Genomic DNA, 57671 nt, shown 5'->3' with positions numbered 1-57671 from the left:
GCCGTCGTCGGAACCCTCTCCGGCACGAATCAGCTTGACGGCGCCTGTCGTTCCGAGGATCTGACTCTTGCCGTTGCCGGCCAGGTCGTACTCGGTGGTGGTGACGGTGGCGTACTTCTCGCGGGCCTGCGCCTCGGTCAGGCCCACCGACGCGATCTCGGGGCTGGTGTAGGTGACGCGCGGGATTCCGCTCTCGTCGATGCGGGCCGGATCGCGGCCGGCGATCTGGTCGGCCACGTACAGACCCTGCTGGAAGCCACGGTGCGCGAGTTGCAGTCCCGCGACGATGTCACCGACCGCCCACACTCCGTCGTGATTGGTGCGCAGCCGCTCGTCCACCGCAACGTGGCCGCGTTCGAGCGCGATGCCCGACTCGGCGAAACCGCAGTCCGTCGTGCGCGCTTCTCGGCCGACGGCGACGAGGAGGAGGTCGGTCTCGATCTTCTCCCCGGAGTCGAGACCGACGGTGACGGTGTCGCCGGACTGGACGGCGTCGACGAGCTTCGTCGACGTCTCGGCGGTGATACCCCGCTTGCGGAAGGCACGAGCAAGCTGCTTCGAGGTCCATTCGTCCTCCGCCGCGACGAGACGCGGCAGTGCCTCGACCACCGTGACCTCGGTACCGAGGGAGGCCAGTACGCTCGCGAACTCGACGCCGATCACGCCGCCGCCGAGAATGACCGCCCGCGAAGGAATCTCGGTCAGTTCCAGCGCACCGTCGCTGTTCACGACACGGCCACCGATCGGCAGACCCGGCACGGGCCGAGGTTGCGACCCGGTCGCGAGCACCACGGCCCGGTTCGCCGTGATCCGCTCGCCCTCGACTTCGACGGTTCTCTCGCCGATGTAGCGGCCGTGGCCGGACACCACCTCGATGCCGTGGTGTTTCACGAGTCCCTGCAAGCCCTTGTACAGCTTGCCGATCACGCCGTCCTTGTAGGAGTGGATTCGGTCGATCTCGATCTTGTCGAGTGTGCCGAGCACGCCGAATCGTGCGCTGTCACGGATGGTTTCGGCGACCTCGCCGGCCTGAACGAGCGCTTTGGTCGGTATGCACCCGCGGTGCAGGCAGGTGCCCCCCACCTTGTCGGATTCCACGAGTGTCACGGTAAGCCCCAGCTGGGCAGTGCGTATCGCGCAGGCGTATCCGCCCGAACCGCCGCCCAGGACGACGACATCAGGGGTGCGGGTCATCAGAGGTTCTCCTGTCTTCGACGCAGCGGCGAGTCCACCGGCACCTTCTGCAGTGTGTAATGGCATGTCGGGTCGTCGATCCGGATCACATCGGTGCTGCCGCCGGTGTACTCGACGAGCCAGCACAGGTGGCCGCGGGAGGACACCACCGCCACGATCCGGGCGGGCTCGCCGTCGCGCCATCCGTCACGACGACGGTGCACGGTGATCGTGTACCCGATCTTGTTCTCGGCGAAGGTGCGGAGTCCCGCAGCGTCCGGCGGTGCCGAATTCGTGGTGACTGGTGGTCTCGTGTGTCGTGTCATCCGAGCGCGATCAGTTCGAACGGGTCGGACAGGATCCGTCCGATGTCGGCCAGGAACCGTGAACCCTGCTCACCGTCGACGAGCCGGTGATCGAACGACAGACTCAGTGTCGTGATCGAGCGGAGAGCGATTTCGCCCTGATACTCCCAAGGCTGACGACGGATCGCGCCGACGCAGAGGATGGCTGCCTCGCCGGGGTTGAGGATCGGCGTTCCGGCGTCGACACCGAACACGCCGACATTGGTGATGGTGATGGTGCCACCCGTGAGGTCGGCGGGAGCCGTCTTACCTGATTTCGCCGTGGTGGTCAGGTCGACCAACGCCTCCGCGAGTTCGTGCAGGGACATCCGGTCGGCGCCCTTGATGTTCGGCACCATCAGGCCGCGAGGGGTGGCGGCGGCGATACCGAGATTCGCGTAGTGCTTGGTGACGATCTCCTGAGCGTCCTCGTCCCACTGCGAGTTCAGAGTCGGGTTCGCCCGCAAGGCAATGAGCAGTGCCTTGGAGATCAGGGCCAGCGGCGTCAGTCGGGTCTCGGCGAACCGGCGATGCGTACGCAGGCGGTCGAGCAATTCGAGGGTCTCGGTGACATCGACGGTGACGAACTCGGTCACGTGCGGGGCCGTGAACGCGGATGACACCATCGCAGCGGCGGTGTGCTTGCGGACGCCCTTGATCGGCGTGCGGGTCTCGTCGCTGCCCCTGGCCACCGGCGTCGACTCCTCGGCGACGGTGGCGGCGCTGCCACGGTCGCGTTCCGCGTCCCGGTCGGAGAGGTACCCGACCACGTCCGCTCGCGTGACCTCGCCGCGCTGCCCGGTCGGTGTGACGTCGGACAGGTCGATTCCGTTCTGCTTGGACAGAAACCGGACCGGCGGCTTCGCGAGAGGACGCGTCCGATCCGCGGCGGGCGAGGCAGTGGACTGCGCCGCCGCAGCGTTGTTCGGCGTGGAATTGCTGCCTCGTCGACGGCGGCTGGCTCCCTCCCCGGCAACGCCGTACCCGACCAGGACGGGGACGCGTTCGCTCACGTCATCCTCGGTCGCACCGGCGGCCGCGCGGTCGCCCTCCTCGCACTGCGCTGCGGGCTCACCGCTGGCCCCGGCGGTGCCGATGTCGATGATCGGCCTGCCGACATCGACGGTCTCCCCCTCCTCGGCGTGGAGTGCAAGGACGGTCCCGGCATATGGCGACGGCAATTCCACCGAGGCCTTGGCCGTCTCGACCTCGGCGATGATCTGGTTGAGCTCGACGATGTCGCCGACGGCCACCATCCAGGTGATCAACTCGGCCTCGGTCAAGCCCTCGCCGAGATCGGGAAGGCGGAAGGTCTGCGCTGTAGTCATGTTCGGTTCTCCCGTCACGCGGCGGTCGACTTGTCGACCGCGTCGAGCATCCGGTCGACGTCGGGCAGGAAGTGTTCCTCGAGCTTGGCCGGCGGGTACGGAATGGCGAAGCCACCAACTCTCAGGACCGGCGCCTCGAGGTGATAGAAGCAGCGCTCCGAGACGCGCGCAGCGATCTCGGCGCCGATACCCAGGAACACCGGAGCCTCGTGGGTGACGACCAGACGGCCCGTCTTGCGGACCGAGGCCTCGATGGTGTCCATGTCGAGTGGCGAGAGCGAGCGCAGGTCGATCACCTCGACCGATGTGCCCTCCTCCGCCGCGACCCTCGCCGCCTGCACGGCAGTGGTGACCAGCGGCCCGTACGCCAGCAACGTGACATCGGTGCCCTCGACGACGGTACGTGCCCGGTGCAGCGGGTACGCATCGACCGCCGAGCCGAGGTCCACCTCGCCCTTCTCCCAGTAACGCCGCTTCGGTTCGAAGAACAGAACGGGATCGTCGGAGGCGATCGCTTGCCGAATCATCAGGTGGGCGTCGGCCGAGTTGCTGCAAGTGACCACGCGCAGACCGGCGGTCTGTGCGAAATAGCCCTCCGGGGATTCGGAGTGGTGCTCGATCGCGCCGATCCCGCCTCCGTACGGCACCCGGATCGTGAGCGGCATCTTCACGTTGCCGCTCGTGCGGTAGTGCAGCTTCGCGACCTGCGAGACGATCTGGTCGAACGCCGGGTAGATGAACCCGTCGAACTGGATCTCGATCACCGGCCGGTAACCGCGCATCGCGAGCCCGACCGCGGTTCCGAGGATCCCGGACTCGGCCAACGGAGTGTCGATCACGCGGTGCTGCCCGAAGTCCTTCTGCAGTCCGTCGGTGATCCGGAAGACCCCGCCGAGGGGGCCGATGTCCTCGCCCATCAACAGGACCTTCGGGTCGTCTTCGAGGGCGCGGCGCAGCCCGGCGTTGAGCGCTTTTCCGAGAGGGAGGGTGGTGGTCATCGTGTCGATCCTTCGAAGCCGGCGAGATAGGTCGCGTACTGTTCGCGTTCGTCCTCGATCAGAGGGTGTGGCTGCGAGTAGACGTGGTCGAACAGGGACATGGGTCCGGGTTCCACGGTTTCCAGGCATCCCTTGCGCAGGGCCGCGGCGGTGATGTCCGCCTGTTCCCGGATGCGGGCGAGGAACTCGTCGTCGACGAGGCCTTCCCGTTCCAGGAGCTTCCGGACCCGGTCGAGTGGATCCTTCCGTTTCCACTCCTCGTCGAGGGCGGAGTTCCGGTACCGGGTCGGGTCGTCGGACGTGGTGTGCGGACCCATGCGGTAGGTGACGGCCTCGATCAAGCTGGGGCCGTTGCCCTCCCGTGCGTTGGCCAGCGCCGCACGGGTCGCGGCGAGGACGGCGAGCACGTCGTTGCCGTCCACACGGATCGACGGGATACCGAATCCGCGACCACGTTCGGCGATGCTGACCTTCGTCTGCAGTGATACGGGTTCCGAGATCGCCCACTGGTTGTTCTGACAGAAGAACACCACCGGCGCCTGGAAGCTGGCGGCGAATCCGAACGCCTCGGAGATGTCACCCTGACTGGTGGCGCCGTCGCCGAAGTACGTGATCGTCGAGGCCGATTCGCCGTCCAGGGCGGTGCCCATCGCGTATCCGGTGGCATGCAGTGCCTGGCAGCCGACGATGATCGCGGGTGTGGTCATCCGATACTCGAGCGGATTCCACCCCGAGTGGGTCGAGCCCCGCCAGAACCGCAGCATGTGTGTGGGACCGACGTCGCGGCAGTAGGCGACGCCGTGCTCGCGGTAGCTGGCGAACACGAAGTCCTCGGGGGCGAGTGCGCGTGCCGATCCCACCTGAGCGGCTTCCTGTCCGAGAAGCGGGGCCCACAACCCGAGTTCGCCCTGGCGCTGCAAGGCCGTTGCCTCGGCATCGATACGGCGGACCACCACGAGATCCTCGTAGAGGGCGCGCAGACGGGTGCCGTCGACCTCGAGTACGTGCGGGGAAAGGTCCTCGTGCTCGACGCGGACTCCGTCCTCGGTGATCAGTTGGGCGGGGGTGGCATGGAGTTCGAACACCATGGTTCCTCCTGAATGCTGTTGGTGCCATTTGGCATCCTGTCACCTAAGGGAAGCAGCGTGGCGCAGCATGCGCAAGTCCAAGACTGAAATCTGCGCAATATGCACTGTCTTGCCGGTCTGGTGCGAAGTGGACTGAGCGCTTTGCCAGATTTCGATCGCACCAACGCACGACCTGTGTGACGGCCCCGCACCACCGGTGTGGAACTCGCAGCCCGACTGGATGTTTCGCGAAACACCGTGGAGTCCAGGCTCGATCGGTGGGACACCGACGGGATGGAACGCACCGATGCGAGCCTGGCGATGCAGGCCCCGGTGCGATATCGAACGCGTCAACCGCTCCGCCGGGCAGCGGTGAGTTCGTCCGCAGCGCGGGCGGCGGCGTTCGGAAACGATCGTGCGGGCGGTCCCGCAGCGATCATCGGCCGGCGGCGTATCCGAGACCGCCGCGCGGATTAGCTGCCCCACACAGCATTCCGCTCGACGGATCCCGTCCGACCATGGAGAGTCTGCCGAGCGACCACCCGGACGACACGCTGACGTCGTGGCCTCGTTCTCGAAGGCCGTCGACGATGTCGGATCCGACGCGATCCTCGACCACGAGCCCGCGTTCGGACCGCACCCGAGGCCAGAAGGAACTGGTGACCGCCGTCGTGTGGAACATCGGTGCGTCGATGGCCTCCTGCGGCGTGTAGCCACCGACGACGGTGCGCAGCAAGTACAGCAACTGCCACTGGTCCTGCTGGTCGCCGCCGGGCGTGCCGAGTGCCACCACGGGCGCACCATCGGCCATCAGCATCGTCGGACTCAGGGTGGTTCGCGGTCGCCGTCCGGGTATCAGCGCCGACGGCGCGGCCGGATCCAGCCACGTCATCTGAAGCCGCGTCCCGAGGCAGAACCCCAGCCCCGGTATCGCCGGTGACGATTGCAACCATCCACCCGAGGGCGTCGCCGAGACGAAATTCCCCCACCGGTCCACAACATCGACATGGCATGTGTCGCCCCGCGTTTCACCGTTCCGTGCGACGGTGGGCTCACCGGTCCCGATGGATCCGGTGCGATCGGGGGTGGCCGCGGGAGGAATGAAGGGACGATGCCCTGGAACCGCACCGGGCCGGAAACCCGTACTCGCCTCGCCTGTGATCAGTCGCGCACGGTCGGCGCAGTACTCCGGCGACAGCAGGTGATCACGGACGAATTCCGATACACCGCAAGCATCTCCGTAGTACGCATCGCGATCGGCCATGGCTAGTTTCATCGCCTCGGTGATGTTGTGGATTCCCTCGAGCGTCGACGGATCGATACTCCCCGACTCCGCGACCACGTCCAGAATTCCGAGGGTCTGCAGCAGGACCGGCCCGGACGACCAAAACCCTGCCTTGACCACGTCGACACCGCGGAACTTCCGAACCACGGGCGCCTCTCTGGGCACGGTGAGCTCGGCGAAGTCGCGAGCGGTGATGACGCCGGCGCGGTCGATGCCATCCGAATGACGGTGGGGCGTGGCGACGAACGCCGCGATCGACTCCGCGATCGGCCCCCGCCAGAGATCTCGCGCGCGGCGGATCCCGGCGACCCTCGACTCCACGGCAGAGGCCTCAGCCAGTTGCCCGAGAACCTCTGCGTACGCGGGGTTCCGGATGAGGTCACCCTCCGACGGCGCCCCGTCCGTCAGCCACACGGCCGCGGACGTCGGCCAATGCTCACGGAAGTGGGGCGCCAAGGTCTCGATCACCCCGGCGAGTTTCGGGCTGCACGGAATCCCGTTCCGTGCATAGTCGATGGCGTACACCAGAACGTCCGCCAGCTCCCAGGTGCCGTGTTCCTCCAGGATCGACAACCAGGATTCGACGGCCGCCGGCACCGCCGCCGCGAGGGCTCCCGCCGCCGGCGCCTCGGTCATCCCCATCGCGGCGAAGGCCTCGATCGACGCACCGCGCGGAGCAGGTCCCTGTCCCACAACGATTTCGGGGACACCGCGCTGCACAGGGGCGATGATGGCCACCATGTCCCCACCGGGGCCGTTCAGGTGGGGCTCGACCACGTGCAATACGAATCCGGCCGCCACGGCTGCGTCGAACGCGTTGCCACCGCGCTCGAGCACCGACTGCGCAGCACCGGTCGCCATCCAGTGTGTGGATGCGGCCATGCCGAACCAGCCGCGGAGGGTCGGCCGAGACGTGTCGGTCGGTGGTGCAAGGAATCGGGTGCCCGTGGCGGCCGTCGTCATACTCACAGTATGCACATTAGTGACAATTGGATGCAATATTGACCCGAGGCGACCGCCCGGGACTCGACTACGTGCGGTCCTTGTCCTCCACCCAACGCGCCAGGTGTTCGGCCGTGGATCGGATGTGCAATGACATCGCCGCACGAGCGGCGTGCGAATCGTGTGATTCGATCGCACGGGCAATGTCGTGATGCTGCTCGAGATTCTCGCGAAGCAGTCGCGAACTCCTGGCGTATATCGCGAAGGACGAGTTGGTCGGGAGACGACGACTCACCTCTGTGATCGTGATGACCAACTGACGGTTGCCGCAGCCGGTCAGGACCGCATGGTGGAAGCGCCGATTGGCGTCCCGCCACGCAGTCTCCAATGCCGTCCGGTCGGCACCACCCGCGTCCAACTCGGACTCGAACGCGTCCCACGCCGTGGTCACCACGGACAGCAGATCGTCCGTCATGTTCTCGGCGGCGAGCGACGCGGCCAGCCCTTCCAGCTCGGCACGAACCTCACCGAGTTCACGGATGTCGCGCCCGGAGAGCCCCTCCACCAACGCGCCACGGTTCCGGACGATCGTCACGATGCCCTGAGCCTGTAGGACTCGAAGCGCTTCTCGGACAGGCGTTCTGCTGACACCGAATTCCTCGGCTATCGCCTCGTGCCGGAGCCACGAACCCACGGCGATCTGACCCCCGAGGATCCGCCGCTGGAGTTCGGCAACCAACGAGTCGCTCAGTGACAACGACTCATCAGCTGTAGGTTCCACCACCACCCGCTCGTCCTCCACCCGAAGTTGACTTGGTGACGAGCGAACATCTTACGGCAGCGAGACTGCCGCAAGACACCGCCGGCACTCAGACCTTCAACGTGTAACGACGATTGCGACGGGCGATGTCGTCGTCCGTCGTCGGGAACAGTATCTTGGCCCCCTCACCTGCCAGAGCGTGTGCCGCGTCGACGACGGGACGCATTGCCGTGCAGTAGGTTGCCAGGGCCTGTGGCACGGTTGCCTCCGCGTGCAGGGCACGAGCGAGGGCGGCGGCGCCCGTCATCGCGAGGGAGGTACCCATCCCCGAGAAGAACGACGCGCAGTAACCCGCATCGCCGACGAGCGCGACGCGGCCGGTCGTCCACGAAGGCATGACGACCTGGCTCACCGCGTCGAAGTAGAGATCCGGTGAGGATGCGATCTCGTCGCGGATCTCACGGAACCTCCATCCGGCGTCACCGGGGAAGGCGGCCGTGAGCATCGCGCGGTGCGCGTCGACGTCCCGATAGTCGTAATCGACCACGGAAGATCGGTATCCGAGAATGAGGGACTGCTCGTCACCGTTTCCGCGAACCATGACCATCCGGCCCGGCTCGTTGTAGACGGTGGTGTCCGATACCCCGAGGTCGGTGGAGCAGCTCCGGATGACCCCGACGTAGAGACCCAGGTGGCGCGCGAAGCGCTCCTTGGCACCGAAGGCCAATCGGCGGACGTTGGAATGGAGGCCGTCCGCGCCGATCACCAGATCGAAACGCTCACGGCGTGGATCCGGTCCCTGGATACCGACCGTGACGTGCGAACCCTCGTCCTGCAGGTCGCCGATCCAGTACCCGTGGAGCTTCGTGACACCGTCGGGTACCGCGTCGGCGAGGATTCCGACCACTCGGTCTCGCGAGATCTCGATGTCGCCGGGGCTGTCGTAGACGTCGGCGTTCGGCTCCACGACCGCGTGGGGAGTTCCGTCGCGGTCCACGAAGACGAAGCGGTCCTCGTAGGTCACCCGATTCGCGATCAGATGTTCGTAGACCCCGAGGCTTCGGGCGACGTCGAGCGCCGTACCACGAACGTCGACGGCCACACCGCCCTGCCGAGGGCTGGTCGATCGCTCCACCAGGGTCACCGCGTGGCCCGCCCGGCCCAGGAGCGCCGCGGCGGTCAGGCCCGCCACCGAACCGCCAGAAATCAGAATATGCACTGTCAAGTCCTCCTCCGCGCCGCATGCGACTGCGCGGCGCCTCAAGGGTTCGATTGTTTCCCGTGTGTTACAGATCACCTTCACCATTGACGGTGATTCACATTGGATGCAATATTTGTAACACGAATTCGCATTCGCGTATAGGTCAGCCGACAGAGGCGAAAGCCCTCCGACCTCGGCCCATGCCGCCAACCGACACGACCGGCGGAGCACTTCCCCGACCACTCCCAACGAATTGAAGGCAACATGTCCTCAAAAACCAGCCGATCGACACCCGCAGACGCCGCACACCTCAAGCCGAACACCATCGGCGCCTTCGGGCTGACATTCATGGTGGTGGCCGTCGCCGCGCCCCTCACCGCGATGGCCTCCAATCTTTCGCTCAGCCTCGGGTTCGGCGTCGGCGCCGGGACCGTCGGGTTGCTCGTCGTGGTGGCGCTGGCATTGACCGTCTTCGCCTCGGCGTTCGTCGCGCTGGCCAGATACGTGACCAACGCCGGCGCGTACTACGCGTTCATCGGGTTCGGACTCGGACGCACGGTGGGCTCCGGCGCGGGGGTGGTGGGGAGGACTGCCTACAACATGGCCGCCGCCGGCATGGCGGCCGCGACCGGGTACTTCCTCGGCCTGACCGTGGAGTCCATGCTCGGATTCGACGCTCCCTGGTACGTGTACGCGGCCGTCGCATTGGTGCTGACCGCATGGTTCGGTCGACGCGGTGTGGAGATCGCCAAGCACCTCATCACCGTCGTGTCGATCATGCAGTTCGTGATGCTCCTCGTGCTCGCGGTCGCGGTGGCGGTCCAGCGACCCGAGGGGTGGACGGTCGACGTCTTCTCACCCAGCGCGATGCTGGACGGAAACGTGGCACTGACTCTCGCCTTCTGTGTCCTGTCGTTCGTCGGATTCGAGGCCACCGCCATCTACGGCGAGGAAGCCAGGGCGGCGCGCAAGAGCATCAAGACGGCGACCTATACATCGATCGTCCTGCTCGTCGGAGTGTTCGTCATCGCCACCTGGTCACTGGTCGCCGCGTTCGACGACGTCAAGGCCGTGGCCGCCGAGGACCCTGGCGCCCTCGTGTTCGCGACCGCGGACATCTACCTCGGAGCGTGGTCCGGCAACCTGCTCTCGATCCTGGTCACGATCAGCTTCTTCGCCGCCAGCGTCGCCTTCCACAACATGGCTGCGCGCTACCACTTCTCCCTCGGCCGGGCGGAACTCCTGCCGCCGGTCCTGGCCACGGTCCACCCACGATGGGGAACCCCGGCCGCTGCGAGCGCCCTCCAGTCGGCGATCTCGGTACTCGTGCTCGCACCGTTCGTGGTTTCGGGCGCCGACCCCATCATCAACCTCTTCCCCATGGTGTCCGGGGTGACGAGCGTGTCTTTGATCTCACTGATGGTCGGGTGCTGCGCGAGCATCCTCGTCGCGGTCCACCGCAACAAGCTGCCCCGGACCAACACCTGGGCCGCGATCGTCGCACCGATCGTCGCCGGCGTGTGCCTACTGGTCCTGCTCGGTGTCATCATCGCCAATTACTCCGATGTCACCGGAAGTACGAAACTACTCGACATGCTGATGCCGGTCCTCCCGATCGGCGCGGCCGTGTACGGCGCGCTACGTCAGCGCCGCATCGGAAACCGCAACGAACTGTCCGTCATCGACTAGAAGGACGCGACAATGACAAGAAAGATCGCCGACATCGCTCCGACGATCGACTACGAATCGGTGACGTCTCCCGAGTTGCTGATGCCGCCGCCCGTCTCAGCGCTGCCCGCGACGCTCAGCCATCGCGGCCTTATCTATGCGGCCGTGCCGGGCTGGCGGCCGCTACGCCTGGACCTTCACCTCCCGACCTCGGGTGGCCCGTGGCCGGTCGTGCTCTACATCCACGGGGGCAGTTTCGTCGGCGGCGTCCGCGAAATGGGGCCGTGGACCACGTTGCCGAGCAGAGGGATTGCGGTCGCGTCAGCCTCGTACCGTTTGGCGGCCGAGGTCGGCTTCCCCGAGCCCGTCGAGGACGTCCGCGCAGCTGTCCGTTGGCTGCGCCACCACGCCCGCAGCTGGAATCTCGACGCCGAGAGACTGTCTCTGTGGGGAAGCTCGGCAGGTGCGCTGCTCGCCGGTATCGCAGGTGTGTCCGGCGACCGAACACTGGGGCGCACCATCGGAGACGGTGCGGAGTCGACCGTCGTACGGTCCGTCATCGCGCACTACGGCGTCGCGGACGCACGAGCGTTGACGACCGACGCCGACCCCGGTGGAGCCCGCGCGGCGGCGGATCTGAGTGCGATCGTCGACCTCTACACCGAGAACAGCAACGTCGCTCCGGCCGTCGCGCCCCACATCACCGACGGGGTGCGACCCGACTACCTCCTCGTTCGCGGAAACGCGGACTGCCGAGTCGGACACGCACAATCGGTCGATCTGCACACCGCACTCCTGAATGCCGGCTTCAACAGCACACTCCGTATCGTCGAGGGCGCTGACCACGGCGCGGCCGAATTCGCCGACGACACTCGGACGGAATGGGCGTTGGCGTTCCTGCGAGAATCCTGGAAGGAGTAGTCCACCCGATGGCCACCCGCCCCACGTTGGAGCCGCTGCAGAACCGCAGTCGCCAATCCGCGGTTCGAATACTCCGAGCAGCGATCGACGTGATCACCGATCTCGGAATACGGGACTTCACGATGGCGGCGGTCGCCACCCGCGCGGAGGTGTCCGTCGGTGGCGTCTACGGACGCTACCCGGACAAGGACGCACTGCTCTACGCGGTCAAGGACCAGGTGCTGTCCGATCTCGCGGTCGAGATCGGGCAGCGCCTCGCGGAAGCGGAGGGCACAGTGGAGGCGGTGATCGACGCCTATGTCACCACGCTGACCCGGACCCTCTTCGGTGCGGAACGGCTCTACGCGTTCATCTTCGTCCACTCTGCCGACGACGAACGCCTGCGCAGTCGTGGCTTCGCCTTCCACCAGCAGATTCGTTCGGCACTCGTCGAGTGCCTGAAAGCGCGTGGGGTGGACGATGAACGGGCCATCGCCACCACGTACGAGATCATCGTGCAGAGCCTGTTGATGAGGGTGATCTCGCTCGGACACGTGCCCCCGAACAGTCTTCCGTACGAAGGGTTCCCGAGCCCGGACGACTACGCGAGCTCGTTGGTCGACTACACCTCGCGGATCCTGTGCGCAGTCACAGACTGAGGCCGGGCTGCGGGACCCCTGGGGCGTGAACGGCCGAATGTTTCTCGAACTCCGAATGGTACGGAAGGGTCGGCGCCCGCACCACGTGGGTGTCGATCACGCCGGCTCGCTCCCAGTGACGCTTCCGGATCGCGACGTTCGCGCCCGGTTGGGTCTCGAAGTGGATACGGGCCGCCACGGTCCCGATGACCGTCGACGCATCGTCGTACCGTCCGGCGAGCGCGAGCCTCGTCGCGTCGACGACAGCCCTCGTGACGGTGGAACCGATCGCCACCGACGAAGCACCGGCGATCACATCGTCGACCACGCCGAGCCCACCGAATCCGCTGATCAGCGTGGCCTCGGTGTGCGCAGCAAGCAGCCCGATCCGCTCGTATGTCGGCGGAGCCTCACACTTCACGGCGATGCACGACGGACTCGCCGACACCGCCTCGATCAAATCCGCATGACCGACATGGACTCCTGAGAAGCGCGGGAGATCCTGAAGGAACACCGGAAGGCCCGAGACGTCCCCGGCGCGGGCGATCGCCGAACGCAGCGAGTTCGGATCGGGCGTGGTCACCGGGATCATCACCGCGTCGAGCACGCCGAGGGCCGACGGTTCCAGCGCGTCGAAGTCGACGGCGAACCGGTCCGAATCGAGGCTCAGGACAGCACCGACCACTGGCGCGCCGTCGGCCGCCGTGGCGATGGTTCGCACGACGTCGCTCCTCTCTCGCGGGCTGAGCGTGAAGGGTTCGGCGATCGCGCCCAGGGCGATGACGCCGTCGCACCCACACCGGCGGAGGTGCTGCACGACGCGGCACAGCGAGGGCCGGTCCACCGCACCGTCCCTGGTGAAGGGAGTGGGCACCATGCCCCACGCCGTGACTCTTCTCAGTTCACCGGTCCCCCGCGTCACAGTCATGGCAGTTCAGAAGGCCCTTCCCAGTAAATTACATGCTATTGTTTCACGATAGCATCCAATCTAGGAGGTCACGGTGACCGATACCGACCGCGATATTCCCCCGACGCCCGGCGACACGCTTCTCTTCGAGAACGACCGCGTCCGCGTGTGGTCGATGACCCTCGAACCCCACGGAATGTTCGACTTCCACCAGCACCACCACGATCATGTCGTGGTGTGGCCCGAGTCCGGCATCGCGCAAGGACAGGATCTGGGCGACGAGGACTGGGGAATCAGCCAAGTCGCCGAGCCCGGATTCGTTCTCTACAAGACAGTGGGACGCACGCAGCCCCTCAAACCCCACCGCATCCGGAACCTCGAGGATCGGACCGTCACCCACTTCATCATCGAACTGCTCGACGAGTCCCCGAGCGAACACGAACTCCCCTGGGAACACAACGACCGAGGGTCGTTCACGAAGTAGTCTGCTCGCGCAGATCCACCGCCTCCGAGCCACTGTTGCGAGTGAGGTCGGCGCAGGGGAACTGTTGTCGCGCAGTCACAGCGGCCGGTCACTATGAGAAGTCGAAACGACGAGGACGACGCTGAGCGCACCCGTACGCCCAGCGCCGTCCGAGCCTGCCCACTGGCTCGTCGGCAGCAATACCGGAGCCGGAACGAGCGTCAGTCTGGACAACGTCATCAGCTAGACCCGCGCGGCACCCTCGAGCAGGTGCGGGCGAACGGCTCCGGCCGGGTTGAGCTGCTCGTAGGCCCGGGCGACGTCGAGCAGGAACAGGTCGTTGCCCGGGGCGGCGACGATCTGCACGCCGACCGGCAGACCCTCGGCGCTGAACCCGGCGGGGACGGAGATCGCGGGACACCCCAGCACCGTCACCGTCAGCGCCGACGTCATCCAGTCGAGGTAGTCGTCGCAGCGACGGCCGTCGACCGCTGCCGGGTACTCGAGTTCGGCGTCGAACGGCAGCACCTGGGACACGGGCATCACCAGGACGTCGTGGCGGGAGAAGAATTCGACGGCGCGAGCCTGGATTTCCGCCTGCGCCACCATGGCTTTCGCGATGTCGTCGGCGGAGAGCCGGTCGGCCTGCCGGATGTTGTCGAGCAACGACGGCTTCAGCAGTTCGGGGGTGGCGTCGGCACGGTCGCCGAGGTCGATCTTGAACCGCCACGCCCGCAGGGTGCGGAACACCCACTCGGCGTCGGGGATCGACGGTGCGTCCTCGGCTACCACCGCACCCGCGGCGGCGAAGATCGACGACTGGCGGTCGTGGATCTCGCGGACCGGCGCATCCAGCGGGAACAGGCCGTTCAGATCCGCGGACACCGCGACACGCAGACCCTGCAGGCCGGCGACACCGAGCCGGGACGCGCGCGCATCGGCACCGAGCGAGCTGCGGATCCGCGAATCGGGTCCGGAGATCACCGACAGCAGCAGTTCCAGATCGTCGACGGTGCGGGCCATCGGCCCCTGCGTCACCAGTGCGTCCCAGGGCGCGCTGTTGGGCCAGCACGGCACGCGGCCGGGTGTGGGGCGCAATCCGACGACGTTGCAGAACGACGCCGGGTTGCGCAGCGAACCGCCCATGTCGCTGCCGTCGGCGAGCGGAATCAGTCCCGCGCCCAGTGCGGCTGCTGCGCCGCCGCTCGACCCGCCCGCGCTCCTGGTGGGGTCGTACGGGTTGGTGGTGGTCCCGAAGACGGGGTTGAACGTGTGCGAGCCGGCGGCGAACTCGGGAACGTTGGTCTTGCCGATCGTGACGGCGCCGGCCGCGGTGACGCGTTCGGCGATCAGCTCACTGGTCTCGGGCACGTTGTCGACGAGCAGCGGCGAACCGGCGACCGTGGGGAATCCGGCGACGTCGTGAGTGTCCTTGAACGCGAACGGCAGTCCGTGCAGCGGACCCACGGGGGCGCCGGCGACCGTCTGCTCGTCCGCGGCGGCGGCGGTGGCGTGCGCGCGGTCCAGGTCGAGGCTGACGAGCGCGTTGACCGTCGGATTCACCTGCGCGATCCGCTCCGTGTGCAGGGCGAGCAGTTCGCGGGCCGAGATGTCCTTGCTGCGGAGTGCGGTGAGCATCTCACGCGCGGTCGAGTAGTGGTCGAGGGTCATTTCGAGGTCTCCAGGATCGGGGCGGCGGCCGGACGGTCTTCCGACGGCGCAGTGTTTTCCGACGGCGAGGGGGTCGGGGTGCGGGGACGGGCGACGCGGACCACGGTCTCGACCGCGGCGATCACCGCGAGGTTGAGGACCAGGCCGCAGATGCCCGCGTCGATGTTGGTGAGATTCAGCTCGAAGAAGGTCATCACGATGACGGTGAGCATGCCCACCAGCAGACCGGCGAACACGGATTGCTTGGCGAGCAAAGGCTTCTCGGGCAGGGCGAGCGCCAGGCCCGGGGCGAGCTGGCTGAGACCGCCGAACGTGAGCAGCAGCAGGTTGGCCAGCAGATCGGGGCGGGTCAGTCCGAGCACCAGCGCCATGGTGGCGGCGGCGATCACGACGAGGTGGTTGAACCGGAGCGTCGTGCGCTCGCTCTCGATCTTCACGAGGTTGTGCGAAGCCAGGGTGGAGATGCCGATGCAGATGGCGCCGGCGGGCAGCATCGCGGCAGAAGCGGCGGCGATCGCGATCAATCCCAGTGCCCAGTTCGGCAGCGCTCCCCCGGCCAGCGTGAGCAGGACGGCGTTGCTACTGGTGTTCGGGTTCAGTGCGAGGATCCCGACGAAACCCAGCATGATCGGGAGGATCATGACCACCTGGTACATCGGTAGGAAAGTGTTGTTGGAGCGGATCACCCGGCCGTTCTTCGCGGCCAGCAGCGGCGGCCACAGGTGCGGGGTGGTGAGGAAGCCGCAGCCGATCGCGGAGATCAGCAGGCTGGTGGTCCACCAGACCTTGTCGTAGTCGCCGGGGTTCACGGTCAGCATCTCGCTGTGGGTCTGCGCGATCTGGCCGAACACGTCGCCGATGCCGCCGGCGAAGTGCAGCGGGATCACGAGGGACAGCACCACGACGGCGAGCAGAATCAAGACGTCCTTGACGTAGGCGGTGCGCGCCAGGCCGTGGATGCCCGCCCACAGCACGAACCCGACGACGAGGACGGTCGCGACGATCATGCTGAGCGTGCCCGAACTCGCGCTGCCCGTGACGAGGCGGACGATGAGGCCGAGGCCGGTGATCTGCAACTGCAGGTACGGCAGCAGGAAGATGATGCCGCACAACGCGACCAGCCGGCCGAGGAGTGGGCTGCGGTACCGGTCGGCGAAGAAGTCGGCCTGCGTGATGTAGCCGCGGTCCTTGCTGAGCTTCCAGATCCGCGGTCCGATGAAATACAGGGCCACGTAGCCGAGCGGAATGTACGGGATGGCGTAGGTGGCGCCGATGCCCGCGGTGAACGCGATGCCGGCGACGCCGAGGAACGTGAACGTGGTGAACGATTCACCTGCCTGCAGGAAGAAGCTGGTCACCACACCGAAATTCCGCTTGCCGACCGTCCACTCGCTCAGGTTCCGAGCGCGTGTCCGGTGTCCGCCGACGGCGATCACGGCGAGACCGATCATGCCTGCCAGGGTGATCCACAGAGCCGAGTTCGTCATCGGAGGCTCGCTTCCTCGAGGCGGAGTTCGTCCTCGAACGGCCGGACGAGGCCGAACTCCACCACCGCCAGCGCGGGCAGCAGCAGGAGCACCCACGCCGAGCACCACACGAGCAGCCGGGGCATGCCCAGCCACAGATCGGCCGTGTTCACAAACGGCAGCCACACGGCGGTGACGAGTGCGAGCACCGGGGCGACCGGGACGAGCAGCAGCCAGCGGCGCTGCGGCGAATCCTCGATCGCCCCGAGAATGGCTTCTCGTTGCATGCTGTTCCTTCTTCCATCCAGGGAGTAGAGGAAGCATGCGTGGTGCGGATCACAGCACTCAACCGCTGATGGAGGTTCGGCGAAATCGGCCACCCACCTGTCGGAGATCGCAATCAGACGCGTCGGAGGGGCCGTCTGATGTCGAAATCCGTCACATCACCCTGCCGCTGCGCTTGACCGCCTGCACCACCATGTTGGTTTCCAGCGCCAGCGCGTCCGCCACCCACGGGGCGGTGGTGATGTAGTCGTAGAGCACCGACTCGTCGGGTGCGGCGATGTTCGCGACCACCTGGTACTCGCCGGCCGTGCCCGCGGCGTACCGCACGTAGGGCATCTCGAGCATTCCCCGCACCAGCGGTTCGATCCGGTTGCGCTGGGTCTTGATGAACAGCATCGCCTCGGCCCGCAGCCCGAACATCGCCGGATCCACCACCACCCGGAGACTGATCGCCCCCTCGGTGAGCAGCGACTGGACTCGTCGCCGGGCCGTCGCCTCGGACACACCGGCCGTCCGGGCGAGCGACGTGGTGCCCACGCGCCCGTTCTGCATCAATTCGCGGATGATCGTCCGGTCGACGGGGTCGCGGGTGCCGCGTTCGAGATCGGTGAGGAACGTCGCCGGCGGCACCACCCCGCCGATCGACTCCTTCTCCGCCGGAGTCAGCACCCCCGCTTCCCATTCGCGGACCGTGCGGAAGTACCGCAGCACGGGGTCGGTCCAACTACGGACCACGCCCATCGTCGCGGGCAATTCGTCCATGACGAGCTTGGGCAGGCGGTCCCGGGACACGTGGATTTCGGCCACACAGTCGGCGGTGCCGGTGAGGACGTAGACGAAGATGCAATCACTGCGCTGCGCGAGGGCGCTCGCCGCCACCCGCACCGTTCCCGGGGAGCACTGGAGACGGACGATCGCGGTGCCGCCACTGTTCGCGACGGCGGTGACGGCCACCCGGCCGGATTCGAGGAGCGCGATGCCGTGCCGGGTCACGTTCCGTTCGGGTTCGCCCAGCGCCTGGGCGATGCGACTCCACGAACACCGCCCGTCGACCTGGAGGGCGGCGACGATCCGCTGATCGAGCGAGAACCTGCGTTCGGTCATGTGCAGAAGCCTGCCCTCCGTGCCTTGCGTCGCGGACGCCGTCCTCGACGACGCCACGTGTGCATGCGATGTTAGGCCACGGGCGCCGGTGTCCGGCTCTCGTCCAGTCGGCGCAGGGTCGGCAGAATCGCCCAGAGCAGGACCGTCGCCACCAGCCCGGTGGCCCCGTACACGGTCAGCGCCAGGTGCACCGGGACCACGGCCGCGACGACGCCCGCAACGAACGCGCCGACCGACGCGCCGGCGGTGACCTGCGCGGTCCACACCCCGGCGATGCGCCCGTGGTATTCGTCCGGCGTGTACTTCTGGACCGTCGCGAATCGGAGGATGTCGGCCACCGCCTCACCGAAGCCGTGCGCGAGGAGGCCGGCCACGGCGACGATCACCGATCCGACGGCGCCCGCCCCGACCAGTCCGGCCGCGGAGATCAGCATCGCGAGGAACACGACGAGCCCGGAGCGTCGCACCGTCCCCGTCCAGCCGCTGGTGAGGGACCCGGCGACCGCACCGATCGCGGGCGCCGCATACAGCAAGCCCACGGCCGCGGGGCCGACACCGAGCACCTCGCCGGCGTACTCCGGAATGAGGACCGCCCAGCCGGCGAGCAGCATCGACACGAATCCCGCGAGGAGCAACCCGCCGATCACGCGGTCACCGATCGCGAACCGGAATCCCCCGGCCACCGAGCGCAACGGCGACTCGGACACCTCGTTGGGCGGTGGCAGCGACGGAAGCCGGGTGATGCAGAACGTCGTGATCGCGGTGGTGATCGCCGCCAGCGTGTAGTTGGCGCCCACGCCGCCGAGGGCGATCACGACGCCACCGAGCGCGGGACCGATCATCGACCCCAGATCGGCGGTGAGGGCCATCAACGCCCCTGCCGCGGCCAGTTTGTCCCGCGGAATGAGGCTGGGGGTCACGGCCATCAGGGCCGTCGCCGAAATGCCGCCGCACGCCCCGTCCACGACGGCGCACAGGTAGATCACCCACACCTGCGGTTCGGGCAGGAAACTGTTGACGGCCAGCACGGCGAAGAACACGCCGGCGGTGCCGCGGGCGATCGCGATGACACGTCGCCGGTCACACCGGTCCGCCAGGGCGCCGCCGACGAACGTGGCGCCGAACGTGGTGAGGCCCAGCACCGTTGCGACGGCCGCGACATGGGCGGTCGAGCGAGTGAGGTCGTACATCTGCAGTGGGATCGCCACGACGAGGAAGCCGAGCCCGAAGATCGACACCACCCGGGCGACGAAGATGTACCGGAACTCGCGGCTGGTCCGCAGCGGGTCGATGTCGATGACCAGTTTGTCGAGGAGTTGCACAGTGATCGGGCCCCGGGTCACTTCGCCACGAGCTCGTCGACCCAGTTGTCGAGCACCGGTGTGCTGGCCAGCGTCACGAAGTCGACATCCGCCCCCGCATTGCGCCATTGTTCGACGAGCGCCATCAGCCGCACCGAGTCGAGCCCCTGATCGACCAGGCTCACATCGGCCTCCAGTTCGTCCAGCTCCACGTCGAGGATGCGCGCCGTGTCGGCGAAGATCTGCGCCCTGTCGAGTGTTCCGTTGTTGTCGGTCATGCCATCTCCCTTGTCGACTGTCCGAATGATGTCGGTTACTTCTTTTCCGACGAGACCGCGACCAGCGCGGTCACCGCCTGTACCCACCGGTCCGCGAGAGCGCGGGTGGATTCCGCGGTGAGAACACCGTCCGCTGCGGCGAATTCGCAGTCCAGCACCGGGCCGCCGGCGGTGTCCTCGGTGATCGCATCCACCTGCAACACGTGGTCGAGGGGGGTTGCGGGGTCCACCGAGCCGCCGAGCGCCACCCCTTCGGGCGCCCCCGACCATGCCGAACCGGCGGACTCACCGAGCGTCATGCGGCCCAGATAGTTGAAGACGACGGCCGGCGCCCGGTATCCGTCGAAGCGATCGCCGAATTCCGGGTTGAGACGACGGAGCAGACCGAATCCGATTCCGTTGTCCGGCACCGCCCGCAACGACCGGGACACCTGCTCGAGTGCATCGGCGGCCGCGGGTCCCCCGGCGAGCGCGTCGGCGACGTCGATACCGCCCAGGTCGAGGGCGACCGGGAACATCGACGTGAACCAGCCGACGGTGCGGGAGATGTCGGCTCCCGGCACCACCTGCTCCTCACGTCCGTGCCCCTCCAGATCGACGCGGACGACGTCGCCGCCGCGCTCGGACGCCACCGCCAGCGCCAGCGCCGTCAGCAGGACGTCGTTGACGGCGCCCGCCGCGAGCACCCGGTCCGTCACGTCCGTCGGCACGCGCACGGAGATCGAGCACGTGGACGACACCGTATCCAGCGTGGGATCGAGCGGGCGCACGCCGAGCTCCGGCTCGTCCGCCTCGACCGCGCCCTGCCAGTGCGACCAGCCCGCCGTGATCTTCTCGGTGGTCGCGGCCTCCGCGAGCCCGGCGGCCCAGGCCCGGAACGACGTTCCCGCCGACTCCAGCGCCACCGGTTCCCCGGCGGTGGCCTGCGTGACGGCGAGAGCGAGATCCGGAACCAGGATCCGCCACGACACCCCGTCGACCACGAGGTGGTGCACGGCCACGAAGACCCGCCCTCGCTTACCGGGTCCGAAATCGAAGAACACCACCTGCAGCATCACCCCGGCCGCCGGGTCCAGCGACGCGTAGGCCCGTTCGCGTTCGGCGGTGAACAGTTCCTGCCATCCGTCCGCGGGCAACGCAGTCGCATCGACCCGGCGCACGAGCGGTGCGACCGCACCGACCGTCTCCGGCACCACCCATTCCGGTGCGCCGCCCACGACGTCGAACCGCGACCGCAGCAGGTGATGCGTCCGGAGCACACCCTCGACGGCCCGTTCGAGCACCGGGACGTCCAGGCCGAGCGGTGCCACCAGCAGCCGGGCCTGGGAGAAGCGGCTGATGTCGCCGCCCCATTCGAGGGGCTCCCAGACGATCGGGGTGAGCGGGACGTCGCCGACGGCGTCCGCCTCCGCCGTTCCGACGGTCGCCGACGGCGCGTCCGCGATGCCGGCGAGCGCGGCGAGTCCCGCCGCGGTGCGGAGTTCGAAGACCTGCCGGGCGCTGACCTGCAGACCGGCGGCCCGCAACCGGGACACCAGCTGGATCGACACGATGGAATCGCCACCGAGCGCGAAGAAGTCGTCCTCGACGCCCACCCGATCGAGCCCGAGCACGTCCGCGAACACCGCGCACAGCGTCGCCTCCGTGTCGTTCCGCGGCTCACCCGAGCCGACGAGGCTGCCGAAGTCCGGTTCCGGCAGCGCCTTCCGGTCCACCTTGCCGTTCGCGGTGACGGGGAACGCGCCGACCACCACGACCGCCGCGGGCACCATGTAGTCGGGCAGACGCTCCGCGACCACGGAACGCACCACGGCCGGGTCGAGCGCGCCGTCCACGGTCACGTAGCCGACGAGACGGCGCACACCCCGAACGTCGGTGTGCGCGACCGCGACCGCGTCGCGGACACCCGCCACGGCGGCGAGCGCCGATTCCACCTCACCGAGTTCGACCCGGAACCCGCGGATCTTCACCTGATCGTCTGCGCGCCCGACGTATTCGAGCCCGAGACCGGACGTTGCCCAGCGCACCACGTCACCCGTGCGGTACATGCGCTCCCCCGCGGCGCCGAACGGATCGGGCACGAAACGACCCGACGTGAGGTCGGGTCTGCCGAGGTAGCCGCGCGCCACGCCGTTGCCGGCCAGGTAGAGCTCACCGGCGACGCCGGCGGGCACCGGCCGCAGCAACCGGTCCAGCACATACGCGGTCCCACCGTGGACCGGCCTGCCGAGCACCGGCTCCTCGGCGTCGGCGGCCTTCGCGATCAGCGCGTCGACGGTGCACTCGGTGGGCCCGTACAGGTTGAACGCCCGGCCTGCCGTGACGTCGCGCAGTGTCCGCCAGAGCGCCGGGTTGACCGCCTCGCCGCCGAATCCGACGGTGGCCGGAACGTGTTCGTGCTCGTACAGCCCGGCAGCCACCATCCGGTCGAGGAACGACGGTGTGACCTCGAGGAAGTCGAGGCCCCGCTCGATCACCTCGCGGACCATCAGGTCCGGATCACGCATGGTCTCCTCGTCGAACACGTGCACGGTGTGACCGTCGAGCAGCCACAGCGTCGGCTGCCACGAGGCGTCGAAGCTGAACGACCACGCGTGCCCGACACCGATGCCGTCGCGACCGGCCGCGGCCACCGTCGGGAGGTACAGCGACTGCCGGTGGCTGTGGAAGAGGTTGAGCAGGTTGGCATGTGTGATCGACACGCCCTTCGGCACCCCGGTGGACCCGGACGTGTAGATCACGTACACGGTGTTGGCGCCGCGCAGCGGGGATTGTCGGTCGCTGTCCGTGACGGGGGTGTGCGGCAGTGCGGCGAGGCGCTCCTGCACGGACGGGTCGTCCAGCATCACGAGTTCGGCCCCGGAGTACGACAGGATCTCGCCGAGTTCCCCGGCGACGGCCGCGGTGCTCAGGACCACGGTGGGCCGCGCATCCGACACCATGTGCGCGAGCCGGTCCGCGGGGTACGCCGGGTCCATCGGCACGTACGCGCCGCCGGCGGAGATGACCGCGAAGACGGCGACGACCATGTCGGTGGTCCGCGGCAGCGCCAGCCCCACCTTCGACTCCGGGCCCACCCCCGCGTCGATCAGCAGTCGGGCCAGCCGCGCTGTCCGCGCGCCGAGGTCCGCGAACGTCAGCGTGTCGTCGCCGCAGACCACGGCCGTGGTGCCCGGTGCGCGGTCGACCTGCGCGGCGAACAGGTCCGCGACCGTCGAGACACCGGACGGGGGCGCCGGTTTTGTGACCGCCCACTCGCCGAGCAGCCGGGTCCGCTCGGACGGGGACAGCACGTCGATGCGCGCGGTCGGCAGCGACCGGTCCGCGACAAGCTGTTCGAGGATGCGCACCAGCCGTTCACCGAGCAGGGTGGCCTCGTCGTTCGTGAACAGGGCCGGCTGGTATTCCAGCATCAGATCGAGTTCGCCTTCGAGCCCGGCGACGAGGACGAGCGGGAAGTTGGTGGCGTCCTGCCCCTCCGAGTGCGACACCCGGATACCGCCGGACCGCTGCGCCGCCTCCAGCGCCTCGGTGTCCACCGGGTAGCTCTCGAACACGATGAGACTGTCGAACATCTCGCCGATACCGACGCTGCGCTGGATGTCGGACAACCCCACGTACTGGTGGTCCATGACGCGGTTCTGCTCGCCCTGCACCCGCCGCAGGAACTCGTCGACCGTCTCCTGCGGGCGGACGCCGACTCGCACCGGCACCGTGTTGATGAACAACCCGACCATCGACTCGATGCCGGTCACATCCGGCACGCGTCCCGAGACGATGGCGCCGAATACCACGTCAGGACGGTTCAGCACCGAACCGAGCAACAGACCCCACGCGGCCTGCACGGCGGTGTTGACGGTGATGCCGAGTCTCCGGCTGAGTTCGAGCAGCCCGCCCGACAACCCCTCGGGCACGGAAACGGTGATCTCACCGGGGATCTGCGGGTCGAGGGACGAACCGGCCGCGGCCAGCAGGGTGGGTTCCTCGACCCCGGCGAGGGCTTCCGTCCACACCGCCAGAGCGCGCTCGGTGTCCTGCCCCTTCAGCCACGTCAGGTAGTCGGAGTAGGGGCGGACCGGCCGCAGCACCGACGGATCGGCCGCCGCGCCGTACAGCTGGATCAGCTCCTGGATCAGCAGGGGCGTCGACCACCCGTCGAGCAGGAGGTGGTGGGCGGTGAAGACCAGCCGGTACCGGGTCTCGCCCACCCGGACGAGTGTGAAGCGCAGCAACGGCGCCGCGTGCGGGTCGAAACGCCGATTCCGGTCGTCGTCCAGCAGGGCGGACCACTCCGTGGCGGCGTCGTCCGCAGGCAGCTGGTGCAGGTCGGTCTCCTGCCAGGGCAGGATCGCCTCGCGCAGGACGACGCCGATCGGTTCGCCGGCGGCACTGATCCGGAACCCGGTGCGCAGGTTGGCGTGCCGCGCCACGAGTGCCTCCGCCGACCGGCGCAGGACCGCGGTGTCGAGCGCGCCCTCGATGTCCAGGACGGTGCGCATCGTGTAGACGTCCACACCGCTGGTGTCGAGTCCGGACAGGAAGAACATGCCCTGCTGCAGTGGGGTCAGCGGGACGACGTCCTCGAGTGCCGCGCCGACGGTGTCCCGTGCCTCGTGTTCGAGGGCGACGAGTTCGGTGAGCGGCAGGGTGTCGTGGGTGAGGTCGGACGGGGTGAGCCCGCCCGCGGCCGGGTGCCCGGCATGCCGGGCGAGCGCGGTGAGCGCCTCGACCCACACGTCGGCGATGCGGGTGGCGTCCTCCGCGCCGAGCACGTCGTCCGCCGCAGTGAACACGCAGCTGAGGACGGGGCCGTCCGCGGTGTCCTCGGTGATCGCGTTGACGTCGAGTACGTGGTCGAGGGGGGTGCCCGGGTCGACGGAGCCGCCCAGCGCAGCGGCCTCGGGAGCCCCGGACCAGGCGCCGTCGGTGTTCTCCCCCAGCGTCATTCGGCCGAGGTAGTTGAACATCACGGACGGCGGCCGGTAGCCGTCGAAGCGGGCGGAGTACTCCGGGTTGAGCCGGGCGAGCAACCCGAACCCGATGCCGTTGTCCGGCACGGACCGCAGCGATTCCTTCACCCGGCGCAGGGCGAGTCCGGCGGCGGGCCCGCCCGCGAGGACGTCGCCGAGGTCCAGGGACTGCATGTCGAGCGCCACCGGGTACAGCGACGTGAACCAGCCGACGGTGCGGGAGATGTCCGCGCCCGGCACCACCTGTTCCTCACGGCCGTGGCCCTCGAGGTCCACGCGGACCAGCGTCCCTCCGCGCACGGACGCCACCGCCACGGCCAGCGCGGTGAGCAGCACGTCGTTGACGCCGGCACGGAACGCGGCCGGCACGGTGGTGAGCACCTGCGCGGTCACGTCCGTGGGAACGTGCACCTCCACCGATCGGGCGGAGGAGACGGTGTCGCGGTCGCGGTCCAGCGGCCGGTGCCCCAGTGCGGGTTCGCCGGCGTTCACCGCGGCCTCCCACACCGGCCAGCCGGCGGTGACCCGGTCGGACGCCGCGGCCTCGACGAGTCCGGTCGCCCAGCCGCGGAACGACGTCCCGGCGGGTTCGAGCGCTGCCGGTCGGCCGGCCGCGATCTGCCGGGCCGCCGCCGCGAGGTCCGGCACCAGGATCCGCCACGACACCCCGTCGACCACCAGGTGATGGACGGCGGCGAAGACCCGGCCCTGCCTGCCCGGTCCGAAGTCGAAGAACACCACCTGCAGCATCACACCGGCCGCCGGGTCCAGCGACGCGTAGGCCCGCTCCCGCTCGGCCTCGAACACGGCCTGCCAGGCGTCCAAGCCGTCATCCGGCACCGCGACGCGGCGTACCGGATTCGGCCCCTCATCAGCCGAATCCGGCACCGTCCAGCGCGGCGTCTCGTCCGACACGGTGAACCGCGACCGCAGCAGCGGGTGCGTCGCGAGAAGCGCCCGCACGGCGCCCGCCAGGACGGGTTCGGTCAGGCCGACGGGCGCGAGCAGCAACCGAGCCTGCGCGAAGCGGTCCAGATTTCCGCCCTGGCGCAGGGCTTCCCACACGATCGGGGTCACCGGCACGTCCCCCTCGGCGGGCACGGCGACCGTGTCCGGGGTCTCGACGTCCGACTCGGCGTCCACGGCCGCGGCGAGCCGCTCCGCGGTCCGCAGCTCGAAGACCTGTCTTGCCGTCACCCGGATGTCGTCGCGGCGCGCCCGCGACACGAGCTGGATGGACACGATGGAATCGCCTCCGAGAGCGAAGAAGTCGTCCTCGACGCCCACCCGGTCGAGTCCGAGCACTTCGGCGAACACCGCGCACAGCGCCGCCTCCGTCTCGTTCCGCGACTCACCCGAGCCGGCCAACGCACCGAAGTCCGGCTGCGGCAGCGCCTTCCGGTCCACCTTCCCGTTCGCGGTCACGGGAAGCGCATCCAGGACGGTCACGACGGCGGGAATCATGTAGTCCGGCAGCCGCTCCCCGGCCGCGGACCGCACCGCCGACGCCGACAGCGCCTCGTCGACGGTGACGTAGCCGACGAGTCGGCGTACGTCCCGGTCGTCGGTGTGCGCGAGCACCACGGCCTCCCGCACCCCCGCGACGGTCGCAAGTGCCGTTTCCACCTCACCGAGTTCCACCCGGAAGCCGCGGATCTTCACCTGGTCGTCGCCGCGGCCCACGTACTCGAGCGCCCCGTCCGCGGTCCACCGCACCACGTCGCCCGTGCGGTACATGCGCTGTCCGGGAGCGCCGAACGGGTCGGGGACAAACCGTCCCGACGTCAGATCGGGCCGTCCCAGATATCCGCGGGCCACACCGGCCCCGGCCACGTGCAGTTCACCGGCGACGCCGGGAGGGACGGGGCGCAGCCACCCGTCGAGGACGTACACGGACGTGCCGGGCGTCGGTCCGCCGATGGCCACCGCGTCACCGGAGATCCGGGCGAACGCCGCGTCGACGGTGCATTCGGTGGGCCCGTAGAAGTTGTAGGCCTCGACGCCGCCGGTGCCCGCCAGCCGTTCCCACAGGGCGGACGTGACCGCCTCGCCGCCCACGGTGACCTTCGACGGCCGGTGGGCTGCGCCCGGGTCGAGGAGTCCCTCGTCGAGAAGCTGATTCATCAGAACCGGCACACTGTCCACGTAGTCGATGCGGTTGGCCCGCACGTACTCCACGACGAACGCGGTGTCCGATCGCCGCTCCTCCGGCAGGATGTGGAGGGCGTGCCCCTCGAACAGCCACGTCAGCGCGGCCACGGACGAGTCGAACGCGAACGGATACGTCAGCAGCACCCGCCACGGATCGGTGCGATCCGGCGACGACCGCATCGTCGTCGCACGCTGCGCGCCGTGCAGATCCAGCAGGTTGGCGTGGCTGACGGTGACGCCCTTGGGCAGACCCGTCGACCCCGACGTGTAGATGACGTAGGCCGCATTGTCGGTGTGCAACCGGGTGCGGCGTTCGGCGTCGGTCACGGGGCCCGTGGGCAACGCGGCGAGTTCCGCCGCGACCGTCGGGTCGTCGAGTGTCACGACGCGCACGCCCTCCAGCACCGCGGCGAGCCGCTGCGACACGGCCACCGTGGTCACCACGACCGTCGGCGCCGAATCGGACACCATGTGCGAGAGCCGGTCCGCCGGGTACGACGGGTCGAGCGGCACGTACGCGCCGCCGGCGGAGAGGACCGCGGCGATCGCGACGACCGTCTCCGCGGACCGCGGCAGCGCCAGACCCACCCGCGACTCGGGCCCCACACCCGCGGCGATCAGCAGACGCGCGAGACGCGCGGATTCCGACGCCAGGCCGGCGAAGGACAGGGAGGTGTCGCCGTGCACGACGGCCGTGCCGTGCGGGGTGCGCGACGTCTGCTCGGACAGCAGGTCGGCGACGGTCGGGAAGCCGGATTCGACGGCGGGTTTCGCCACGGCCCATTCGCCGAGGACGAGGTCGCGTTCGGTGGCCGTCAGTGCCGCGATCGACGCGGCGCGCGCGCTGCCACCGGCGGCGAGCGCTTCCAGAATGTGCAGCAGCCGGGCGCCGATCCGTTCGGCGTCCGCGTCGCCGAACAGCGTCGGCCGGTAGTCGAGAATCAGTTTCAGCGTCTCGGCGACACCCGCGGTGAGGACCAGCGGGTAGTTGGTGCCGTCGTGGCCGTCGACGCCGGCGATGGACACGCCGCCATCGCGCTGGGCGCGCTCGAGGGCGTCGCGGTCGACGGGGTAGCTCTCGAAGATCGTCAGCGTGTCGAACAGCTCGCCGAGTCCGGTGTCGCGCTGGATGTCCGAGAGTCCGACGTACTGGTGGTCGAGGGTGCGGGCCTGCCCCTGCTGTACTCGCTGCAGCAGGTCGCGCACCGTCTCGGCGGCGTCGAGGCGCACCCGCACGGGCACGGTGTTGATGAACAGCCCGACCATCGATTCGACGCCCGCCAACTCGGGCGGACGTCCGGAGACGGTGGCGCCGAACACGATGTCGTCGCGGCCGAGCAGCCCGGACAGCAGCAGCGCCCAACCGGTCTGGAGCACGGTGTTGAGGGTGACCCCGCTCGTGCGGGCGACGTCGGCGAGCGCGTCGCCGAGGTCGGCGGGGACGTCGAGTTCGAGTGCCCGGGCGTCGGTGGTGACGCGGGTCGAGCCCGGTGGGGTGAGCAGGCACGGTTCGTCCAGCCCTGCCAGGGTTTCCTGCCACAGTGCCCGGGCGCGGTCGTGGTCCTGCCGCCCGAGCCAGGCCAGGTAGTCGCTGTACTTGCGCACGGCGGGAAGACCGGTCGCGGTGCCGCCCGCCGCGTAGATCTCGAGCAGTTCCCGCACCAGGATCGGTGTGGACCAGCCGTCGACCACGATGTGGTGCGCGGTGAAGAGGAGCCGGACGGTGTCGGGGGCGAGTCGCACGAGCAGCCACCGGACCAGCGGCGGCTTGGCGAGATCGAACCAGGTCCGGAGGTCGTCGGCCAGCAGGTCGGCGATCCGCCGTTCCTGTTCCGCGGAGTCGTATTCCGTGAGGTCGACGGTCCGCCACGGCACCTCCACCGCCCGGACGACGAGTCCCGCGTGGCGCCCGTCCTTGCGGGGCCGGAAGCACGTGCGCATCACCGCGTGCCGGTCGAGGAGCGCCTGCGCGGACGCCCGCATCCGCTCGTCGTCGACCGGTCCGTCCAGCCGGATCACCGATTGCACCGTGTACACATCGGGTTCCGCACTGCCCGTGTCGTCCCCGTCGTCCGGTGCGGCGACGGTGCTGAGGAACAGCAGGCCCTGCTGGAGTGGCGAGAGCGGAACGATGTCTTCGAGCGCAGAAGTGCGGGTCATCTCAGTTTTCCGGTTCGGGTGGACCGCCGCGAGCGGACGGGCGGGTGGATCGCAGACGGTTCGGCCCCCGGGTCCGATGGACCCGGGGGCCGAACCCGCCTGCGTTACTGCTTGTTGGCGGGCAACTTCGACAGTCCCTCGTCGATGGAATCGAGTGTGAGGAGGGCGGTCTGGTAGGTGGCGGCCAGTGCGTGCTTGACGGGCACGACGTTGCCTGCCTGGACGGCGGGCAGCGACTTCCACAGCGGGGAGTCCATCAGGGCCTGCAGTTCGGGGCTGACCTGGCCGTCGGGGCCGACGCCGTAGACGATGACGTCGACGTTGCCGAGGCTGGCCGCGATCTGCTCGGTCGACACGAACTCACCGTGGACGTCCGCGGGATCGGCAGGCTGACCGGGGAATTGGAGCCCGAGGTCGTCGAACAGGTTGGTGGTGTAGGACGACGTGAACTCACGGTAGAACTCGCCCGGGTCCCCGGCACAGCTGTCGCAGACACCGCCGAACGTCAGCGTGCCGAGCGAATCCTTGTACTTCGCGGCGATCTGCGCGGCCTTGTCGTCGTACTGCTGCTTGAACTCGCCGTAGTTGTCGGAGACACCGGCGGCGTCGGCGAACTGCTCGCCGAGCGTGCGCCACTCTCCGGGAGCCTTCGGTCCGAGGAAGACGACCGGGGCGAGCGACTGGAGCTTGGCCATGTCGACCATCGACTGTGCACGGGCGGGGACGCCCATGATGATCAGGTCGGGGTCCGCGGCGGACACACCCTCGTAGTCGAGGGTCGAAATGTCCGCGTCCTGGGCGACCTTCGGCAACGCGTCGTACGCCGCCTTCGTCTCGGCGTCCATGTTGTCGACCTCGCGGGTCCACTCGCACACCGCGGACAGGTTCGCCTTCGCCTGGATCAGCGGAAGGACCGCGTACCCGCAGGCGACGATGCTCTGCGGCTCGGCCGGGATCTCGATCGCGCCGTTCTGCGCCTCGAACGTCCGCTTCTCGGAGCTCGCGGCCGCCGAGGAGGTCGCGCCGGAGTCGCTGCCGGCGCTGTCGTCGGAGCTGCTACAGCCCACGACTCCGACGGCCAAGATTGCCGTCGCACCCAAAACCACCGCCTGGCGCAACCGCGACAGTTCCTTTAACTGCATGACCCACTCCGCATCTCGAATTGCCGGACAGTTGCCCGGGCTCGGTTGGTTAGGCTATCCGAAGCAGCCATCCTCGCCAATACCTACGATTTACCCGCTCTTGGTCACTGGAACTCGAGCTCGAATTCGTCGATCTCCGACTGATCCAATTCGCCCAGAGTCAGATCCGACGGCGTGTACCCGCCCGCGGTCTCCAGACCGGCATGCCCGGCGAGCGCCGTCAACGCGGCCACCCAGCCCTCGGCCAGTTCGGTGACGAGGGCCTCCGACAGGACGGCCGGGCTGTACCCCCAGGTGGCGCGCAGCACCGGTCCGTCGTCCGACTCCTCCGTCAGCGCACCGATCTCCAGCGCGTGACTGACCGGCATGGCCACGTCGGTGGCCCCACCGAGCGCGGCCCCTTCCGGTGCCGTCGACCAGTCTCCGCCGTCGGTCTCACCGAGCGTGAAGCGCCCGAGGTAGTTGAATCCGATCTCGGGCGGCACCGAATCCGCCTCCCCCGCACTCCCACCCGGGTGCAGATACTTCAGCATGCCGAATCCGATTCCGCTGTCCGGTATCTCACGCAACTGCTCCTTGATCCGCTTGAGCGCGTCACCGGCCGCGGCGCCGCCGGCGTACGCATCGCCCAGATCGATGCCCTGCGCGTCGAGGAGCACCGGGTACAGGGTGGTGAACCAGCCGACGGTGCGGGCGAGATCCGCACCGGGAACGGCCTGCTCCTCACGTCCGTGGCCCTCGAGGTCCACCGGGACGGCGCCGCCGCCGTGCCGGGCTGCGGTCAACGCGAGCGCGGTGAGCAGCACGTCGTCGACCTTCGCGTGGAAGCGTTCCGGCACCGTCCTCAGCAGGGCCTCGGTCACCGAAGACGGTACCTCCACCTGGATCCGCGCGGTGGCGTCGATGGTGTCGCGCCGCGGATCGAGCGGGCCGGAGGCGAGCCGGACCCGGTGCGCGCCGTCCGCGGTCGCGCGCTGCCACAGCGGCCGCTCCCCGTCGCGGTCCGCGGCCTGCTCGGCGAGCCCCGTCGACCACAGCCGGAACGGCGTGCCCGCCCTCGAAATCGGGTCCCCCGCACAGGCCGCCGCGAGGTCCGGCACCAGGATGCGCCACGACACCCCGTCCACCACCAGATGGTGGATCACCATCAGGACCCGGCCGCCGGCGCCGCCGCCCGCGTCGAAGAACACCACCCGGACCATGACCCCGGCCCCGGGATCGAGGGCCGCGTAGGCACGTTCGGTGGCCTCCGCGACGACGCGGTCCCGCTCGGCGGAGCCGAGACCGGCGATGTCCACCCGCGAGACGACGTCCGCGGCCCGGACGGCGCCGGCCGGGGGCACGTCGAACTCCGTACCGTCGAACCGGGCCCGCAGCATGTCGTGGATGTCGAGCACCCGCTGCACCGCGGCCTCGAGCGCCTCCGCCGTCAGGCCTGCCGGTGCGGTCAGCAGCCGGGACTGCGCGAACCGCGTGTACGGGCCGCCCCGCTCGATCAGGTCGTGCACGATCGGGGTGGCCGGAATCCGGCCCGCCGCCGACGCTTCCAGCGCGGCCTCGTCCACCTCGGCCGCGTCGATCTCCAGCACCCGCACCAGTCCGGCGACGGTCTTGTGCTCGAACACGTCCCGCGCGGTGAACCGCAATCCGGCGTCCCGCGCCTTCGACACCAGCTGGATCGAGACAATGCTGTCGCCGCCGAGCACGAAGAAGTCGTCGTCGGGCCCGACCCTGTCCAGCCGCAGGATCTCCGCGACGACCGCGCACAGCCGGCGCTCGAGATCCGTGGCGGCCTCCCGCGACGTGCCGAGCGTCGAGAAGTCCGGCGCGGGAAGCGCCTTCCGGTCGATCTTGCCGTTCGGGGTCACCGGCAGGCTGTCGAGCAGGACGGTCGCGGCGGGCACCATGTAGTCGGGCAGCGCGGCCGCGACGTGCGCGCGCAACGCCTCCGCGTCGAGGTCGCGGCCCACCGCGTACGCCACGAGGCGTTTGCGGCCGGGATCGTCCTCCCGGGCCACGACCACGGCCGCGTCCACCCCCGGATGCAGGGCGAGGACCTGCTCGATCTCACCGAGTTCGACACGGAATCCGCGGATCTTCACCTGGTCGTCGGCGCGGCCCAGGTACTCGAGCGTCCGGTCCGCGGACCACCGCACCAGATCCCCGGTCCGGTACAGGCGTTCGCCGGGGGCGCCGTACGGATCGGCCACATAGCGCGAGGCGCTGAGTCCGGGACGCCGGAGGTACCCGCGGGTCACGCCCGGTCCCCCGACGTACAGTTCGCCCGGCACGCCGGGCGGCACCGCCCGCAGTCGCCGATCCAGGACGTACGCGCGGCCCCCGACGACGGGCGTGCCGATGGTCGGCCGGGCGCCGGGGAGGATGTCCGCGACGGCGGCGTCGACGGTGGCTTCGGTGGGCCCGTACATGTTCCGCGACCGGATGCCGTCGGCCGCCGCGTCGCCGAGCGCCGCCCACAGGTCTGCGGATACGGCTTCGCCGCCGACGGCGAGAACGGTGGGACGGTGGTGGGCGGCGTCGATCAGCCCGTCCGCGAGGAGTTCGCTCATCAGCAGCGGCACGCAGTCCACCGCGTCGATGCGGTGGCGCCGCACGTAGTCGACGATGCCCGCCGAGTCCGCGAGCAGCTCCGACTCCAGGAGGTGGAGGGTGTGACCACCGAGCATCGACAGCAGCGGATCGACCGACGAGTCGAAGGCCAGTGAATACGTGAGCAACACACGCAGCCGCTCGGCCGACGCGTCCCCGACGGTGCGTTCGCGCTGTGTGGCAAGCAGTGCCGCGACACCGCGGTGCGGGACGACGACACCCTTCGGCTGTCCGGTCGAACCCGAGGTGTAGATGAGGTACGCGGCATTGTCGGCGGTCGTGGTGCCGCGGCGTTCGTGCGGCGCGATCGGTGTGTCGGCCGCGTCGCTCGCCGACCACGCGTCGAATGTCGCCTGATCCAGCACGAGTGCGGGTGTCGCGTCGGCGCGCATGTACGCGAGCCGGTCGGCCGGGTAGTCGGGGTCGAGAGGCAGATAGACGCCGCCCGCCTTCCAGACGGCCAGGATCGAGACGATCACCGGGATCCCGCGGGGCAGCATCAGCGCGACCACGGACTCCGGTCCGACGCCGCCGTCGATCAGGTGCCGTGCGATCCGGTTGGCCCGCGCATCCAGTTCCGCGAACGTCAGTTCCCGGTCCCCGCCGACCAGGGCGGGCGCGTCGGGTGTGCGGTCCACCTGTCGGGCGAACAGCACGTCGAGGGTGACGGCGTCGATGCTCGTGACGGCGGCGCCGTCGATGACCGCGGCCGTGTCCACGCCGCCCCGGCGCAGCCACGAACGCTCCTGCCCAGACAGCAGTTCCACCGCGGACACCCGGACATCCGGGTCCGCGGCGAGCGCCTCGAACACGCGGACGGTGCGCGCGGCGAGAGCGTCGGCGGTCGCGGCGTCGAACAGGTCGCGGGCGTAATCGACACGGACGCGCATCGATCCGTCCGGTTCGTCGATCACGTCGAAGGTCAGGTCGAACATCGCCGTGTCGTTCGAGACGAACGACACCTCCGGCGAGAACTCCTCGAACAGGCTGATCGGCGGCGGGGCCTGGTGCTGCACGAGCACCTGGAAAAGCGGGTGCCGGGCGGCACTGCGCTCCGGGTTGAGGGCCTCCACCAGCCGGTCGAACGACACGTCCTGATGCGCGTACGCCGCGAGGTCCGTCGCCCGCACGCGGCCGAGCAACTCGGCGAGCGTCGGGTCGCCGGACAGGTCGGTGCGCAGCACCACCATGTTCACGAAGAACCCGACCAGCTCGTCGAGTTCCGTGCTCGGCCTGCCCGCGGTGGGGGTTCCGATCGGAATGTCCTCGCCCGCACCACTACCCGACAACGCGACCGCGACGGCGGTGTGCACGAGCATGAACATCGTCGCGCCCGCGTCGCGGGCGCGGGCCCGCAGCGCCGTGACGGTGCCCAGCGAGAGGGTGTGCTCGACGTGTGCGCCCTCGAACGTCGCGACCGGGGCGCGGCTCCGGTCGACGGGCAGTGTCAGCTCCTCGGGCAGCCCGGCGAGCCGTTCGCTCCAGTACCCGATCTGCCGGGCGGACAGGCTGTCCGGGTCGTCCGGGTCGCCGAGCAGGTCGCGCTGCCACACCGCGAAGTCGGCGTACTGGACCGGCAGCGGCGCGGGCCGGGCGGTGCGGCGTCCGGTGCGCGCCTCGTACGCCGCGCCCAGGTCACGCAACAGGATCGGTGTGGACAGTTCGTCGCTCGCGATGTGGTGCACGAGCAGTAGCAGCACCGATTCCTCCGGCGACACACGGAACAGTCGCAACCGGATCGGGATCTCGGTCTCGAGGTCGAAGCCGTGCCGGGCGGCGGCCACGAGCCTGCCGTCGAGTTCCGCGGCCGTCACGTTCTCCACGACCAGCGGCGGCGGGACGTCGGCCAGCACGCGATGGCAGCCCACGCCGTCGACGTCCGTCAGGACGGTGCGCAGCGTCTCGTGCCGGGCGAGGACGTCGGCGAGTGCGCCGCGCAGGGCGGTGTCGTCGACGGTGCCGTGCAACCGCATCGTCACCGGCACGTTGTACGTGGGACTCGGCCCCTCCAACCGGAACTGGAACCACAGCCGCTGCTGCCCGAACGACAGCGGCATCGTCTCGGTGCGCGCGACCGCGACCAGCGGCGGGCGGCCCGGTCCGGCCGCGTCGTGGGCACACTGTGCCGCCATCGCCACGACGGTCGGGTTGTCGAAGACGGTGCGGATGCTCAGTTCGACACCGAGCCGGTCCCGTGCCCGCGCGATGACCTTCGCCGCGGACAGCGAGTGCCCGCCGAGTAGGAAGAAGTCGTCGTCGATGCCGACGGACGGCAGACCGAGCACGCCGGCGACGATGTCGCACAGTCCGGCCTCGAGGTCGGTGGACGGCGGCCGGGACGTGACCAGCGATCCGAAGTCGGGGTCCGGCAGCGCCTTACGGTCCAGTTTGCCGTTGGACGTGAGCGGCAGCGCATCGAGGACGGTGAACGCGGACGGCACCATGTACGCCGGCAGCCACTGCCCGACCTGCGCCCGCGCCGCCGCGACGTCGAATGCCGCGGCGTCCGCGGCGTCGTCGATCAGCAGATACGCAACGAGCTGCGACACTCCGCTGCTGTCGGTGCGGGCCACTGCGACGGCGCGCGTCACCCCCGGCAGCCGGGTCAGCGCGGATTCGACCTCGCCGAGTTCCACCCGGAATCCGCGAATCTTCACCTGGTTGTCGCCGCGTCCGCGGTACACAATCTGCGCGGAGCCCCCGGTCGCGTCGGGTACCCACCGGACGATGTCGCCGGTGCGGTACATGCGGGGCTCCCCACCGGGGAACGGGTTCGCGACGAACCGGCCCGCCGTGAGTCCGGGGGCGCCCAGGTAGCCGCGCACGACGCCCGGACCGGTGACGTAGAGTTCGCCGTCCACCCCCGGCGGGACCGGGGCGAGGCTGTGGTCGAGCACGTAGGCGCGGAGATTGGCGACGGGCCGCCCGATCACCGGGGTCGCGCTGTCGGCGACGGCGGCGACGAGAACGTCGACGGTGCCCTCGGTGGGCCCGTAGAAGTTGAATGCCTCGCCGTGCCTGTTGCGCAGTTGCTCCCACAGCCGGTCCGTGACTGCGTCGCCGCCGAATCCGACCGCCGGCACGCTGCCTGCGGGGAACAGGTCGGCGTCGATCACCTGCTCGAGCTGCGACGGCGACAGTTCCACGAAGTCCCAGCCCTCGGCCAGGGCCAGGACTGCGAGCTGATCCGGATCACGCTGGGTCACTTCGTCGACGATGCGCAGCGAGTGCCCGCCCAGCATCCACAGGTGCGGGCCCCAGGAGGCGTCGAACGAGAACGACCACACGTGGCCGACCCGCAGCCGGGTCTTGCCCGCCGCCGCGCAGGCCCGGGAGAAGACGTGGTGCCGGTGACTGTGGAAGAGGTTGACCGCGCCGCGATGTGGCACCTCCACGCCCTTCGGCCGCCCGGTGGAGCCGGAGGTGTGGATGATGTAGGCGGTTTCGAGGTCGTGTATCCAGCGTCCGCGCTCGAGGTCGGACAGACGGTGCCCCGGCAGCGCGGCCAGCGTCGCGGCCAGGGCGGCGTCGTCGAGCACCACCGGTTCGGGCAGACCTGCCGCCGCGGCGATTTCGGCGATGCGCGACGTGGCGTCGCCGGCGGTGAGGATGCATCCCGGCTCCGTCTCGGCGAGAACGTGACCGAGGCGTTCGGCCGGATGGTCGGGGTCGAGGGGAATGCAGGTCGCGCCGGCCTCGAGTGCCGCGAACAGCGCCACGATCGTGTCGACCGACCGGGGCAGCGCGACGGCTACCCGGCGATGCTCGCCCAGCCCGTGCGACAGCAGGTGCCGGGCCAGCCGGCCGACCCGCGCCTCCAGTTCGCCGTACGTGAGCGTGGTGTTCGCGTCGACGACCGCGGGGGCGTCCGGGTCGCGGTCCACGACGGCGTGGAACAGGTCGACGAGGGTCAGTCCCGGCGGGACCGGCAGGTCGGAGGCGTTCCACTCGTGCAGTACCCGCCGCAGTTCCGCGTCGGAGAGGATCGGGAGCCGGGCGAGGAGAATTGCGGGCCCGGCGCCGTCCGGCAGGTCCGCCACCGCCGCGACGAGCCGCTGCAGGCGGTCGGCGTGCAGATCGAGGTCGGCCGCGGTGAACGTGTCGGCGTCGGCGTCGACCCACACCTCGAGACCGCCGACGGCGTCGAGCGGCCGCACCGTCACCATGAAGTCCTGCAGCGGCCCGCGCGCCACCGAGTGCACCCCACCGCGAATGTCGCCGAACAGCAGCCGATCTCCGAACGGTTTGACGTTGATCGACGGTCCGATCACCCCGCGGGACCCGGCGGGGAGCCGCAGGTCACGCTGAATGTCCTCGCCGCGGTACCGGTAGTGGGACCGGCACTCGGCCACTGCCGAGCGGACGTCGCCGATCAGATCGCCGAGTGTGTGTGCGGCCGTCGGCTGCAGCCGGAGCGGAACGACGTTCACCGCGGACATGGGCACGCCCATCGACGCGCTGCCGAGGCGGTTCATCACCGGGAAGCCGATCGTGAGGTCGGAGCGGCCGGTGGCGGCGCGCAGATAGGCGCCGACGGTCGCGGTGACCACGTCACCCCAACTGGCGGACACCGCCTTGCCGACGGTGCTGAGACCCCGCTGCTGGTCGGCGGTGAGCGTCCATCGCACGGCGCGCGACCGGCGGGCGATCCCGCCGGACACGTCGTCCTCGCTCTCCCCGCCGAGGAGGACGGCCTCGTCGACGTCGGACAGGTAGCCGGACCAGAATTCGCGGTCGGCGAGGAACTCCGGGGTGTCCCGGTAGTCGAGTTCTTCCTGCACGACCGGCGCGACCGGGGTGAACTTCGACGCGGGCACGTCGTCGCCGCGCAGGTCCGCGGTGTAGCGTTCGGCGATCCGCCGGGAGAAGAGGCCGAAACCGTAGGCGTCGATCACCAGGTGGTGGACGCAGAGATACACGACCACCCAGTCGTCGGCGAGAACGAGCAGTGCGGCACGCACACACGGGTCGGTGAGCGGATCGATGACGCCGGCGACGTCGTCGGCCATCCATTGCTGCGCGGCGGCCCACGGGTCCTCGGAGTGGCTCAAATCGACGCGCACGGGTTCGGCGAGCGGGCGGGCTCCCGGATACTGGAACACGGTTCCGTCGGCTTCCACGCCGAAACCGGCGGTGAGAACTTCCGCGTCGTCGGCGGCGCCGCGCACGGCGCGGGCAGCGGCGGCCAGGTCGACGGATCCACGCAGTTCGATGCACTCCGCCGTGTTGAACACGGGGTTGTCCGGGGTCAACTGCTGGGCGAACCATACGCCCGACTGGGCGCGCGTCAAGGGCACTGCGGCGGTCGACATGAATTGACATCCTCTTCTCGGTGACGAATTCAACTGTCCGAATGGACATCACGGCCTGCAAAGCGAGCGCCGGGCGAATTGGAACAATACCAAAGGTTAGCCTTACCGTATAAGGTCTGGGTCGCGGTGCCCCCACCGCACCGAATGTCCGAGTTGTCCGTAATCGAGAGGTGATCACACATGGAATCGACGGCCGTTGCCGAGTCCGCAGAGACTTCGGCGGATCTTCCGCCGGGCGCGCCGTTCGTCCTCTCCCGCCCGCACGGCACCGTGATCGCCGACGGCATCCGCACCGGTTTCGACTCCGCCCGTGACGCCGCCGCGGCCCTGAAGAGCGGCACCGTCACCTCGGTGGCCGGCGCGCTCGCCTTCGACACCTCGCATCCGGCCGCGCTGGTCGCACCGCAGACGCTGCGACATCACCCGGGAAGCTGGACTCCTCGCCTGCAGACGCTTCCGCACGTGCGCCCCGGTGCGTCCGTACCGCCGGAGGACGAGCACCTCGCCCGCGTCGCCGCCGCAATTCACGTGCTGCGCGAACCCGAGGCCACACTGCACAAGGTGGTGCTCGCCCGATCGGTCGTCCTGCACGCCGAAGAACCGCTGCACCCGCACACGCTGCTCGCCCGGCTCGTCGCGAACGACCTCGGCGGCAACGGCTTCAGCGTCGATCTCGGCGCCGCGGGCCCCGGCTGGTCCGGTCGGCACCTCGTCGGCTCGAGCCCGGAGGTCCTCATCCGCCGCCGCGGCGACACCGTGACCTGCCATCCGCTCGCCGGCTCGGCGCCCCGGCACGCCGACCCCGAGATCGACCGGAAGACAGCGGAGAACCTCGCCTCCTCGGAGAAGAACCTGCGCGAGCACGCCCTCGTCGTCGATGCGCTGCGCGCGAGCCTCGAACCGTTCTGCACCGAACTCGACATCCCCGACCGGCCCACCCTCACCAGCACACCGCAACTGTGGCACCTCGGCACACCCGTGGCGGGACGGCTGCGGGACCGCTCGGTGACCGCGCTGGACCTGGCCGTCGCCGTGCACCCGACACCCGCCGTGTGCGGCACCCCCACCGACGCCGCGCGTGCGCTGATCGGCGAACTCGAGGGCGACCGCGGTTTCTACGCCGGCGCCGTGGGCTGGGCCGACGCCGACGGTGACGGCGAATGGATGGTCACCATCCGGTGCGCGCAGATCGACGCCGACGGCACCACCGTCACGGCGCACGCGGGCGGCGGCATCGTCGCCGCGTCCGAACCGGACGACGAACTCGCCGAGACCACAACCAAACTGGGTACCGTCCTCGCGGCACTGGGACTTCCCCGATGAGCGGCACCACACTCGTCGTCGGGGCGGCCCAGGGCATCGGGCGGGCCACCGCCGCCACCCTGTCGCGGTCCGGTCACCGCCTGGTACTGCTCGATCGGGACGCCGACGGCCTCGCCGCGACCGCCGCACTGCTCGACACCCCGCCGCTCGGCACCGCCGTCACCGACATCCGCGACGCCGCCGCCGTCACCGACACCGTCCGCCGGATCGAGGACGAGCACGGTCCCATCACGGCACTCGCCCACGTGGCGGGTGTGCTCGAGACCGGGTCGGTGCTCGACGCCGATCCCGCGAGCTGGCAGCGCGTGTTCGACGTCAACGTCACCGGCCTCGTCAACGTGCTGCGGGCCGTCGGCACCGGAATGCGGGACCGCTCAGCCGGTTCCATCGTCGTGGTGGGGTCCAACGCCGCCGGTGTCCCCCGCACCGGGATGGGCGCGTACGGCGCGTCCAAGGCCGCCGTCGCGATGATCGTCCGGGTGCTCGGCCTCGAACTCGCCGAATACGGGATCCGCGCCAACATCGTCGCCCCCGGCTCGACGGACACCGCGATGCAGCGGTCCCTGTGGTCGGACCCCGCCGACGACAGCGGGGCGCGCGGCGCGATCGACGGCGACCTGAGCTCGTTCAAGGTCGGCATCCCGCTAGGCCGCATCGCCGACGCCGCCGACATCGCCGACTCCGTCGAGTTCCTCCTGTCGGACCGGGCGCGGCACATCACCATGCAGGCCCTCTACGTCGACGGCGGCGCTACCCTCCAAGCCTGACGGCCCCGAACAGCCATGCCCGTGAAAGGACTTTCGATGACCACGAGCGTTCGCGCTCCCCTGAAGACCACCACCGGCTATCCCGCCGAACTCGTCGCACGCTACCGTGCCGCCGGGTACTGGACGGACGAGACGTTCCAGCAGTTCCTGGGCGCCCGCGCCGAGCGATTCGGGGACGCGATCGCCGTGACCGGACCGGACGCGTCCGGAACCGACCGCGCTCTCACCTACCGGGAACTGTCCGACCGCGCCGACCGGCTCGCCGCCGGACTGCAGTCGTCGGGGGTGCAGCCCGGCGACCGGGTGGTGGTGCAACTGCCGAACATCGTCGAGTACGTCGAGGTGATCTTCGCCGTCTTCCGGCTCGGAGCCCTGCCGGTGTTCGCGTTGCCCGCGCACCGCTCGCAGGAGATCTCCTACTTCTGCAGTTTCGCCGACGCCGCAGCCTACGTCGTCACCGACACGCACGGCGGATTCGACTACCGCACACTCGCCCGCGACGTGGTGGCCTCGGCAGAGAACCCACCGAAAGTCTTCGTGGCCGGCGACGCGGAGGAGTTCACCTCCCTCGACGAACTGCGATCGGCGGAACCGATCTCGGACGAACCGGCGGCAGGTCCGGAATCCGTGGCGTTCCTGCAGCTCTCCGGCGGAACCACCGGGGTGTCGAAGCTGATCCCGCGCACCCACACCGACTACCTGTACTCGGTGCGTGAGTCGGACCGCATCTGCGGCATCGACGAGAACACCCGCCTGCTGGTCGTTCTCCCTGCGGCGCACAACTTCCCGATGAGCTCCCCCGGCATCCTCGGCGTGCTGCACGCCGGCGGTCGTGTGGTGCTCGCCCCGGATCCGAGCCCCGACACCGCGTTCGCGCTCATCGAGCGGGAGGGCGTCACGATCGCGTCGCTGGTGCCGCCGCTCGCGTTGGCGTGGCTGTCCGCCGCCGCCCGCACGGAACGGGACATCTCGAGCCTCGAGGTGCTGCAGGTCGGCGGCGCCAAGTTCAGCGCCGAGGCCGCCAAGCGGGTGCGCCCCGAACTCGGGTGCACCCTGCAGCAGGTCTTCGGGATGGCCGAGGGCCTGGTCAACTACACCCGGCTCGACGACCCGGAAGACACGATCGTCACCACCCAGGGCAGGCCGATCAGCCCCGACGACGAGGTGCGCGTCGTCGACGACCACGGCGAACCCGTCCCCAGCGGCACGTCCGGTCATCTGCTCACCCGCGGCCCGTACACCATCCGCGGGTACTACCTTGCCCCCGAACACAATTCGACGGCGTTCACCGAGGACGGCTTCTACCGCACCGGCGACATCGTCCGCCTCACCGACGACGGCTATCTCGTCGTCGAGGGCCGCGCGAAGGACCAGATCAACCGCGGCGGCGAGAAGGTGGCCGCGGAAGAGGTCGAGAACCACCTGCTCGCGCACCCTGCCGTCGCCGACGTCGCGGTCGTGTCGATGCCCGACCAGTACCTCGGCGAACGCAGTTGCGCGTTCGTCGTCGTCCAGGGTGAGCAGCCGAAGGCCGTCGAACTCAAGAAGTTCGTCCGCGGCCGCGGGCTCGCCGACTACAAGGTGCCCGACAAGGTGGTGTTCGTCGACGAGTTCCCGGTCACCGGGGTCGGCAAGATCAGCAAGTCGGAACTGCGCCGGGCACTGGAGAAGACGTTCGTCACGTCGTGACGTCGGCTACCACCAACCCGATCGACGCCGGCACGGGTTCGCCGAGGGTTTTCGCGCACCGTGGAATGGCGAGCGCCTCGGAGGCGTTGGCGATGAGTATGAACGATCAACCAGAACTCAGCCCCGAGGGGTGGGTACGTGACCAGACCGAGAAGATCCTGGAACAGGGTACGACCGACGGCGTCCAGGTGTTGGACCGTCCGATCGTCCTGTTCACCACCACCGGGGCGAAGTCCGGCAAGAAGCGCTACGTCCCGTTGATGCGGGTCGAGGAAAACGGCAGGTACGCGATGGTTGCGTCCAAGGGCGGCGCACCCGGCCACCCGTCGTGGTACTTCAATGTGAAGGCGCACCCGCAGATCTCGGTGCAGGACGGGGCGACGGTTCGCGACCTCACCGCGCGTGAGATCGACGGCGCCGAGCGCGAGCACTGGTGGGAGCTGGCGGTGGCCGCTTTTCCGCCGTATGCGGAGTACCAGACCAAGACCGAACGACGGATCCCGGTCTTCGTGCTCGAGTGACCTGCCGTCGCAGCTGAAGGACCGTCACTCCCAACGCACTCCGCGGCGCGAAGTGCGTTGGGAGCGGCCGGTTCAGCCGAGTGCGGCCAACCGTGTCCAGGTGTCGACGACGGTGTCCGGGTTCAGCGACATGGACTCGATGCCCTGTTCGAGCAACCATTCGGCGAGATCGACATGGTCGCTGGGCCCCTGCCCGCAGATACCCACGTACTTGCCGCGCGCCTTGCACGCCGAGATCGCCGCTGCGAGCATGTGCTTCACAGCGGGGTCACGTTCGTCGAAGGACTCGGCGACGAGCGCGGAATCGCGGTCGAGCCCGAGCGTCAACTGCGTCATGTCGTTCGATCCGATGGAGAACCCGTCGAAGTGGTCCAGGAACGCGTCGGCGATGACCGCGTTCGAAGGCACCTCGCACATCATGATGACCTCGAGTCCGTTCTCGCCGCGGCGAAGGCCGTGCGAGGCCAGCAGCGAGATGACACCTTCGGCCTCGGTGAGGGTTCGGACGAACGGGATCATGATCTTGACGTTGGTCAGGCCCATCTCGTCGCGGACGTACTTCAGTGCGGCGCATTCCATGGCGAAACAGTCGGCGAAGTCCTTCGACAGGTACCGCGACGCGCCGCGGTAGCCGATCATCGGGTTCTCCTCCTCGGGCTCGTAGAGTTCGCCACCGACGAGCTTCGCGTACTCGTTGGACTTGAAGTCCGACATGCGCACGATCACCGGATGCGGCGCGAAGGCTGCCGCGATCGTCGCGACGCCCTCGGCGACCCGGTCCACGAAGAACTCGCGGGCGCTCGGATAGGCAGCGATAGCCTCACCGATCTGCTCCTTCAGCGGCCCGTCGAGGGCGTCGAAGTCGAGCAGGGCCTTCGGGTGGATACCTATCTGGCGGTTGATGATGAACTCGAGGCGCGCGAGTCCGACACCACTGTTCGGCAGGCGGGAGAATGCGAACGCCTGTTCAGGGGTACCGACGTTCATCATGATCTTGGTGCTGATCTCGGGCATCGCCTCGATCGAGGACTCGGTGACGTTGAAATCGAGCAGCCCTTCGTACACGTAACCGGCGTCGCCCTCCGCGCACGAGACCGTCACCTCGCGACCGGCGGTGAGCGACCGCGTGGCCCCACCGGTACCGACGACGGCGGGAATGCCCAGTTCGCGGGCGATGATCGCGGCGTGACAGGTGCGGCCACCGCGGTTGGTGACGATGGCGCTGGCGCGCTTCATGATCGGCTCCCAGTCGGGGTCGGTCATGTCCGCGACGAGCACCTCACCGGCCTGGAACTCGTGCATCTGTTCCACCGATTCGAGCACCCGGACGGCGCCGGCTCCGATGCGGGCGCCGATCGCCCGGCCTTCGACGAGGACCGTGCCGGTCTCGTTGAGCCGGAACCGCTGCTGGCCGGTCACCGCGGCCCGCGACTGCACGGTCTCCGGACGCGCCTGCAGGATGTACAGCTCGCCGTCGACGCCGTCTTTGCCCCACTCGATGTCCATCGGACGCCCGTAGTGCTCCTCGATCAGCAGCGCCTGGCGGGCGAGCGCCTCGACCTCCGCGTCGGTGAGGCTCAGCAGTCGCCGATCCACGGGCTCGACGTCGACGAACTCCGTCGTCCGGCCGACCGAGCGGTCGGCGGTGTAGACCATCTTGGTCGCTTTCGATCCGACGCCGCGCTTGAGAACCGCAGGACGGCCCGCGCGCAGGGCAGGCTTGTACACGTAGAACTCGTCGGGGTTCACCGCACCCTGGACGACGGCCTCACCCAGGCCGTACGAGGAGGTCACGAACACAGAGTCGGCGAAGCCCGACTCCGTGTCGATGGTGAACATGACCCCGGACGTGCCGATGTCGGAGCGCACCATCTTCTGCACGCCCGCGGACAGAGCGACGGCGTCGTGGTCGAACTTGTGGTGCACCCGGTACGCGATGGCGCGATCGTTGTACAGCGACGCGAACACCTCGTGCATCGCCTGCAGGATCGCGTCGATGCCGCGCACGTTGAGGAAGGTCTCCTGCTGCCCGGCGAAGGACGCGTCCGGAAGGTCCTCGGCGGTCGCGCTGGACCGCACGGCGAACGACGCGTCGTCCGATCCGCCCGACAGCTCCGCGTACGCCGTCCGGATGTCGGTCTCGAGATCGGTCGGGAACGGCTGCTCCATGACCGCCGCGCGGATCTCGCGGCCCGCCTCGGCCAGCGCCTGCACGTCGTCGGTGTCGAGGTCGGCGAGCCGCACGCTGATCTTCTCGGCCAGGACGGTGCCCGCAGCGCTCGGTTGATTCACGAATCGGCGGAACGCGTCGGCGGTCGTCGCGAAGCCGTTGGGGACCCGGACCCCGACGTTGGTCAGGTTGCGGACCATCTCGCCCAGAGACGCGTTCTTGCCGCCGACCTGCTCGAGATCGGCGAGGCCGAGGTCGGCGAACCATCGGACGTTGCTGTTCATGGACGGGCTCCTCAATCGTGACGGTGGGCCCTGCGTGCAAGCACTTGCAGGATGAGTGTGGACATTTCTTCGACGGATTTGGCCGACGAGTCGATGACGGGCAGGTCGTGCGTGCGGTACATCTCCTCCGCACGCTTGAGTTCGTAAGCGCACTGGCGCAGCGACGCGTACGTCGAGTCCGGGCGACGTTCCGTCCGGACCGCGCTGAGACGAGCCGCGGTGGTGATTATCCCGAAGCAGCGGTCCTGCAGATGCAGGATGGGGCGTGGCAGGTCGGTGCTCACCAGATCCTCGTCGACCAGAGGGTAGTTCGCGACACGAAGTCCGTGTTGCAGTGCGAGGTACATGGTCGTCGGGGTCTTCCCGCAGCGCGACGGCGCAACCAGGATCACGTCGGCCTTGTCCAGCGTGCGAACACTTTGGCCGTCGTCGTGTTCGATCGCGTACTCGACGGCCTGCATACGCGCGTTGTAGCGCTTGACATCGCCCACGCCGTGCAGGCGCGCGGGGGTCCGGGCGCCCCGGGTGCCGAGGATGGACTCGACCTGCTGCATGTGCATGTCGAAGAAGTCGATCACCGGTGCGCGGGTCCGCTGCAATTCGTGACGAACGTCATCGAGCGCGGCCGTGACGAACACCAGGGGTGTCATGCCGCGGTCCATCGTGGCGTCGATCCTGCGCACGACCTCGCGGGCGTCGTCGGGCGTGGTGATGAACGGGATCAGTGTCCTCTCGAACCGGTGGTCGGGAAAGTGCAGGAGCAGGGCGTTGCCCATGGTCTCCGCGCTGATCCCGGTGCTGTCCGAGAGGAAGAAAACCGGGATCGTGTCACCGGCATACGTCTCTGTCACCGGTCCATTCCTATCGTCGCCGTCACACGGTGGGCTCCATCCTTTCCTAGACGCTTTTCGAGCTGTCAGGCAGGTCGCAAAACGGGCCGTTGACGAGGTGTTCACGGAGGTCGCGGAACATCTCCGCGGCTACGCTCGGGCCTGCATCCGTGTAGCCGAGAGTGACGAGGAGACGTCCGTATGTGCCTGGTCCTGTTCGCCTGGCATACCCGCCCCGACCTGCCCCTCGTCGTCGCGGCCAACCGCGACGAGTTCTATGCCCGCCCCACCGAACCGCTGCAGCGATGGGACGCCGGCTTCGTCGCGGGCCGTGATCTGCTCGCAGGCGGAACGTGGATGGGCATCTCCGACGCCCTTCGATTCGCGGCCGTCACCAACGTCCGCGACGGCGCCCCCGCCACCGGGCCACGGTCCCGCGGGGCCCTGCCCGTCGACTACCTCCGCGGCCTGCTCTCACCCGCCGACCACGCCGAACAAGTGGCCGCGACCGGCGCCGAATACGGCAGCTTCAACCTGCTCGTCGGCGACCCCGCGGAACTGTGGTGGGTCACCAACCGGCCCCACGGTCGCAGGCAACGCGTCGAACCCGGCGTCCACGGCCTGTCCAACGCCGAACTCGACACCCCGTGGCCGAAGGTGACGGGCGGCAAGCAGGCGTTCGCGGCCGCGCTCGCCGCGGACGACGGCAGCCCCGACGCGGATCCGGGCGCGTACTTCGACGTGCTCGCCGACAGCGACCCGGCGCCGTGGGACGCGCTGCCCGATACGGGCGTCGAACCCGAACTCGAACGCGCCCTGTCGTCCCGGTTCATTCGCCACGGCGAGTACGGGACGCGGGCGTCGACCCTGCTGCGGGTCCGTGCGGACGGCACCTACGACATCACCGAGCGACGCTTCGACGAGAACGGCCCCCTCCCCACGTGAGCGGCAAAGTGTGCTCCCGCACGCTTTGCCGCTCACCTCAGAGGGAGGAGCGGATGACGCCCGCCGTCTGATCGAGCGCGATCCGGCTCGGCGACTTCGGCATTCCGCGCAACCCGAACCCGTCACCGGCAGTGCGCGGCACCACGTGCAGGTGGACGTGGAAGACCTCCTGGCCGGCGGCGATCCCATCGGCCAGGAACAGGTTGACGCCCTGCGCGCGCATCGGCCCGTGCCGCAACGCGGTCGCGATGCGCTGCCCCACCGCGAACACCGCCGCGCCGTCGCCCGGGTCGAGATCGGCGAGACCGCTCGCGTGCCGCTTCGGGACCACCAGCAGATGTCCGGACGTCCACGGGCGGATGTCCATGAACGCCATCACGTTCTCGTCCTCGTACACGACGCTGGCATCGGAACGGCCCGACACGATCTCGCAGAAAATGCAGTTCACGTAGGCACCTCCGGTGCTTGTGCGTGGTTAACGAGTGCAGGCACTCGTCAACCACGCACGGGCGGCGGAGCCGCCTACAGGATGGGGGACGGCTGGTAGGCGGCCGCCTCGGGGTTGGCGTCGACGAGCTTCTGCACCTGCGCCACGACCGTGGCGACCTGCGCCTCGGCGGCACCGATGAACGCCTTCTTGTCGGCGAGGGCCTCGTCGAGGGCGGCCCGGTCGAGGGGCAGGCGGTCGTCGGCGGCGAGACGGTCGAGGAGGTCGGGCTCCTTGCCCTGCTCACGCATCGCGAGCGCGACGGCGACGGCGTGTTCCTTGATGACCTCGTGCGCGGTCTCCCGGCCCACTCCGGCGCGCACCAGCGCCATCAGGACTTTGGTGGTGGCGAGGAACGGCAGGTAGCGGGTGAGTTCCTTCTCGATGACGGCGGGGTAGGCGCCGAATTCAGCGAGCACCGTCAGGAACGTCTCGATGAGTCCGTCGATCGCGAAGAACGCGTCCGGCAGCGCGACGCGGCGCACCACCGAGCAGAACACGTCGCCCTCGTTCCACTGCGCGCCGGCCAGTTCGGCGGCCATCGACGCGTAGCCGCGGAGCACGACCTGCAGTCCGTTGACGCGCTCGCAGGATCGGGTGTTCATCTTGTGCGGCATCGCCGACGACCCGACCTGGCCGGGCTGGAAACCCTCGGTGACCAGTTCGTGGCCTGCCATCAGGCGGATGGTGTGCGCGAACGACGACGGCCCGGCCGCCACCTGCACCAGCGCGGACAGCACGTCGTGGTCCAGCGACCGCGGGTACACCTGCCCGACGCTCGTGAACACGTGCGAGAAGCCGAGGTGTTCGGCGACCTTCTGCTCCAGCGCCTCCAGCTTGGACGCGTCGCCGTCGAGGAGGTCGAGCATGTCCTGCGCGGTGCCCATGGGGCCCTTGATGCCGCGCAGCGGGTAGCGGTCGATGAGCTCACGCAGGCGGGTGAGCGCGACGAGCAGTTCGTCGGCGGCGGACGCGAACCGCTTGCCGAGCGTGGTGGCCTGCGCCGCGACGTTGTGCGACCGGCCGGCCATGACGAGGCTGCTGTACTCGGCGGCCCGCTCGGCCAGCCGGGCCGCGACCGCGACACCGTGTGCGTGGATGTGCGCGAGCGACCGCAGGACCTGCAGCTGCTCGACGTTCTCGGTGAGGTCGCGGCTGGTCAGCCCCTTGTGAACCTGCTCGTGGCCGGCGAGGGCGTTGAATTCCTCGATGCGGGCCTTCACGTCGTGGCGGGTGATGCGCTCACGGTCGGCGATGGAGTCGAGGTCCACCTGCTCGAGCACGCGTTCGTAGTCGGCGAGCGCCTCGGCCGGCACGTCGATCCCGAGTTCCGCCTGGGCCCGCAGCACGGCGAGCCACAGCTGACGCTCGAGGATGATCTTGTGCTCGGGCGACCACAACTCGACGAGTTCGGGGCTGGCGTAACGGTTGGCAAGGACGTTCGGGATGCGGCTCACGAGTCCTCAGTTTACGGCGGCGCTACAGCTCGACGTGGTCCGGCCGGTCGAGGGCGGGCGCGACGACGTCGACGACGTCGAGCAGCATCGCCCGGGCGAGGGCCCGCAGGTCGGGGTCGTGCTCGCCGAGCGCGGTGACCACGGCTCCGTCGACGACGGCGACGAGGCGCCGGAGTTGTTCCTGCCGGACGTCGCGGTCGGAGCGCCGCAGCGCCTCGGTGAGGACGTCGTCCAGTTGCGCGCGCAACCGCAGTTGGACTTCGCGCAGTTCGGGGCGGCGCGCGCACGCGGTGAACCGCTCGTACCGGGAGATCAGCCTCTCGCGGCAGTCCTCACTGATGAGGGCCGGTCCGACGAGCAGGTCGAGGAGGAGGTCGACCGTCGATTCACGGCCGCGGCGCCGGTGCGTGACGTCCTCGACCCGGCCGCGCATGACCGCGAGGTCGCGGTTGCCGTTGCATTCGACGGCCTTCGCGATCAGGTCGTCCAGAGACTCGAAGTAGTAGGTGGTCGACGCGAGCGGAAGGTCGGCGCGGGTGGCCACCGAGCGGTGCCGGACCGCGTCGAATCCGCCCTCGAGAAGGAGATCGGCGGCAGCCTCGACCAGCGCCTGTCGGCGCCGTTCGCCCTTCGGAGTTGCCGCGGATGACACCAATTCATCCTGCCAGCCGCGGGTGCCGCACCAGGGCAGATTGGGCGACAGACCGCGAAGTATGTGGGTGGCGGCGCGCACCCGCGTAGCGTCGGGACGATGCGGGTGTCGGTGCGGCTACTGGCCCTGGGATGCGCGGCGGCGGCGCCGATGGTCCTGGCGTCGGCGTGCGGGTCGGACGAGGATCCGGCGCCCGTCTTCACCGCCGCCGCGTGCCCATCGCCGAACGTTCCCGGACTGCCGCAACTCGACCTCGGCGCCGAGTTCACCTGTGGCACCCTGACCGTGCCGGAGGACCGCTCCCGTCCGGACGGACGACGCATCGACCTGGCCGTGACGCGGCTCGGTGCCACGTCCGCGACCCCGCGACCCGACCCTCTCGTCTACCTCACGGGAGGTCCGGGCGGGCCCGCGTCGGCGAGCGCCGCCCAGGTCACACCGCTCGGGCTGAACCGGGACCGCGACGTCCTGTTCCTCGGCCAGCGCGGCACCATGCATTCCGACCCCTTCCTGGCATGCCCCGAGATCGACGAGTTCCAGGCGGCGCAGACGGGTCTGAGCCCGCTCGATCCGGCGACCGCACCGCTCGACGTGGAGGCCACCCGGACCTGCCGCGACCGGGTCACCGGGGGCGGTTACGACCTCGGCGCCTACAACACCGCGGAGAACGCCGCCGACGTCGCGGATCTGCGGGTGGCGCTCGGCCTGGACGAGTGGAACGTGTACGGCGTCTCGTACGGCACCGACCTCGCGCTCACCGTGCTCCGCGACCACCCGGACGGCATCCGCAGCGTGGTGCTGGACTCGGTCGTGCCGACGCAGAACAACATCATCGAGGGCTTCTGGCCGGGTGCCGCCGAGGGCTACCGGGCACTGTTCGACGCGTGCGCGGCTCAGCCTGCGTGCGCCGCGGCCTACCCGGGCCTCGAGGACGAGTTCACCGCGACCGTGAACCGCCTGGCCGTCGCACCGCTGACCGTCGACCTGTCCGGCAGGCGCGTCGTGCTCGACGGGTACACGTTCGCGAATCTGGTCATCCAGCAGAGCCTCGCGCCGGGCAACTACGCCGGACTCCCGGCGCTCGTCCACGCGACCGCCACCGGCGACGGCGTCCCGGCCGCGACCGCGCTGCTCGGCACGGTGACGCCGCCCGGCCTCATCGGTTACGGACTGACGTTCGGGGTGTTCTGCGGTGAGCAGACGGCGTTCACCGACCGTGGGCGGGTTGCCGCCACCGCGAAGCGGGTGCTTCCGGACTTCCCGGACGCGGTGCTGTCGCTGGTGCCGCAGGCGGCCCGGATCTTCGACGACTGCGACGTCTGGGACGTGCCCGCGTCCGGCGCCCGCGTGCACGAGCCCACGGGTAGTGACGTGCCGACCCTGCTCCTCACCGGGTCGCTGGACGCCGTTACTCCGCCGTCGCAGGCGCGCATCGCTGCCGGCACGCTGTCGCGGTCCGAGGTGCTCGAGTTCCCCGGGCTCGGCCACGACGTGCTGCAGTCCTCGGACTGCGCGCTGGCCGTCACGGTCGGCTTCCTCGAGCACCCGACCGGCGGCTACGACACGAGTTGCCTCACGCGAGTGCAGATGCCGGTGTTCACGACCGGGTGAGTGCCGAAGGCCGGCAGGCGAGGCGACGGAGCCGCAGGGCGATCGCCACCAGCGCCGGGAACGTCACGACGAGCAGTGTCATCCGCTGGAGGAGCCCGGCGACCTCGTGCAGCGGTGCGCCGCCCGGCATCGCGAACCGGCCGAGCACCACGAAACAGCCCAGACCGAGAATTCCGGCGATCCCGACGTACCGCGCCAGGCCGCGCCACCGCGGATCGGCGGCGAACCGGCACGACAGCACCACCAGGGCGAGGGCGCTGCACGAGAAGAACGTGACCCCCGCGATCACGTGGTGGCCCGGGTCGTAGGGCTCCCCTGCCGGATCCTCACGCAACGGGAACACCGCGGCGAGTATCAGCCCCACCGCCGCCACGCCGAGCAGAGCGGGCCCGGCCCAGCCGTACCGCGTTGTCGCGATGCCGCGGTGCAGTCCGATCGCGAAGATCGTCAGCAGCACGGCGAAGACCAGGAAATTCACCTGTTGGATCCATCCGCGCGGGTCCGCCTCGAGAGCACTGATCGGGTCGGCGACCCGGCTGTAGTCTTCTCGGCGCACTGCCTCCTGGACGAGAAATCCCGCGGTGAACAACACCGGACCCGCGACACCCGCGCGGGCCGCCCACCGCTGGAAGCCGGGGCGTGACACGCGAACTGACGTGGTGATCATGACCACGACGCTAGGGCGACGTCACCGCCCGGACATCGGGCAACCTACCCATCTTCCCGGGGCGGTCACCTGAGTCGTTCTACCCACTGCGGTCAGTTGTCGGGAAGCACGGCTCCGGTCGCCTCGTCGACGTTCACGTCGTAGTCCCAGCCCTTGGCGTCGCGGATGTGAATGTGCCACACCGGCTTACCGTCCCGCTGCTGCTGCTCCGAATTCGCGACCGTGCCGCCCGGGACCGTCGCGAGGGCGATCTGCTCGGCCTGCTGCTGGGTGACCGCGCCGGCGGGCGGAGCGGGTGCGGCCGTCGTGGTGGTCTGCCCGTCCTGGCTGTCGGACACCACCGTGCCGGTCGCCGCGTCGACGTTCACGTCGTAGTCCCAGCCCTTGGCGTCGCGGATGTGGACGTGCCACACCGGCTTACCGTCCCGCTGCTGCTGCTCCGAGTTCACGACCGTGCCGCCCGGGACCGTCGCCAGCGCGGTCTGCTCCGCCTGTTCCTTGGTGACCGCCGCGGCCCCTGCCGCGCTCGTGGCGGTCGGCGACGACGTCATCGCAGCGGTGGCCGACATCGTGGCACTGGCGGACGTCGACGGGGTCTCGCTGCTGTCGGAACCGCATCCGCCCAGCAGCAGCGCGGAGGCCGCGACTATCGGGATCAGGCTCGCACAGCGCACAATTCTGCTGGTCATCGTGGCTCCTCGATCGCTCGACGGCGTCAAACCTGCCTGTCAGAGTACGGGAGCCACAACCGACCTCGCGGTAGTTTTCGCCAGTTCTCGGCCCGAGTCAGACCCTCACCACGCCCGGCACGACCGCCGTCCGAAGCTGCGCCGGGCGAGCACGAGCCAGACGATGGGCAGGAAGACGAGCGGGGGGACGCGGACCAACGCGACCCACAGGATCGCGGCGAGGATCGCCACCACGAACACGAGTACCCGCAGCGCCGCCGCCTCCCGACCCGGGTCGCGTCGCACGCGCACCCGTTCGGGTTCGGACGTGAAGCGCTGCTTGTCCGGAAGGTCCGCGAACAGCGGCACGAGGTCGCCGGCGGTCTTGGCGAGATACGCCGCCCGCACCCGCGCGTCGAATTCGTCGGTCTCGAGCCGCCCGGCTGCGAAATGTTCGGCGAGTGCCGCCGCGGCTTGCTCCCGTTCCACGGTCCCGATGCGGACTCCGCCAGGAAGGGGTGGCTGTGGATGACTGATGTCGCTCATGTCGTCGCCTCGCGCCTGGTTTGTAACACTGTAATCCTAGCCACAGTGTAGGCCTTCTATTCCTGGTCGTGCCCGTGGAAACCTTGCCGGCGCTGTTCCTCCGCACGTTCGCGGCACCGCCGCACGAACTCGGCTTCCTCCGGGTCGGCGGGCAGCCGATCACGAGGAATCTTCTGCGGCCGCCCGGCCACCAGCCAGAGCACCGAGCCGACGAGCGGAAGCAGCAGTACTATCACCAGCCAGCCCTCCTTCGAGAGGTTCCGGAACTGGTCGTCGTCGGTGGTGACGGCGTCTGCGAAGCACAGGACCCACAACACGAATGCGAGCAACGCGACGTACAGCATCGCCGTTCTCCTTGCCTGGCGCGCCCGAACACGCAGTGCGCCCAAGTCCATCGAACAACTGCTGCGGCGGCGCCGCAAGAGCGAACCGCGCCTACAGCCAGCGGCCGAGGCGCACCAGTGATTCCCGGACCTCGGCCGTGGATCCGGCGAACGACAACCGGACCGTCTTGTCTCCGTGGACGGTGTCGAAATCGATGCCGGGTGCCAGCGCCAGACCGGTGTCCTGCAGAAGCCGCGAGCACCATTCCGTCGACGTCGCGCCGTGGGATCCGCCGAGCAGGTGCCCGATGTCGGCGTACACGTAGAACGCGCCGTCGGCGGGCGCCAGGTCCGTGATGCCGAGCTCCGGGAGCCCGGTGAGCAGCAGCTCCCGGTTGACGGCGTAGCGCTGGACGTGCCCGTCGAGTTCGGCCCGCGATTCCTCGGTGAACGCCGCGATCGCCGCGTACTGCGAGATGGCGGGCGGGCACACCGTCATGTTCGACGCCAGCCGCTGCAACGGCCGGCGCAGTCCCTCGGGCACCAGCATCCAGCCCAGCCGCCAGCCCGTCATCGAGAAGTACTTCGACACCGAGCCGATGACGACGGATTCGCGCGACGTCTCCCACGAACTCGTCATCGCCTGCTCGCCGTATCCGATGCCGTGGTAGATCTCGTCGGAGATCAGCAGCGTCCCGTGGGCGTCGCACCAGCGGGCGAGGGCGGCCAGTTCGCCGGGGTCGATGACGGTGCCGGTCGGGTTGGCGGGGCTCGCGACGATCAGTCCGGCCGGCGGCTCGGGCAGGGCGTCGAGCATCGCGACCGTCGGCTGGAACCGGGTGTCGGCTCCGCAGTCGATCTCGATGACGGTGCAACCGAGCGCGGCGAGCGTGTTCCGGTAGGCCGGGTATCCGGGGCGGGCGACCACGACGGTGTCGCCGACGTCGAAGGCGGCGAGGAACAGCAGCGTGAACGCGCCGGAGGAGCCGGTGGTCACGACGACGTCCTCGGCGTCGACGTCGATGCCGGACTTGCCGGCGTGGTATCCGGCGATCGCCTCCCGCAGCGGCAGGATCCCGAACGTCTCCGTGTAGCCGAGCAGGTGCCCGTCGAGCACTTCCCGCGTCGCGCGGAGCACCGGCTGCGGCGCGGGCGTGGACGGCTGCCCGGCCGCGAGGGTCAGCACGTCGCCGTGGGTGCGCTGACGTTCGGTGGCGGCCTTCCACACGTCCATCACGTGGAAGGTCTGGATGTTGGACCGCTGGGATTCGGGACGCACCCCATGACGCTAGCGTGACGCGCTCACTCCCCCGCCAACGCGTCCCGCTGCGATTCCACCGTCTCCCGGATCGCCCCCACCACCGCCGCGACCTCCGGTCGTCGCAGCGACTCGGGCCGCGCCACGAGCCAGTACGCCAGTTTCGCTTCGACCTGCCCCGGCAGCACCCGCACGAGGTCGTCGTGCCGGTCGGCCATGAAGCACGGCAGCAGGCCGATCCCAGCCGACGCGCGGGTGGCCTCGACGTGCACGAACACGTTGGTCGACGTCACCGATTCGCGCATCGAGACGGTGAGCCGGCGTGCGAGGTCGAGTTCGTCGACCTGCAGCATCGAGTCGATGAAGTAGACGAGGGAATGATCGGCCAGATCGTTCACCCGCGTCGGGGTGCCGTGTTCGGCCAGATACGACTGCGCGCCGTACAGGCCGAGGGTGTAATCGGCCAGCCACAGCGCCTCCGCCCGGTGCACCTGCGGTTTGCCCACGACGATCTCGATGTCGAGTCCCGAGCGATGCTGCGACGCCCGGCGGGTGATCGCGACGATCTCCACGGACACGTCGGGGTGCCTGCTGCGGATCAGCGCGCCCGCGGGCGCCGCGATGTAGGCGCTGAACCCGTCGGTCGCCGACACGCGCACGACGCCCTTCAGGTGGTCGGCACCCCCGGGTTCGGCGACGAGTCCGTGGACGGCGGCCTCCACGCGTTCGGCTGCGGTCAGCGCCTGCCGCCCGAGGTCGGTGAGCTCCCACCCGCCGGTGGCCTTCACGAGGACCCTGCCGCCGAGGCTCTTCTCCAGACTCGCGATCCGGCGCGAGATGGTCGTGTGGTTGACCCCCAGGTCGTCGGCGGCGGTGTTGAAGCGGCCGGTCCGCCCCACAGCGAGCAGGACGAGGAGGTCGTCGGCGCTGGGCATGGACGTTTCCGGGGTCACTTCTGCATATTTGCACATGCGGGTTGCAGGTTGCGTCATTGTGTGCGCACAAATATGCATCAATACTCGGCAGGACCAATGAACTGTGCCCCCAGTCACAAAAGGGTGCGGAGTGTGAAGAGGAGCGACAGATGAGCGTCGACGAAACAGCGCACGCGAAGGAAGCCCCGCCGTCCGGGCTGAAGAAGGTGGTCGGCGCATCCATGGCCGGCACCGTCGTCGAGTGGTACGAGTTCTTCCTCTACGGGACCGCGGCGACGCTCGTGTTCAGCAAGGTCTTCTTCGCGGCCGGGGGCAACGAACTCGACGCGATCATCGCCGCGTTCGTGACCTACGCCGTGGGCTTCGTCGCCCGGCCGCTCGGCGGCATCGTCTTCGGTCACTTCGGCGACAAGTTCGGCCGCAAGCAACTGCTGCAGTTCAGCCTCCTGCTCGTCGGCACGGCCACGTTCCTGATGGGCTGCCTGCCCACCTTCGGCCAGATCGGGTACTGGGCCCCCGCCCTGCTCGTCACGCTCCGCTTCATCCAGGGATTCGCCGTCGGCGGCGAGTGGGGCGGCGCGGTGCTGCTGGTGGCCGAGCACAGCCCCAACAAATCCCGCGGCTTCTGGGCGTCGTGGCCGCAGGCCGGTGTGCCCGCGGGCAACCTCGTCGCGACCGTGGTCCTGCTGATCCTCACGACGACGCTGTCCGACGAGTCCTTCCTCAGTTGGGGCTGGCGTGTCGCGTTCTGGCTGTCGGCCGTGATCGTCCTCGTCGGCTACTACATCCGCACGAAGGTGACGGACGCGCCGATCTTCATCCAGGCGCAGAAGGAAGCCGAGCACATCAAGGAGACGTCGTTCAGCGTCTTCGAGGTACTGAGGCGCTACCCCCGCGGCGTGCTGACGGCGATGGGCCTGCGTTTCGGCGAGAACGTCATGTACTACCTGGTGGTCACGTTCTCGATCACCTACCTCAAGGTGGTCGTCCACACGGACACCGCGCAGATCCTGTGGTGGATGCTGATCGCGCACGCCGTGCACTTCGCGGTAATCCCGCTCGTCGGCCGGCTCTCCGACACCATCGGTCGCCGTCCCGTCTACATGATCGGCGCGCTCACCGCGGGCACGTGGGGCTTCTTCGCCTTCCCGATGATGAACAGCGGGCACAACGCCGTCATCCTCGGAGCGATCATCATCGGCCTGGTGTTCCACGCCTTCATGTACGCCGGCCAGCCGGCGATCATGGCCGAGATGTTCCCGACGCGCATGCGGTACTCCGGCGTCTCCCTCGGCTACCAGGTGACGTCGATCGTGGCCGGTTCGCTGGCGCCGATCATCGCGACCAGCCTCCTCAGCAAGTACGACTCCGCCGTTCCGATCGCGATCTACCTGGCGATCGCCTGCCTGATCACCGCCGTCGCCGTCGTCGTCGCCCGCGAGACGAAAGGCATCTCGCTCGAGTCGATCGACGCGGCGGACGCGCAGATCCTCGCGGACGAGAAGGCCGCGGACGCGAAGAACGAGGTCCGGGCATGACCGAACAGAATCTGGCCGGGCGCACCGCGCTCGTCACCGGCGGCGCCAGCGGCATCGGCGCGGCCTGCGCCCGGGCACTCGCCGCCCGCGGAGCCCACGTCACGGTCGCCGACCTCGACGACGTGGCCGCCAAGAGCCTCGCCGACGACATCGACGGAACGGCGTGGCACGTCGACCTCCTCGACACCGATCCGCTCACCGAGTTGCGGCTCGAGACGGACATCCTCGTCAACAACGCCGGGATCCAAACCATCAGTCCCATCGAAGAGTTCCGCCCCGAGGACTTCCGGCGCATCCAGACGCTGATGGTCGAGGCGCCGTTCCTGCTGATCCGTGCCGCCCTGCCGCACATGTATGCGACGGGTTTCGGGCGCATCGTCAACGTGTCGTCGGTGCACGGACTCCGCGCCTCGGCGTTCAAGGCCGCGTACGTCACCGCCAAGCACGGGCTCGAGGGACTGTCGAAGGTGACGGCCCTCGAGGGCGGCCCGCACGGCGTCACCAGCAACTGCGTCAACCCCGGATACGTCGTGACGCCGCTGGTGCAGAAGCAGATCGCGGATCAGGCGCAGGTGCACGGCATCAGCGAGTCCGAGGTGGTCGAGAAGGTGATGCTCACCGAGAGCGCGATCAAGCGACTGGTGGAACCGTCGGAGGTCGCTTCCCTCGTCGCGTGGCTCGCGTCCGCCGATGCCGGCATGGTCACCGGCGCCTCCTACACGATCGACGGAGGTTGGACCGCCCGCTGACGTGGTGACGAAACAGGCGTGGGGACACCCGGGGTCCCGTAGTGGGCCCCCCCTCTTCTCACCCTTTCAGCTCACCGCACCGAGCCCCTACCCCCCCCCCCCACCCCCCCCCCCTCTTCCCTCCACT

41 protein-coding genes (1 of these 41 only partly in view) are annotated in these 57671 nt (G+C 69.2%); 12 read left to right on the top strand and 29 right to left on the bottom strand.

Features of this window, described 5'->3' with window-relative positions; all coding sequences use genetic code 11:
• From lpdA to ACFU5V_RS02760, 8 genes are all read right to left on the bottom strand, one after another.
• On the bottom strand, positions 1–1194 hold the 5' portion of the coding sequence (lpdA, locus tag ACFU5V_RS02795) for a dihydrolipoyl dehydrogenase (protein ID WP_378696646.1). 189 nt of this gene lie to the left of the window's left edge; 1194 of the gene's 1383 nt are visible here — the first part of the coding sequence; it begins with the start codon at positions 1192–1194; its stop codon lies beyond the left edge, outside the window.
• Complete coding sequence (locus ACFU5V_RS02790) at positions 1194–1499, bottom strand: hypothetical protein (protein ID WP_378696644.1); 306 nt, start codon at positions 1497–1499, stop codon at positions 1194–1196. The genes lpdA and ACFU5V_RS02790 overlap by 1 nt, the downstream gene beginning before the upstream one ends.
• A complete protein-coding gene (locus ACFU5V_RS02785; protein ID WP_378696642.1) occupies positions 1496–2845 on the bottom strand; it encodes a dihydrolipoamide acetyltransferase family protein in 1350 nt (449 codons plus the stop codon). Before ACFU5V_RS02785 ends, ACFU5V_RS02790 begins: the two co-directional genes overlap by 4 nt.
• Positions 2846–2859: 14 nt before the next feature.
• Positions 2860–3843, bottom strand: a complete 984-nt coding sequence (locus tag ACFU5V_RS02780; protein WP_378696640.1) for an alpha-ketoacid dehydrogenase subunit beta — start codon at positions 3841–3843, stop codon at positions 2860–2862.
• Positions 3840–4931, bottom strand: a complete 1092-nt coding sequence (gene pdhA / locus ACFU5V_RS02775; RefSeq protein ID WP_378696639.1) for a pyruvate dehydrogenase (acetyl-transferring) E1 component subunit alpha — start codon at positions 4929–4931, stop codon at positions 3840–3842. Before pdhA ends, ACFU5V_RS02780 begins: the two co-directional genes overlap by 4 nt.
• A gap of 415 nt (positions 4932–5346) precedes the next feature.
• On the bottom strand, positions 5347–7158 hold the full coding sequence (locus ACFU5V_RS02770) for a gamma-glutamyltransferase family protein (protein WP_378696638.1): 1812 nt from the start codon (positions 7156–7158) through the stop codon (positions 5347–5349).
• A gap of 67 nt (positions 7159–7225) precedes the next feature.
• Entirely contained in the window at positions 7226–7894 is a 669-nt protein-coding gene (locus ACFU5V_RS02765) for a GntR family transcriptional regulator (protein ID WP_378696636.1), read from the bottom strand.
• Positions 7895–8006: 112 nt separating this feature from the next.
• Positions 8007–9116 (bottom strand): FAD-dependent monooxygenase, encoded by a 1110-nt coding sequence (locus ACFU5V_RS02760; RefSeq protein ID WP_378696634.1) that lies wholly within the window; start codon positions 9114–9116, stop codon positions 8007–8009.
• A gap of 246 nt (positions 9117–9362) precedes the next feature.
• Here ACFU5V_RS02760 and ACFU5V_RS02755 point away from each other — a divergent pair, with 246 nt between their 5' ends.
• Genes ACFU5V_RS02755 through ACFU5V_RS02745 form a run of 3 tightly spaced genes read left to right on the top strand, consistent with a single transcriptional unit; the run spans position 9363 to position 12325 of the window.
• Entirely contained in the window at positions 9363–10787 is a 1425-nt protein-coding gene (locus tag ACFU5V_RS02755; RefSeq protein ID WP_378696632.1) for an APC family permease, read from the top strand.
• A gap of 12 nt (positions 10788–10799) precedes the next feature.
• A complete protein-coding gene (locus ACFU5V_RS02750; RefSeq protein ID WP_378696630.1) occupies positions 10800–11687 on the top strand; it encodes an alpha/beta hydrolase fold domain-containing protein in 888 nt (295 codons plus the stop codon).
• 8 nt (positions 11688–11695) lie between these two features.
• Positions 11696–12325: a TetR/AcrR family transcriptional regulator gene (locus tag ACFU5V_RS02745; protein WP_378696628.1), complete on the top strand. Its 630-nt coding sequence runs from the start codon at positions 11696–11698 to the stop codon at positions 12323–12325.
• On the opposite strand, the gene ACFU5V_RS02740 is transcribed toward ACFU5V_RS02745, so the two are convergent.
• On the bottom strand, positions 12315–13232 hold the full coding sequence (locus tag ACFU5V_RS02740; protein WP_378696626.1) for a dihydrodipicolinate synthase family protein: 918 nt from the start codon (positions 13230–13232) through the stop codon (positions 12315–12317). The genes ACFU5V_RS02745 and ACFU5V_RS02740 overlap by 11 nt on opposite strands.
• 73 nt (positions 13233–13305) lie before the next feature.
• Here ACFU5V_RS02740 and ACFU5V_RS02735 point away from each other — a divergent pair, with 73 nt between their 5' ends.
• Entirely contained in the window at positions 13306–13695 is a 390-nt protein-coding gene (locus ACFU5V_RS02735; RefSeq protein WP_378696624.1) for a hypothetical protein, read from the top strand.
• Positions 13696–13917: 222 nt separating this feature from the next.
• On the opposite strand, the gene ACFU5V_RS02730 is transcribed toward ACFU5V_RS02735, so the two are convergent.
• The 9 genes from ACFU5V_RS02730 to ACFU5V_RS02690 all read right to left on the bottom strand — a co-directional run bounded on the left by ACFU5V_RS02730 (position 13918) and on the right by ACFU5V_RS02690 (position 38124).
• On the bottom strand, positions 13918–15345 hold the full coding sequence (locus tag ACFU5V_RS02730) for an amidase family protein (RefSeq protein ID WP_378696622.1): 1428 nt from the start codon (positions 15343–15345) through the stop codon (positions 13918–13920).
• The gene (locus ACFU5V_RS02725) at positions 15342–16832 is read right to left on the bottom strand and encodes a sodium:solute symporter (protein WP_378696620.1); all 1491 of its coding nucleotides are present in this window, start codon (positions 16830–16832) and stop codon (positions 15342–15344) included. Before ACFU5V_RS02725 ends, ACFU5V_RS02730 begins: the two co-directional genes overlap by 4 nt.
• Positions 16829–17098, bottom strand: coding sequence for a hypothetical protein (locus ACFU5V_RS02720; protein WP_276140046.1), 270 nt, complete (start codon positions 17096–17098; stop codon positions 16829–16831). The genes ACFU5V_RS02725 and ACFU5V_RS02720 overlap by 4 nt, the downstream gene beginning before the upstream one ends.
• Positions 17099–17249: 151 nt before the next feature.
• Positions 17250–18200 (bottom strand): Lrp/AsnC family transcriptional regulator, encoded by a 951-nt coding sequence (locus ACFU5V_RS02715; RefSeq protein WP_378696618.1) that lies wholly within the window; start codon positions 18198–18200, stop codon positions 17250–17252.
• 71 nt (positions 18201–18271) lie between these two features.
• Positions 18272–19522 carry an enterobactin transporter EntS gene (gene entS, locus ACFU5V_RS02710; RefSeq protein WP_378696759.1) on the bottom strand — a complete coding sequence of 417 codons (1251 nt, stop codon included), beginning with the start codon at positions 19520–19522 and terminating at the stop codon, positions 18272–18274.
• A 17-nt stretch (positions 19523–19539) separates the two neighbouring features.
• The gene (locus ACFU5V_RS02705; RefSeq protein WP_378696616.1) at positions 19540–19779 is read right to left on the bottom strand and encodes a phosphopantetheine-binding protein; all 240 of its coding nucleotides are present in this window, start codon (positions 19777–19779) and stop codon (positions 19540–19542) included.
• Between the two features lie 35 nt (positions 19780–19814).
• Entirely contained in the window at positions 19815–29060 is a 9246-nt protein-coding gene (locus tag ACFU5V_RS02700) for an amino acid adenylation domain-containing protein (protein ID WP_378696614.1), read from the bottom strand.
• 104 nt (positions 29061–29164) lie between these two features.
• The gene (locus ACFU5V_RS02695; protein WP_378696612.1) at positions 29165–30202 is read right to left on the bottom strand and encodes an ABC transporter substrate-binding protein; all 1038 of its coding nucleotides are present in this window, start codon (positions 30200–30202) and stop codon (positions 29165–29167) included.
• 104 nt (positions 30203–30306) lie between these two features.
• Positions 30307–38124, bottom strand: a complete 7818-nt coding sequence (locus ACFU5V_RS02690) for an amino acid adenylation domain-containing protein (protein ID WP_378696610.1) — start codon at positions 38122–38124, stop codon at positions 30307–30309.
• 180 nt (positions 38125–38304) lie between these two features.
• On the opposite strand from ACFU5V_RS02690, the gene ACFU5V_RS02685 reads away from it, so the two are divergent.
• From ACFU5V_RS02685 to ACFU5V_RS02670, 4 genes are all read left to right on the top strand, one after another.
• Complete coding sequence (locus ACFU5V_RS02685; protein ID WP_378696608.1) at positions 38305–39447, top strand: isochorismate synthase MenF; 1143 nt, start codon at positions 38305–38307, stop codon at positions 39445–39447.
• Positions 39444–40214 carry an SDR family oxidoreductase gene (locus ACFU5V_RS02680; protein ID WP_378696606.1) on the top strand — a complete coding sequence of 257 codons (771 nt, stop codon included), beginning with the start codon at positions 39444–39446 and terminating at the stop codon, positions 40212–40214. Before ACFU5V_RS02685 ends, ACFU5V_RS02680 begins: the two co-directional genes overlap by 4 nt.
• A gap of 36 nt (positions 40215–40250) precedes the next feature.
• Positions 40251–41903, top strand: a complete 1653-nt coding sequence (locus ACFU5V_RS02675; protein ID WP_378696604.1) for a (2,3-dihydroxybenzoyl)adenylate synthase — start codon at positions 40251–40253, stop codon at positions 41901–41903.
• Positions 41904–42001: 98 nt separating this feature from the next.
• Positions 42002–42424, top strand: coding sequence for a nitroreductase family deazaflavin-dependent oxidoreductase (locus ACFU5V_RS02670; RefSeq protein WP_378696757.1), 423 nt, complete (start codon positions 42002–42004; stop codon positions 42422–42424).
• Positions 42425–42496: 72 nt separating this feature from the next.
• Here ACFU5V_RS02670 and ppsA read toward each other — a convergent pair whose 3' ends face one another.
• Complete coding sequence (ppsA, locus tag ACFU5V_RS02665; protein ID WP_378696602.1) at positions 42497–44878, bottom strand: phosphoenolpyruvate synthase; 2382 nt, start codon at positions 44876–44878, stop codon at positions 42497–42499.
• An 11-nt stretch (positions 44879–44889) separates the two neighbouring features.
• The gene (locus ACFU5V_RS02660) at positions 44890–45729 is read right to left on the bottom strand and encodes a pyruvate, water dikinase regulatory protein (RefSeq protein ID WP_378437961.1); all 840 of its coding nucleotides are present in this window, start codon (positions 45727–45729) and stop codon (positions 44890–44892) included.
• Between the two features lie 180 nt (positions 45730–45909).
• Between ACFU5V_RS02660 and ACFU5V_RS02655 the strand changes: the two genes are divergently transcribed.
• Positions 45910–46653, top strand: a complete 744-nt coding sequence (locus ACFU5V_RS02655; protein ID WP_378696600.1) for an NRDE family protein — start codon at positions 45910–45912, stop codon at positions 46651–46653.
• Between the two features lie 37 nt (positions 46654–46690).
• On the opposite strand, the gene ACFU5V_RS02650 is transcribed toward ACFU5V_RS02655, so the two are convergent.
• The 3 genes from ACFU5V_RS02650 to ACFU5V_RS02640 all read right to left on the bottom strand — a co-directional run bounded on the left by ACFU5V_RS02650 (position 46691) and on the right by ACFU5V_RS02640 (position 49249).
• Positions 46691–47101 carry an HIT family protein gene (locus tag ACFU5V_RS02650; RefSeq protein ID WP_378696598.1) on the bottom strand — a complete coding sequence of 137 codons (411 nt, stop codon included), beginning with the start codon at positions 47099–47101 and terminating at the stop codon, positions 46691–46693.
• A gap of 74 nt (positions 47102–47175) precedes the next feature.
• Positions 47176–48597, bottom strand: coding sequence for an adenylosuccinate lyase (gene purB / locus ACFU5V_RS02645; RefSeq protein WP_378696596.1), 1422 nt, complete (start codon positions 48595–48597; stop codon positions 47176–47178).
• 22 nt (positions 48598–48619) lie between these two features.
• A complete protein-coding gene (locus tag ACFU5V_RS02640) occupies positions 48620–49249 on the bottom strand; it encodes a TetR/AcrR family transcriptional regulator (RefSeq protein WP_015888636.1) in 630 nt (209 codons plus the stop codon).
• Between the two features lie 99 nt (positions 49250–49348).
• On the opposite strand from ACFU5V_RS02640, the gene ACFU5V_RS02635 reads away from it, so the two are divergent.
• Positions 49349–50860 (top strand): alpha/beta fold hydrolase, encoded by a 1512-nt coding sequence (locus tag ACFU5V_RS02635; RefSeq protein ID WP_378696594.1) that lies wholly within the window; start codon positions 49349–49351, stop codon positions 50858–50860.
• Here ACFU5V_RS02635 and ACFU5V_RS02630 read toward each other — a convergent pair.
• The 6 genes from ACFU5V_RS02630 to ACFU5V_RS02605 all read right to left on the bottom strand — a co-directional run bounded on the left by ACFU5V_RS02630 (position 50847) and on the right by ACFU5V_RS02605 (position 55257).
• Positions 50847–51527, bottom strand: coding sequence for a DUF998 domain-containing protein (locus tag ACFU5V_RS02630; RefSeq protein WP_378696592.1), 681 nt, complete (start codon positions 51525–51527; stop codon positions 50847–50849). The genes ACFU5V_RS02635 and ACFU5V_RS02630 overlap by 14 nt on opposite strands.
• Before the next feature lie 92 nt (positions 51528–51619).
• Positions 51620–52216: a PepSY domain-containing protein gene (locus ACFU5V_RS02625; RefSeq protein ID WP_378696590.1), complete on the bottom strand. Its 597-nt coding sequence runs from the start codon at positions 52214–52216 to the stop codon at positions 51620–51622.
• Positions 52217–52321: 105 nt separating this feature from the next.
• Complete coding sequence (locus ACFU5V_RS02620; protein WP_378696588.1) at positions 52322–52741, bottom strand: DUF1707 domain-containing protein; 420 nt, start codon at positions 52739–52741, stop codon at positions 52322–52324.
• 56 nt (positions 52742–52797) lie between these two features.
• Positions 52798–53085: a PLDc N-terminal domain-containing protein gene (locus tag ACFU5V_RS02615; protein ID WP_378696586.1), complete on the bottom strand. Its 288-nt coding sequence runs from the start codon at positions 53083–53085 to the stop codon at positions 52798–52800.
• Positions 53086–53176: 91 nt separating this feature from the next.
• Entirely contained in the window at positions 53177–54343 is a 1167-nt protein-coding gene (locus ACFU5V_RS02610) for a pyridoxal phosphate-dependent aminotransferase (RefSeq protein WP_378696584.1), read from the bottom strand.
• Positions 54344–54366: 23 nt separating this feature from the next.
• Positions 54367–55257 (bottom strand): LysR family transcriptional regulator, encoded by an 891-nt coding sequence (locus ACFU5V_RS02605; protein ID WP_378696582.1) that lies wholly within the window; start codon positions 55255–55257, stop codon positions 54367–54369.
• A gap of 149 nt (positions 55258–55406) precedes the next feature.
• On the opposite strand from ACFU5V_RS02605, the gene ACFU5V_RS02600 reads away from it, so the two are divergent.
• Both ACFU5V_RS02600 and ACFU5V_RS02595 read left to right on the top strand, forming a co-directional pair.
• The gene (locus tag ACFU5V_RS02600; RefSeq protein WP_378696580.1) at positions 55407–56795 is read left to right on the top strand and encodes an MFS transporter; all 1389 of its coding nucleotides are present in this window, start codon (positions 55407–55409) and stop codon (positions 56793–56795) included.
• Positions 56792–57544: a 3-hydroxybutyrate dehydrogenase gene (locus ACFU5V_RS02595; RefSeq protein ID WP_378696578.1), complete on the top strand. Its 753-nt coding sequence runs from the start codon at positions 56792–56794 to the stop codon at positions 57542–57544. Before ACFU5V_RS02600 ends, ACFU5V_RS02595 begins: the two co-directional genes overlap by 4 nt.
• Positions 57545–57671 lie beyond the last annotated feature (127 nt).

Source organism: Rhodococcus sp. NPDC057529 (assembly GCF_042802055.1).
In the GTDB taxonomy this organism is placed as follows: Bacteria; Actinomycetota; Actinomycetes; order Mycobacteriales; family Mycobacteriaceae; genus Rhodococcus_F.
This window is presented reverse-complemented; position numbering and strand designations above follow the sequence as displayed.

Coding starts and splice junctions, on each gene's coding strand:
- ACFU5V_RS02690 (WP_378696610.1), bottom strand. CDS start 38,124: ATGTCGACCGCCGCAGTGCCCTTGACGCGCGCCCAGTCGGGCGTATGG.
- ACFU5V_RS02680 (WP_378696606.1), top strand. CDS start 39,444: ATGAGCGGCACCACACTCGTCGTCGGGGCGGCCCAGGGCATCGGGCGG.
- ACFU5V_RS02600 (WP_378696580.1), top strand. CDS start 55,407: ATGAGCGTCGACGAAACAGCGCACGCGAAGGAAGCCCCGCCGTCCGGG.
- pdhA (WP_378696639.1), bottom strand. CDS start 4,931: ATGGTGTTCGAACTCCATGCCACCCCCGCCCAACTGATCACCGAGGAC.
- ACFU5V_RS02675 (WP_378696604.1), top strand. CDS start 40,251: ATGACCACGAGCGTTCGCGCTCCCCTGAAGACCACCACCGGCTATCCC.
- ACFU5V_RS02785 (WP_378696642.1), bottom strand. CDS start 2,845: ATGACTACAGCGCAGACCTTCCGCCTTCCCGATCTCGGCGAGGGCTTG.
- ACFU5V_RS02615 (WP_378696586.1), bottom strand. CDS start 53,085: ATGCTGTACGTCGCGTTGCTCGCATTCGTGTTGTGGGTCCTGTGCTTC.
- ACFU5V_RS02715 (WP_378696618.1), bottom strand. CDS start 18,200: ATGACCGAACGCAGGTTCTCGCTCGATCAGCGGATCGTCGCCGCCCTC.
- ACFU5V_RS02745 (WP_378696628.1), top strand. CDS start 11,696: ATGGCCACCCGCCCCACGTTGGAGCCGCTGCAGAACCGCAGTCGCCAA.
- ACFU5V_RS02630 (WP_378696592.1), bottom strand. CDS start 51,527: ATGATCACCACGTCAGTTCGCGTGTCACGCCCCGGCTTCCAGCGGTGG.
- ppsA (WP_378696602.1), bottom strand. CDS start 44,878: ATGAACAGCAACGTCCGATGGTTCGCCGACCTCGGCCTCGCCGATCTC.
- ACFU5V_RS02725 (WP_378696620.1), bottom strand. CDS start 16,832: ATGACGAACTCGGCTCTGTGGATCACCCTGGCAGGCATGATCGGTCTC.
- ACFU5V_RS02780 (WP_378696640.1), bottom strand. CDS start 3,843: ATGACCACCACCCTCCCTCTCGGAAAAGCGCTCAACGCCGGGCTGCGC.
- ACFU5V_RS02685 (WP_378696608.1), top strand. CDS start 38,305: ATGGAATCGACGGCCGTTGCCGAGTCCGCAGAGACTTCGGCGGATCTT.
- ACFU5V_RS02790 (WP_378696644.1), bottom strand. CDS start 1,499: ATGACACGACACACGAGACCACCAGTCACCACGAATTCGGCACCGCCG.
- ACFU5V_RS02755 (WP_378696632.1), top strand. CDS start 9,363: ATGTCCTCAAAAACCAGCCGATCGACACCCGCAGACGCCGCACACCTC.
- ACFU5V_RS02605 (WP_378696582.1), bottom strand. CDS start 55,257: ATGCCCAGCGCCGACGACCTCCTCGTCCTGCTCGCTGTGGGGCGGACC.
- ACFU5V_RS02705 (WP_378696616.1), bottom strand. CDS start 19,779: ATGACCGACAACAACGGAACACTCGACAGGGCGCAGATCTTCGCCGAC.
- ACFU5V_RS02655 (WP_378696600.1), top strand. CDS start 45,910: ATGTGCCTGGTCCTGTTCGCCTGGCATACCCGCCCCGACCTGCCCCTC.
- ACFU5V_RS02730 (WP_378696622.1), bottom strand. CDS start 15,345: ATGACCCTCGACCACTACTCGACCGCGCGTGAGATGCTCACCGCACTC.
- ACFU5V_RS02625 (WP_378696590.1), bottom strand. CDS start 52,216: ATGACCAGCAGAATTGTGCGCTGTGCGAGCCTGATCCCGATAGTCGCG.
- ACFU5V_RS02695 (WP_378696612.1), bottom strand. CDS start 30,202: ATGCAGTTAAAGGAACTGTCGCGGTTGCGCCAGGCGGTGGTTTTGGGT.
- ACFU5V_RS02620 (WP_378696588.1), bottom strand. CDS start 52,741: ATGAGCGACATCAGTCATCCACAGCCACCCCTTCCTGGCGGAGTCCGC.
- ACFU5V_RS02720 (WP_276140046.1), bottom strand. CDS start 17,098: ATGCAACGAGAAGCCATTCTCGGGGCGATCGAGGATTCGCCGCAGCGC.
- ACFU5V_RS02635 (WP_378696594.1), top strand. CDS start 49,349: ATGCGGGTGTCGGTGCGGCTACTGGCCCTGGGATGCGCGGCGGCGGCG.
- ACFU5V_RS02740 (WP_378696626.1), bottom strand. CDS start 13,232: ATGACTGTGACGCGGGGGACCGGTGAACTGAGAAGAGTCACGGCGTGG.
- ACFU5V_RS02770 (WP_378696638.1), bottom strand. CDS start 7,158: ATGACGACGGCCGCCACGGGCACCCGATTCCTTGCACCACCGACCGAC.
- ACFU5V_RS02595 (WP_378696578.1), top strand. CDS start 56,792: ATGACCGAACAGAATCTGGCCGGGCGCACCGCGCTCGTCACCGGCGGC.
- ACFU5V_RS02700 (WP_378696614.1), bottom strand. CDS start 29,060: ATGACCCGCACTTCTGCGCTCGAAGACATCGTTCCGCTCTCGCCACTC.
- ACFU5V_RS02670 (WP_378696757.1), top strand. CDS start 42,002: ATGAACGATCAACCAGAACTCAGCCCCGAGGGGTGGGTACGTGACCAG.
- ACFU5V_RS02750 (WP_378696630.1), top strand. CDS start 10,800: ATGACAAGAAAGATCGCCGACATCGCTCCGACGATCGACTACGAATCG.